This is a genomic window from Duganella margarita (assembly GCF_009857535.1).
Lineage (GTDB): Bacteria > Pseudomonadota > Gammaproteobacteria > Burkholderiales > Burkholderiaceae_D > Rugamonas > Rugamonas margarita.
Map to the genome: position 1 here is coordinate 1 of NZ_WWCS01000026.1, position 57,671 is coordinate 57,671.

49 protein-coding genes and 1 pseudogene (1 of these 50 running past the window's edge) are annotated in these 57,671 nt (G+C 58.9%); 31 read left to right on the top strand and 19 right to left on the bottom strand.

Features of this window, described 5'->3' with window-relative positions:
- Nucleotides 1-794: IS110 family RNA-guided transposase (locus tag GTP55_RS26125; RefSeq protein ID WP_161047721.1), on the top strand; the 794-nt coding region annotated here is incomplete at its 5' end.
- A 32-nt stretch (nt 795-826) separates the two neighbouring features.
- On the opposite strand, the gene GTP55_RS26130 is transcribed toward GTP55_RS26125, so the two are convergent.
- Nucleotides 827-1,252 carry a hypothetical protein gene (locus tag GTP55_RS26130; protein ID WP_161047722.1) on the bottom strand — a complete coding sequence of 142 codons (426 nt, stop codon included), beginning with the start codon at nt 1,250-1,252 and terminating at the stop codon, nt 827-829.
- A 60-nt stretch (nt 1,253-1,312) separates the two neighbouring features.
- Nucleotides 1,313-1,921, bottom strand: a complete 609-nt coding sequence (locus tag GTP55_RS26135; protein WP_161047723.1) for an OmpW/AlkL family protein — start codon at nt 1,919-1,921, stop codon at nt 1,313-1,315.
- Between the two features lie 151 nt (nt 1,922-2,072).
- Here GTP55_RS26135 and GTP55_RS26140 point away from each other — a divergent pair, with 151 nt between their 5' ends.
- The 11 genes and pseudogenes from GTP55_RS26140 to GTP55_RS26190 form a co-directional block, all read left to right on the top strand.
- Entirely contained in the window at nt 2,073-2,576 is a 504-nt protein-coding gene (locus GTP55_RS26140; RefSeq protein WP_161047724.1) for a (2Fe-2S)-binding protein, read from the top strand.
- Nucleotides 2,573-4,771: a xanthine dehydrogenase family protein molybdopterin-binding subunit gene (locus tag GTP55_RS26145; protein ID WP_161047725.1), complete on the top strand. Its 2,199-nt coding sequence runs from the start codon at nt 2,573-2,575 to the stop codon at nt 4,769-4,771. The genes GTP55_RS26140 and GTP55_RS26145 overlap by 4 nt, the downstream gene beginning before the upstream one ends.
- Before the next feature lies 1 nt (nt 4,772).
- Nucleotides 4,773-5,303: a sulfur oxidation c-type cytochrome SoxX gene (gene soxX, locus GTP55_RS26150; protein WP_161047726.1), complete on the top strand. Its 531-nt coding sequence runs from the start codon at nt 4,773-4,775 to the stop codon at nt 5,301-5,303.
- Nucleotides 5,300-5,749, top strand: coding sequence for a SoxY-related AACIE arm protein (locus GTP55_RS26155; protein WP_161047727.1), 450 nt, complete (start codon nt 5,300-5,302; stop codon nt 5,747-5,749). The genes soxX and GTP55_RS26155 overlap by 4 nt, the downstream gene beginning before the upstream one ends.
- Nucleotides 5,749-6,075, top strand: a complete 327-nt coding sequence (gene soxZ, locus GTP55_RS26160; protein WP_161047728.1) for a thiosulfate oxidation carrier complex protein SoxZ — start codon at nt 5,749-5,751, stop codon at nt 6,073-6,075. The genes GTP55_RS26155 and soxZ overlap by 1 nt, the downstream gene beginning before the upstream one ends.
- Complete coding sequence (soxA, locus tag GTP55_RS26165; RefSeq protein ID WP_161047729.1) at nt 6,072-6,803, top strand: sulfur oxidation c-type cytochrome SoxA; 732 nt, start codon at nt 6,072-6,074, stop codon at nt 6,801-6,803. Before soxZ ends, soxA begins: the two co-directional genes overlap by 4 nt.
- Nucleotides 6,800-7,138: a c-type cytochrome gene (locus tag GTP55_RS26170; RefSeq protein ID WP_229258171.1), complete on the top strand. Its 339-nt coding sequence runs from the start codon at nt 6,800-6,802 to the stop codon at nt 7,136-7,138. The genes soxA and GTP55_RS26170 overlap by 4 nt, the downstream gene beginning before the upstream one ends.
- Nucleotides 7,135-8,406, top strand: coding sequence for an NAD(P)/FAD-dependent oxidoreductase (locus GTP55_RS26175; RefSeq protein WP_161047730.1), 1,272 nt, complete (start codon nt 7,135-7,137; stop codon nt 8,404-8,406). The genes GTP55_RS26170 and GTP55_RS26175 overlap by 4 nt, the downstream gene beginning before the upstream one ends.
- 75 nt (nt 8,407-8,481) lie before the next feature.
- On the top strand, nt 8,482-11,868 hold the full coding sequence (locus tag GTP55_RS26180; RefSeq protein WP_161047731.1) for a DUF4214 domain-containing protein: 3,387 nt from the start codon (nt 8,482-8,484) through the stop codon (nt 11,866-11,868).
- A 180-nt stretch (nt 11,869-12,048) separates the two neighbouring features.
- Complete coding sequence (locus tag GTP55_RS30220; protein WP_161047732.1) at nt 12,049-12,186, top strand: hypothetical protein; 138 nt, start codon at nt 12,049-12,051, stop codon at nt 12,184-12,186.
- A 17-nt stretch (nt 12,187-12,203) separates the two neighbouring features.
- Nucleotides 12,204-13,120: pseudogene (locus tag GTP55_RS26190) on the top strand (MFS transporter); the annotation flags it as partial.
- 3 nt (nt 13,121-13,123) lie between these two features.
- Here the strand turns inward: GTP55_RS26190 and GTP55_RS26195 are convergent.
- Entirely contained in the window at nt 13,124-13,849 is a 726-nt protein-coding gene (locus GTP55_RS26195) for a substrate-binding periplasmic protein (RefSeq protein ID WP_161047733.1), read from the bottom strand.
- A gap of 97 nt (nt 13,850-13,946) precedes the next feature.
- On the opposite strand from GTP55_RS26195, the gene GTP55_RS26200 reads away from it, so the two are divergent.
- From GTP55_RS26200 to GTP55_RS26240, 9 genes are all read left to right on the top strand, one after another.
- The gene (locus GTP55_RS26200) at nt 13,947-14,492 is read left to right on the top strand and encodes a type 1 glutamine amidotransferase domain-containing protein (protein WP_161047734.1); all 546 of its coding nucleotides are present in this window, start codon (nt 13,947-13,949) and stop codon (nt 14,490-14,492) included.
- A gap of 96 nt (nt 14,493-14,588) precedes the next feature.
- On the top strand, nt 14,589-15,497 hold the full coding sequence (locus tag GTP55_RS26205) for a hypothetical protein (protein ID WP_161047735.1): 909 nt from the start codon (nt 14,589-14,591) through the stop codon (nt 15,495-15,497).
- Nucleotides 15,498-15,565: 68 nt separating this feature from the next.
- On the top strand, nt 15,566-18,856 hold the full coding sequence (locus GTP55_RS26210; RefSeq protein ID WP_161047736.1) for a DEAD/DEAH box helicase: 3,291 nt from the start codon (nt 15,566-15,568) through the stop codon (nt 18,854-18,856).
- 100 nt (nt 18,857-18,956) lie between these two features.
- Complete coding sequence (tssF, locus tag GTP55_RS26215) at nt 18,957-20,789, top strand: type VI secretion system baseplate subunit TssF (RefSeq protein ID WP_161047737.1); 1,833 nt, start codon at nt 18,957-18,959, stop codon at nt 20,787-20,789.
- Nucleotides 20,753-21,691 carry a type VI secretion system baseplate subunit TssG gene (gene tssG, locus GTP55_RS26220; protein ID WP_161047738.1) on the top strand — a complete coding sequence of 313 codons (939 nt, stop codon included), beginning with the start codon at nt 20,753-20,755 and terminating at the stop codon, nt 21,689-21,691. The genes tssF and tssG overlap by 37 nt, the downstream gene beginning before the upstream one ends.
- Before the next feature lie 9 nt (nt 21,692-21,700).
- A complete protein-coding gene (locus GTP55_RS26225; protein ID WP_371868446.1) occupies nt 21,701-24,661 on the top strand; it encodes a type VI secretion system Vgr family protein in 2,961 nt (986 codons plus the stop codon).
- Nucleotides 24,662-24,686: 25 nt separating this feature from the next.
- A complete protein-coding gene (locus GTP55_RS26230; protein ID WP_229258172.1) occupies nt 24,687-26,603 on the top strand; it encodes a phospholipase D-like domain-containing protein in 1,917 nt (638 codons plus the stop codon).
- Nucleotides 26,604-26,704: 101 nt separating this feature from the next.
- Nucleotides 26,705-27,634 carry an SEL1-like repeat protein gene (locus GTP55_RS26235; RefSeq protein ID WP_229258173.1) on the top strand — a complete coding sequence of 310 codons (930 nt, stop codon included), beginning with the start codon at nt 26,705-26,707 and terminating at the stop codon, nt 27,632-27,634.
- Between the two features lie 318 nt (nt 27,635-27,952).
- Complete coding sequence (locus tag GTP55_RS26240) at nt 27,953-28,693, top strand: GIY-YIG nuclease family protein (RefSeq protein WP_161047740.1); 741 nt, start codon at nt 27,953-27,955, stop codon at nt 28,691-28,693.
- A gap of 15 nt (nt 28,694-28,708) precedes the next feature.
- On the opposite strand, the gene GTP55_RS26245 is transcribed toward GTP55_RS26240, so the two are convergent.
- The gene (locus GTP55_RS26245; RefSeq protein WP_161047741.1) at nt 28,709-29,929 is read right to left on the bottom strand and encodes a DNA cytosine methyltransferase; all 1,221 of its coding nucleotides are present in this window, start codon (nt 29,927-29,929) and stop codon (nt 28,709-28,711) included.
- A 268-nt stretch (nt 29,930-30,197) separates the two neighbouring features.
- Between GTP55_RS26245 and GTP55_RS26250 the strand changes: the two genes are divergently transcribed.
- Nucleotides 30,198-30,644, top strand: coding sequence for a very short patch repair endonuclease (locus GTP55_RS26250; RefSeq protein WP_161047742.1), 447 nt, complete (start codon nt 30,198-30,200; stop codon nt 30,642-30,644).
- 63 nt (nt 30,645-30,707) lie between these two features.
- Here the strand turns inward: GTP55_RS26250 and GTP55_RS26255 are convergent, their stop codons facing one another.
- Genes GTP55_RS26255 through GTP55_RS26270 form a run of 4 tightly spaced genes read right to left on the bottom strand, consistent with a single transcriptional unit; the run spans nt 30,708 to nt 35,892 of the window.
- Entirely contained in the window at nt 30,708-31,874 is a 1,167-nt protein-coding gene (locus GTP55_RS26255) for a response regulator (protein ID WP_161047743.1), read from the bottom strand.
- 2 nt (nt 31,875-31,876) lie between these two features.
- On the bottom strand, nt 31,877-34,081 hold the full coding sequence (locus GTP55_RS26260) for an ATP-binding protein (protein WP_161047744.1): 2,205 nt from the start codon (nt 34,079-34,081) through the stop codon (nt 31,877-31,879).
- A gap of 15 nt (nt 34,082-34,096) precedes the next feature.
- Nucleotides 34,097-35,161, bottom strand: coding sequence for a DUF262 domain-containing protein (locus GTP55_RS26265; RefSeq protein WP_161047745.1), 1,065 nt, complete (start codon nt 35,159-35,161; stop codon nt 34,097-34,099).
- Nucleotides 35,158-35,892 (bottom strand): FRG domain-containing protein, encoded by a 735-nt coding sequence (locus GTP55_RS26270; protein WP_161047746.1) that lies wholly within the window; start codon nt 35,890-35,892, stop codon nt 35,158-35,160. The genes GTP55_RS26265 and GTP55_RS26270 overlap by 4 nt, the downstream gene beginning before the upstream one ends.
- 572 nt (nt 35,893-36,464) lie before the next feature.
- On the opposite strand from GTP55_RS26270, the gene GTP55_RS26275 reads away from it, so the two are divergent.
- Nucleotides 36,465-38,009, top strand: a complete 1,545-nt coding sequence (locus GTP55_RS26275) for a DNA cytosine methyltransferase (RefSeq protein WP_161047747.1) — start codon at nt 36,465-36,467, stop codon at nt 38,007-38,009.
- A 501-nt stretch (nt 38,010-38,510) separates the two neighbouring features.
- Here the strand turns inward: GTP55_RS26275 and gyrB are convergent.
- The 3 genes from gyrB to dnaA form a co-directional block, all read right to left on the bottom strand.
- Complete coding sequence (gyrB, locus tag GTP55_RS26280; protein WP_161047748.1) at nt 38,511-41,003, bottom strand: DNA topoisomerase (ATP-hydrolyzing) subunit B; 2,493 nt, start codon at nt 41,001-41,003, stop codon at nt 38,511-38,513.
- A gap of 122 nt (nt 41,004-41,125) precedes the next feature.
- Nucleotides 41,126-42,232, bottom strand: coding sequence for a DNA polymerase III subunit beta (gene dnaN / locus GTP55_RS26285; protein ID WP_110845730.1), 1,107 nt, complete (start codon nt 42,230-42,232; stop codon nt 41,126-41,128).
- Nucleotides 42,233-42,386: 154 nt separating this feature from the next.
- On the bottom strand, nt 42,387-43,790 hold the full coding sequence (dnaA, locus tag GTP55_RS26290) for a chromosomal replication initiator protein DnaA (protein ID WP_161047749.1): 1,404 nt from the start codon (nt 43,788-43,790) through the stop codon (nt 42,387-42,389).
- A 388-nt stretch (nt 43,791-44,178) separates the two neighbouring features.
- Here dnaA and rpmH point away from each other — a divergent pair, with 388 nt between their 5' ends.
- From rpmH to mnmE, 5 genes are all read left to right on the top strand, one after another.
- Complete coding sequence (gene rpmH, locus GTP55_RS26295) at nt 44,179-44,313, top strand: 50S ribosomal protein L34 (protein WP_040378179.1); 135 nt, start codon at nt 44,179-44,181, stop codon at nt 44,311-44,313.
- Between the two features lie 48 nt (nt 44,314-44,361).
- Nucleotides 44,362-44,796 carry a ribonuclease P protein component gene (rnpA, locus tag GTP55_RS26300; protein WP_161047766.1) on the top strand — a complete coding sequence of 145 codons (435 nt, stop codon included), beginning with the start codon at nt 44,362-44,364 and terminating at the stop codon, nt 44,794-44,796.
- Complete coding sequence (yidD, locus tag GTP55_RS26305) at nt 44,793-45,056, top strand: membrane protein insertion efficiency factor YidD (RefSeq protein ID WP_161047750.1); 264 nt, start codon at nt 44,793-44,795, stop codon at nt 45,054-45,056. The genes rnpA and yidD overlap by 4 nt, the downstream gene beginning before the upstream one ends.
- Before the next feature lie 9 nt (nt 45,057-45,065).
- Nucleotides 45,066-46,823 carry a membrane protein insertase YidC gene (yidC, locus tag GTP55_RS26310; protein WP_161047751.1) on the top strand — a complete coding sequence of 586 codons (1,758 nt, stop codon included), beginning with the start codon at nt 45,066-45,068 and terminating at the stop codon, nt 46,821-46,823.
- A 69-nt stretch (nt 46,824-46,892) separates the two neighbouring features.
- Entirely contained in the window at nt 46,893-48,272 is a 1,380-nt protein-coding gene (gene mnmE, locus GTP55_RS26315; protein ID WP_161047752.1) for a tRNA uridine-5-carboxymethylaminomethyl(34) synthesis GTPase MnmE, read from the top strand.
- A 238-nt stretch (nt 48,273-48,510) separates the two neighbouring features.
- Here the strand turns inward: mnmE and GTP55_RS26320 are convergent, their stop codons facing one another.
- The 4 genes from GTP55_RS26320 to GTP55_RS26335 form a co-directional block, all read right to left on the bottom strand.
- Nucleotides 48,511-49,611, bottom strand: a complete 1,101-nt coding sequence (locus GTP55_RS26320) for a GSCFA domain-containing protein (protein WP_161047753.1) — start codon at nt 49,609-49,611, stop codon at nt 48,511-48,513.
- Between the two features lie 13 nt (nt 49,612-49,624).
- A complete protein-coding gene (locus tag GTP55_RS26325) occupies nt 49,625-50,440 on the bottom strand; it encodes a hypothetical protein (protein ID WP_161047754.1) in 816 nt (271 codons plus the stop codon).
- Nucleotides 50,441-50,798: 358 nt separating this feature from the next.
- The gene (locus GTP55_RS26330) at nt 50,799-51,734 is read right to left on the bottom strand and encodes an SMP-30/gluconolactonase/LRE family protein (RefSeq protein WP_161047755.1); all 936 of its coding nucleotides are present in this window, start codon (nt 51,732-51,734) and stop codon (nt 50,799-50,801) included.
- Entirely contained in the window at nt 51,731-52,699 is a 969-nt protein-coding gene (locus tag GTP55_RS26335; RefSeq protein WP_161047756.1) for a GGDEF domain-containing protein, read from the bottom strand. Before GTP55_RS26335 ends, GTP55_RS26330 begins: the two co-directional genes overlap by 4 nt.
- Nucleotides 52,700-52,956: 257 nt before the next feature.
- Between GTP55_RS26335 and GTP55_RS26340 the strand changes: the two genes are divergently transcribed.
- Nucleotides 52,957-53,166 carry a hypothetical protein gene (locus GTP55_RS26340; protein ID WP_161047757.1) on the top strand — a complete coding sequence of 70 codons (210 nt, stop codon included), beginning with the start codon at nt 52,957-52,959 and terminating at the stop codon, nt 53,164-53,166.
- Here the strand turns inward: GTP55_RS26340 and GTP55_RS26345 are convergent.
- Together GTP55_RS26345 and GTP55_RS26350 are read right to left on the bottom strand one after the other, a co-directional pair.
- The gene (locus tag GTP55_RS26345; RefSeq protein ID WP_161047758.1) at nt 53,163-53,786 is read right to left on the bottom strand and encodes an Hpt domain-containing protein; all 624 of its coding nucleotides are present in this window, start codon (nt 53,784-53,786) and stop codon (nt 53,163-53,165) included. The genes GTP55_RS26340 and GTP55_RS26345 overlap by 4 nt on opposite strands.
- 89 nt (nt 53,787-53,875) lie before the next feature.
- Complete coding sequence (locus tag GTP55_RS26350) at nt 53,876-54,832, bottom strand: CAP domain-containing protein (protein WP_161047759.1); 957 nt, start codon at nt 54,830-54,832, stop codon at nt 53,876-53,878.
- A 134-nt stretch (nt 54,833-54,966) separates the two neighbouring features.
- Between GTP55_RS26350 and pssA the strand changes: the two genes are divergently transcribed.
- Nucleotides 54,967-55,725 (top strand): CDP-diacylglycerol--serine O-phosphatidyltransferase, encoded by a 759-nt coding sequence (gene pssA / locus GTP55_RS26355; RefSeq protein WP_161047767.1) that lies wholly within the window; start codon nt 54,967-54,969, stop codon nt 55,723-55,725.
- Nucleotides 55,726-55,811: 86 nt separating this feature from the next.
- On the opposite strand, the gene GTP55_RS26360 is transcribed toward pssA, so the two are convergent.
- The gene (locus GTP55_RS26360; protein ID WP_202423873.1) at nt 55,812-56,723 is read right to left on the bottom strand and encodes an aldo/keto reductase; all 912 of its coding nucleotides are present in this window, start codon (nt 56,721-56,723) and stop codon (nt 55,812-55,814) included.
- A 60-nt stretch (nt 56,724-56,783) separates the two neighbouring features.
- Between GTP55_RS26360 and GTP55_RS26365 the strand changes: the two genes are divergently transcribed.
- The gene (locus GTP55_RS26365; protein ID WP_229258174.1) at nt 56,784-56,996 is read left to right on the top strand and encodes a hypothetical protein; all 213 of its coding nucleotides are present in this window, start codon (nt 56,784-56,786) and stop codon (nt 56,994-56,996) included.
- An 83-nt stretch (nt 56,997-57,079) separates the two neighbouring features.
- On the opposite strand, the gene GTP55_RS26370 is transcribed toward GTP55_RS26365, so the two are convergent.
- A protein-coding gene (locus GTP55_RS26370; RefSeq protein ID WP_161047761.1) for a D-alanyl-D-alanine carboxypeptidase family protein crosses the window boundary here: on the bottom strand, nt 57,080-57,671 show its 3' portion. Its footprint extends 554 nt past the window's final position; the window shows 592 of its 1,146 coding nt (coding positions 555-1,146); its start codon lies beyond the right edge, outside the window — the gene reads right to left on this strand; the stop codon is at nt 57,080-57,082.

A 57,671-nucleotide genomic window follows, 5' to 3' on the forward strand; every position in this document is an offset into this window, starting at 1 on the left:
CACTGCATGATGCCGGGTTGATGGTCAGTGTGGTCAATCCGGGCTGCATCAAAGGTTTCGGCCAGAGTGAAAATCTGCGCAATAAAACCGACAAGGCCGATGCGGCCCTGATCGCGCGGTACTGCGCAGCCATGTCGCCGAAGCGGTGGACACCACCACCGTTGGAGCAACGCCAACTGCGGGCATGGTCGCAGCGCATACAAGCGTTGAAGGACATGCGTCAGCAGGAGAGCAACCGCCTGGAAAGCTACACGGTCAGCGGCATGAACGAGGTCGCCGAGCATGCCCGCTCCCTCATTGCCTGGTTGGACGCGCAGATCAAACAGCTCGAAGTGGATATGGACGACCATATCAACCGCCATCCAGGCCTCAAGCATGACGTTGAGCTGCTGACAAGCATTCCGGGGATCGGTAACACGACGGCAGCACGGCTCCTGGGGCAACTAGGCGACATCCGGCGCTTTGGCAGCGCTAAGCGGTTTGCCGCATTCCTTGGAGTCACGCCGCGCCAGCGCAGTTCGGGAACCTCGATCAAGGGCCGCACGATGATGAGCCGCACCGGCAGCTTATCGCTGCGCGCAGCACTGTACATGCCGGGCATGGTGGCGAGCCGCTATAACCCGCTACTGCGGCCATTTGCGCTGCGATTGGCTGCAACCGGTATGGCCAAGAAGGCCGTCATCGGCGCCGTCATGCATAAGCTGGCGCATTTCATTTACGGCGTCATCAAAACAAACAAGCCCTTTGACCCCAATTACCTGGCGAAAGGGCTTGCTATTCAAGACGGTATCTGACCCCGTACGGGGTCAGACCCTTTCGTTTGGGGTTATTTGGTATCGGCAGGGACGGTTTCTACGACCGCCGCTTCGTAGACGAATTTGCCGCCGTCGTCGCGGAACACGCCCATCAGCTCGCCGCCGTCGCCTTTGACGTCCGGATATTGCGTGCAGGTCTGCGTTTCCACCTGCCACATCTCTTGCCCGGCGCGCAGCGTCCAGACGTTGTCGCCGCCGGACAGCAGTTCGATTTCCACTTCATCGGCCGGCATGTCGGTCAGCTCGATGCGGCGCAGGCAGTCGGGCAGGCGCTGCATGATCAACTCCACCCGGCTGTCCTTGCTCCAGAAGTGCTTCTGCACCCGATGGATGGTCAGCGCATGGTTGCCGACCGGGCCGTCCGCGTAGTACGAGGCGCTGTCGTCAACGCATGCCGCCAGCAGCAGCGGCATCAGGAGGAACAGGATCTTGCGCATGGGCTTTCCGTGGGTGGCTATCGATTGACCTCATTATAGCCGCCCCACCTGGCGACCCCATCAGAAGCGGTAGCCGATACCCACTCCCAATAGCACCGGATCCACTTTCACGCGGCTGGCCTTGGCGCCGCTGATCATCACGTCGCTGCGGATCTGCACTTTCTTGATGTCGAAGTTGATCGACCAGTTCTTGTCGATCGCCACATCGGCGCCCGCTTGCAGCGCCAGGCCGAAGCTGTCATGTTCCAGGCTGCCCGCGCCGCCCAGCAGGTTCACCTTGGAGAAGGTGGTGTAGTTGACGCCCGCGCCCACGTACGGACGGAAGCTGGCGTCCGGCAGGAAGTGGTATTGCACCGTCAGCGTTGGCGGCAGGTGCTTGATGGTGCCGATGTTGGCGCCGTCCAGCGAGACGTCGTGTTTTTGCGGGTAGGTCAGAATCAGCTCGGTGGCGATGTTCTTGGTGAAGAAATAGGAGACGTCAAATTCCGGAATGGTCTTGTTGCTGACGTGGATGCGGTCGGAGGCGCCGACGCCGCCAACGGGATCCGATTTGTCGGCGGTGTCGATGTGCACGGCGCGCACGCGCACCAGCCACGGGCTTTCTTGGGCCATCGCGTTGCCGGTCATCAGGGTCAGGGCGGCCAATACTGCTGCTACGGTCTTGCTCATTTTACTTCCCTCTTTTTGTCGTTGAGTAACGTGGGGAAGTCTATTGATGCGGTGCACTAAAAACATTGATCCAAGTCAAAATTTTCCAACTGTGAAACGATGGTAGTATGACCAGCGATCGATTTTCCTACCTTACTAACAGGAGACCTGGATGGCCAAGCTCAACGTCAACGGTGCAGTCATGGAGTACGAGGCGGAGGACGATACGCCGCTGTTGTGGGTGATCCGCGAACAGCTGGGACTGACCGGCACCAAGTATGGTTGCGGCGTCGCCCAGTGCGGCGCCTGCACCGTGCATATCGATGGACAGGCAGTGCGCAGCTGCGTCTATCCGGCATCGGCGGTCACCGCCGCGCAGAAGATCACCACCATTGAGGGCCTGTCGGCCGACGGCTCGCATCCGATTCAGAAAGCCTGGGCGGCGCTGGATGTGCCGCAGTGCGGCTTCTGCCAGTCCGGCATGATCATGGCCGCCGCCGCGCTGGTGCGCGACAAGCCCAAATGTACCGACGCCGATATCGATGCGGCGATGACCAACATCTGCCGATGCGGCACCTACAACCGCGTGCGCAAGGCGATCCACGTGGCGGTGCGCGGCAGCGATCCGGCCAGCGCCGGCCTGGCGATTGAACGCATCGCAGGGAGCAAGGCATGAACGCGCCGCATTTTACCGGCGCCTCGCGTCGCAGCTTCATGAAGATGGCCGGCGGCCTGGTGGTCGCCTTCCATATTCCGTTCGATGCGATGGCGGCCGAGCAGACGCCGATCGCCAAGGGCGCCTCCGGCGCCACGCCGGAAGTCAACGCCTGGGTGGTGATCAAGCCGGATGACAGCATCGTGATCCGCATCGCCCGTTCCGAGATGGGGCAGGGCACGCTGACCGGCCTGGCGCAGTTGGTGGCGGAAGAGCTGGACGCCGACTGGAGCAAGGTCACCACCGAGTATCCGTCGCCGGGACAGAACCTGGAGCGCAAGCGCGTGTGGGGCAGCTTCTCCACCGGCGGCAGCCGCGGCGTGCGCGAGTCGCACGACTATGTGCGCAAGGGCGGCGCCATCGCCCGCACCATGCTGGTACAAGCCGCCGCCGATGCGTGGAAGGTGCCGGCGTCCGAATGCGTGGCCGCCGCCAGCATCATCACGCACAAGCCGTCCGGCCGCACCATCAGCTATGGCAAGGTGGCCGATGCCGCCGCCAGACTGACGGCGCCGACGGAAGTGGCGCTGAAAGATCCGAAGGACTGGAAGCTGGCCGGCAAGCGCCTGGCGCGTCTCGATACGGTGGACAAGACCACCGGCGCGCAAATCTACGGCATGGACATCAAGCTGCCCGGCATGCTGAACGCCGCCATCAAGGACTGCCCGGTATTCGGCGGCACCGTGAAGAGCTTTGACGCCGCCGCCGCCGAGAAGCGTCCCGGCGTGAAGAAGATCTTCAAGCTGGGCGACACCGCCGTGGTGGTGGTGGCAGACACCTGGTGGCGCGCCAAGTCCGCGCTGGATGCGATCACCATCGAGTGGGACAAGGGACCGAACGCCAAGCTGTCCAGCAAGGACATCGCCGCCACGCTGAAGGCCGCGCTGGATGCGCCGGAGGCGGTGGTCGGCAATGCGAACGGCGACGCCAGGGCGGCCATCGCATCGTCCAAGCGCAAGATCGAGGCGGTGTATTCCTTCCCGTGGCTGAATCACGCCACCATGGAGACCATGAACGCCACCGCGATCTGGACGCCGGAGCGCTGCGAAGTCTGGACGCCGACGCAAAACGGCGAGGCTGCACTGGCCGCCACCGCCGAAGCGGCCGGCCTGCGCGCCGCCAAGTGCGACGTCTACAAGATGCATCTGGGCGGCGGCTTTGGCCGGCGCGGCGCCACGCATGACTGGGTGACGCAGACGGTGAAGATCGCCAGGGAGTTCCCCGGCACGCCGATCAAGTTGATCTGGACGCGCGAGGAGGACATGCTGCACGGCCGCTATCACCCGATCACGCAGTGCAAGCTGACGGCGGGGCTGGATGACAAGGGTAATGTGACGGCGCTGCATATGCGCATTGCCGGCCAGTCGATCCTGGCGTCGCTGGGCTCCACGCTGAAGGACGGCAAGGACCCGGTGGTGTTCCAGGGCTTGAACGCACCGGGACCGGAAGCGTCGATCGGTTACAGCTTCCCGCATCTGCTGGTGGATCATGCGATGCGCAATCCGCCGGTGCCGGCTGGCTTCTGGCGCGGCGTGAACCTGAACCAGAATACGATTTACCTCGAATGCTTCATGGACGAACTGGCCCACGCGACCAGGCAGGACCCGCTGGCCTTCCGCCGCAAGCTGATGGCGGAGCATCCGAAGCATCTGGCGGTGCTGAACGCGGTGGCTGAGAAGATCGGCTGGAACAAGCCGGCGCCGAAGGGCGTGTATCGCGGCTTGGCGCAGACCATGGGCTTCGGCAGTTACGTCGCCGCGTGCGCCGAGGTGTCGGTGGACCGCAAGACCGGCAAGGTAAAGATCCTGCGCATCGTTGCGGCGACCGATCCAGGATACGCGGTCAATCCGCAGCAGATCGAGGCGCAGGTGGAGGGCTCGTTTGTGTATGGGCTGTCCGCAGCGCTGTACGGCGAGTGCACGCTGAAGGATGGACAGATGGAGCAGTCCAACTTCGATACCTATCAGGTGATGAAGCTGGACGAGATGCCGAAGGTGGAGTCGATCATCATGCCGTCCGGCGGTTTCTGGGGCGGCGTGGGCGAGCCGACGATTGCGGTGGCCGCGCCGGCGGTGCTGAACGCTATCTTCGCCGCCACCGGCAAGCGCGTGCGCGATCTGCCGTTGAAGAACCACAGCCTGGTGAAGAAGGCTTAGCATGACGGCGCGCGGCAGCAGCGGCGGCAGGGTAGCGAGCGCGCTGGCCCTGGCCGCGCTGCTGCCATGCGCCGCCAAGTCGGCCGCCGCTGGCCCGGCCGCGCAAGCCGCCCCGGCTAGCGGCGATCTGCGCGTCGCCACCGCTACGACGCTGCTGGTGACCGCCGACGGGATTGCGTCCCCGCTGCCCGGCGCAGCGGCGGGCGACGCCGCACGCGGCCGCGCCATCGTCGCCAACCGCCAGTTGGGCCTATGCCTGCTGTGCCACACCGGCCCCATACCTGAAGAACGCTTCCAGGGCAACCTGGCCCCCGACCTGCAAGGCGCGGGACAGCGCTGGACCGCCGCACAACTGCGCCTGCGCATCGTGGACGCCAGCCGTGTCAATCCCGCCACCATCATGCCCGCCTACTACAAGACTGAAGGCCTGACTCGCGTGGCCGCAAGCTACCAAGGCAAAACCATCCTGACCACGCAGCAGATCGAAGACGTGGTGGCCTGGCTGCAAACACTCAAGGAGCCCGCACCATGAAGCGCCGCGACCTGCTGGCCGTCGGCGCCGGTCTGACCATGCTGGCGCTGGTCCGCCCCGCATCGGCCACGCCGGCGGAGATGGCTGCCGCCATCAACAGCTTCACCGGTGGCGCCAAGCCGCAAACGGGCAAGGTGAAGTTCGACATCGCCCAACTGATCGACAACGGCAACGCCGTCCCGGTCACCATCTCGGTGGACAGCCCGATGAGCGCCACAGACCATGTCAGCGCCATCGGCATCTTCACCGAGCGCAATCCGCAAACGGAAGTGGCGGTATTCACGCTAGGCCCACGCGCCGGCAAAGCCGAAGTCTCCACCCGCATCCGCCTCGCCACCTCGCAACGACTAATGGCCGTGGCGCGCATGAGCGACGGCAGCTACTGGTCGCAGGGTGTAGAGGTCATCGTCGCACTGGCGGCGTGCGTGGAAGGGGAGGCGCCCTGATGGCCCGCGCCCTGATCCACATGCCGGCCAGCGCAAAGCGCGGCGAAATCATCGAGATCCGCGCGTTGATCGGCCACCCGATGGAAACCGGCTACCGCGTCGGTGCGGACGGCAAGCTGCTGGCGCGCGACATCATCCGCAAGTTCGCCTGCCGCTACAACGGCGAACAAGTCTTCCGCGCGGAGCTGCATCAGGCCATATCGGCCAATCCGTACATCACCTTCTTCACGGTGGCGACGGACAGCGGCACGCTGGAATTCACGTGGGACGGCGACAATGGCTTTGCCCACACCGAGAAGATGACCCTGACGGTGAACGCACCATGAAATGGCTGCTGGCCTTGGCGCTGGTGGCCGCATCGGCGCTGGCTGCGGACGACCGCCGCTCCGGCGCGGAATTCATGAGCGCCGCCACCCAAGCCATGCAGCGCGACGATGCTCAAAATCCCGCCATGCTATGGGTCGCCAACGGCGAAGCGGAGTGGAACAAGTCGTGCGTCAAATGCCATGGCGATGCGCGCAGCAGCATGCGCGGCGTGGCGGCGCGCTTTCCGGCGTTTGATACAGGGAGTGGCAAAGTGGTCAACCTGAGCCAGCGCATCAATCTGTGCCTTGAGCGCAAGCTGCATGCCGCGCCGCTGCGGCTGGAAAGCGAGGAGCTGCTGGCGCTGGAGGCCTATTTGGCGATGCAGTCGCGCGGCATGCCGGTGGCGCCGCCGCAGGATGCCCATACCCGTGCCGCCGCCGCGCGCGGACAGCAGTTGTACAAGCAGCGCATCGGGCAGTTGAATTTATCGTGCGCGCAGTGCCACGACCAGCAGTGGGGCAAGCGTCTGGCGGCCAGCACTATCCCGCAGGCGCATGCGGCGGCGTATCCCATCTACCGGCTGGAGTGGCAGGCGATGGGCTCACTGCAGCGCCGGCTGCGCAACTGCATGAGCGGCGTGCGCGCCGAAGTGCCGCCGTTTGGCGCGCAGGAATTGACGGAACTGGAGGCCTGGCTCGCGGTCCGCGACCAGGATATGAAAATGGAATCGCCGGGAGTACGACCATGATACTGAAGCCTATGCTTATCGCCTTGCTGGGAGCCGCCAGCGTAATGGGTACGATGGCGGCTGCAACGGCGGCCGCTGCGCCAACCGTCTCCGCCGGCGCGCGACTCGCCGCCACCTGCGCCGCCTGCCATGGCACCAACGGCGATACCCACGGCAGCACGCTGCCGCGCCTCGCTGGCCAACCCGAGCAAGCCCTGTCGGCCAGCCTGCATGCCTTCAAGACTGGCCAGCGAACCTCCACCATCATGACGCAGATCGCCAAAGGCTACACCGACGAACAACTCGGCCTGCTGGCCGCCTACTTTGCCGCGCAAAAGCCGGGAGCCGCCAAATGAAGCGCCGCCAATTCCTGCACGCCGCCGGCGCCACTGCCTTCCTCGCCGGCTGTACCACTATCACTGGCCAGGCCAAGCCGCAAGTGGTGGTCGTCGGCGGCGGTTACGGCGGCGCCACGGCCGCCCGCTACATCCGGCTGTGGAGCGACAGCAGCATCGACGTGACGCTGATCGAACCGAACGCGCAGTTTATCTCCTGTCCGCTGTCCAACCTCGTGCTGGGCGGCTCAAGGCAGATCGGCGACCTGACCATGTCCATCCAGGCGCTGGCCGACAAGCACGGCGTGCGCATCATCCGCGACTTCGTCACCAGCGTCAACGCCGACAAACGCACGCTGGCGCTGGCCGGCGGCCAATCACTGAGCTACGACCGCCTGATCGTCTCGCCCGGCGTCGACTTCATGTGGGACCAGCTGCCCGGCATGCTGAAAAAGGGCGCGCAGGACGCCATCCTCCACGCCTGGAAAGCCGGCGCGCAAACCGTCGCCCTGCGCGCGCAGCTGGAAGCAATGCCGGACGGTGGCGTCTACGCCATGACCATTCCGCCGGCGCCCTACCGCTGCCCGCCGGGTCCCTACGAACGCGCCTCGCAAGTCGCCTTTTATTTCAGCCGTCACAAACCCAGATCCAAAGTCTTGATCCTCGACGCCAACGACGACGTGGTGTCCAAAGGGCCGCTGTTCAAAAAAGTATGGAAAGACCGCTACAGCGGCATCATCGATTACCGCCCAGCGTTCCGCATCGCCGATATTGACGCCGGCGCTCGTACCGCCATCTCCGAGCTGGGCGACAAGGTGCAGGCCGACGTGCTGAATGTAATCCCGCCGCAGCGCGCCGGCAGCATCGCCATGCAGAGCGGCCTGGCCAACGTCAACGCGCGCTGGTGCGGCGTCGACTTCCTCAGCTTTGAATCGACGCAAAGCAAAAACATTCACGTGCTGGGCGACGCCATCGCCGTGGCGCCGCTGATGCCCAAGTCCGCGCACATGGCCAACCAGCACGCCAAGGTCTGTGCGGCGGCCGTGGTGGACCTGCTCAGCGGCCGCGCGCCCGATCCGCAGCCGATGCTGACCAACACCTGCTATAGCTTCGTCTCCGACCAGGATGTGATCCATGTCGCCTCGGTCCATGCCTACAACGCCGAGAAGAAAACGCTGCTGGTGGTACCCGGTTCCGGTGGCGTCTCCAGCACCGCCAGCCCAATGGAAGGCGCATACGCGCTGAACTGGGCACGCAATATCTGGGCGGACACATTGGGCGGCGCGTGACTATTTGATAGTTTTTCTAAACGGCAATTTGGTAATATGGGTAAATCTATGTAAAAGTTAACTTATCAAAATACTATGGCCGACGACTACAGCGCGAGCATCATTACCACTGGCAAACTGACAGTCGGCGGCAGCACCACCGGCGTGGTGGACACCACTTACGATACCGACTGGTTCAAGATCTCGCTGACGGCCGGTACCACCTATTTGCTCTCCGTCGCTGGCGGCGCAAACAGCGGCGCGCTAAACAATTTCAGTACCGTTGAACTGTCGATGTACAACGCCCAGGGCAGCATAGGATCGTATCTGTCAACCTACACCAGCGCGACCGGCGCGGTGGCACAGTTTACGGCACAGAGCAGTGGCACCTATTTTCTCAGCATGCGCAGCTACTACACCGGTGGTTACACCGTAAAAGCGGCCACGCCAGCGGCGGACGACTACAGCGCCAATGCGCAAACCACTGCCACCCTGACGAATGGCGTGCCGGCTTCTGGCGTTTTTGAGCGTCTCGATGATATCGACTGGTTCAAATTCCACGCCGATGCCGGTCAGGTGATCGGCTTTACCGGCGCCGGGGTCGTGACGAATTCGTCTTACTCGAATGCGACGGTGTACGACGGCAATGGCAATTACAAGACCTACGTGGGGCAGGCGCCATTCATCGCCACCACCAGCGGCGACTATTATTTGGCCGTCAGCGCCGGCGGGCTCCTCGGCGCCTATAGTCAGACCATGCAGATCATCGCCGACGATTATGCCAACGACAATACCAGTTCCGCCCAGCTGTTCGCCGGCAGCCAGGTCAGCGGCAGCATCGACTACTATGCCGATGTCGACCGCTTCAAGATCAGCCTGGAGGCAGGCAGTATTTACACGCTGACCTTGAAACCGCAAGGCACCGGTGGGGGCGCGCCATCGCTGGACATATATCTGCCTTCCGGTTCGTATGACTATCAGAATTCCGGCAGCATGGCGAGCGATGGCAGCGTTACCTTGCGCTATCAGGCCACGGTGAGCGGCGTGTACGGCATCGGCGTGCGCGGCACCGTCGTGCAGTCTTATGTGCTGTCCGCTTCTACCGGCGAACTCGACGATTATGGCAACACCCAGGCCACCGCCGCCGCCCTGGCGCTGGGCGATGCGGTCAGCGGCGAGCTGCAAGGCCCGCGCGATATCGATATGTTCAAGGTTGACCTGAAAGCGGGCGTGACCTATAACTTTGCTTTGACCAGCGATGCTCCATCGGCCTACAACATCGCCAGTCAACTGCTGGACGTCAACGGTCAGTCGTTGGCCAGTCTGGGCTATACCGGGAGTGGCAGCGCTTACAGTTATACGCCAAGCAAGGATGGCACCTACTATCTGTCCCAGAGCAACTACTATGCAAACACCGGCAACATCGCCTTTACGCTGACCGCCAGCGCGGCCACGGACGACTTCGGCGCCAATACCGCCACCCCAGGCCGCCTCAGCATCGGCGGCGCCACCAAAGGCGTCATTGAAAGCGGCGGCGACCGCGACTGGTTTGCCGTGTCGCTCAATGCCGGCGGCTATTATTGGTTCAAGCTGGATGGCGCCGCCGAGGGCGGCGGCACGCTGAGTTCGTCCAGCTACGTGTCGTTCAAGGTGCTCGACAGCAACGGCAATCAGGTGGCCGGCACCTCGAACTATAGCTATGGCACCGGTATCATCGTTCCGTTTACCCCGGCCACCAAGGGCACGTATTACGTGGAAGTCGGTTCCACCAGCAATAGTGGCAGCTATACGGTCAAGGCCCAGCTGGGCAAGGCCGACGACTACGGCAATGACCAGGCCCATGCCGCCGCCATGGCGCCCGACAGTGTGGTCAAGGGCGAACTGGAACTGGCGACGGACAAGGACGTGTTCAAACTGAGCGTCGTCGCCGGCATGACCTATTCGGTGGAGCTGGGGCCGCAAACCGGCACGGACTACTACTCGCTCAACCTCGATGTCAGCGGACCGGGCTACCTCAACGTCCGTTATGTCAGCAGCAACGACAAGGTGGTGCGCCTGTTTGAGGCCAGTGCGAGCGGCGATTATTACGTGACAGTGTCGGCCTCTACCTCCAACCACTGGAGCGGCGCCTATACGCTGGTGGCCAAGTCGATGGGGATCGATGATTTCAGCGCCGATGCCAAGACCACTGCCGTGCTCACCCCGGCCGCGCCGCTGCACGGCGTGATCGGCGTGGCCGACGACCATGACTGGATCAAGGTCCACCTGGACGCCGGCCACAGCTATGTGTTCGACCTGAAAGGCAACAAGAGCGGCGGCGGCACGCTGGACACCGGCGTTTTGTATGGCGGCCTCGCCAGCATGACCCTGTTGACAGCGAGCGGCACCAGCCTGGCCTATTCCAGCCTGCCCGACGCCAGTGGCGGCAGCGACCCGCGGCTCCATTATTGGGCCACCGCCACCGGCGACTATTACCTCGATGTGCGCGGCACTGGACAGGCCGGCAATACCGGCAGCTACACGGTGGCGGAATTCCAGGCCAACCTCGACACGACCGGGCCGAGACTGCTGTCGAGCAGTATCGCGGCCGGCGCCATCGACGTCGGGCTGAAGCCGACATTCACGTTGACCTTTGATGAAACCATCATGCTCGGCAGCGGCGTCACGCTGACCGATGGCTATGGCGCGGTGGTGCAGGGCGCCTATGGCCCGCTGTTGGCCACGGTGGCCGGCAACACGCTGACGGTCGATCCGCGCGCCAACCTGATGCCGGGCATGACCTACACCGTCAACCTGCCGCAGGGCATCGTGGTGGATCTGGCCGGCAACAGCACCGGCTCGCAGAGCTTCTCGTTCACCACTATCAAGCCGGTCAGCGCCGGCACCAACGGCAATGATTACCTGATCGGCAGCGGCAATGGCCTGACGCTGGATGGCGGCGCCGGTACCGATACCGTGTATTACGCTTCCTCCCGCAGTTCCTTCAATATCTCCCGCGGCAGTGATGGTAGCGCGGTGGTCAGGGACTACCGCAGCGCCACCGGCGACAAGCTGGCCGGCGTCGAGCGCCTGCTGTTCAGCGACGGCGGGTATGCACTCGATACCGACGGCATCGGCGGCCAGGCTTATCGCTTGTACAAGAGCGCCTTCAACCGCGCACCAGACCAGGAAGGGCTGGGCTTCTGGATCACGCAAATGGACCACGGCATGAGCTTGAAGGAGGTGGCCAGTCTCTTCCTCAGCAGCCCTGAATTTGCCCGTACCTACGGCAGCGCGACCAGCGATGCCGACCTGGTCAAGCTGATGTATCAGAACGTGCTGGGGCGCGCGCCCGACGCCGAAGGCAACAGTTTCTGGTTGTCGCACCTGCAGAGCGATACCACACGTGCCGAGCTGCTGACCGCTTTCAGCGAAAGTGCGGAAAACCAGGCGGCCGTCGCCCAGGTGATTGGCAACGGCTTCGCCTACACGCCTTACGGCTAAGCCGGCGCTACCAGCCGCCGCCCGCCGCGCGGCAGGTGGCAACGCAGCGCGGGCGTTGTCCGCGTTCACGCGCGCCATCTGGTCGCGTGAGGTCAGTCGCTGGCGCTGTTCTTCCAGCACCTCGTACAGGCTGACGGCGCCGCCTGTGTAGGCCAGTTCCGAGGCGTAGCGTGCGCGCGCATGGGCATCCACTTCCTGCGCCAGTTCCGTGTGCTGGTCTTCCAGTTGCGTGAGCGTGACGATGGCGTTTTCCACATCTTCAGCAGCATGCAGCACGCCGCCGAACGCCGCGCCGCCGCCTCCGGAGAACCAGCATGAGCAGCGCACCAAACCGGTGCCTGGAATACACGCTGGAAGAAGGTCCGCGCCTGGACTGGTTTGGCGATCAAGTGATCCTCACCACCGCGTGGATTTCCGGCCTGGCCGGCGTTGGCTTCATCTGGCGCACGCTGATTTACGCGCATCCCATCGTCGACCTGCGCGCGCTCAAGGACCGCAACTTCGCGCGGGCTGCTTTTTCTCCTTCATCGCCGGCATCGGCATCTTTGCCACGATTTATCTGACGCCGCTGTTCCTTGGCCGTGTGCGGGGTTTCAGCGCGCTGGAAATCGGCCTGGCCGTGTTCTCCACCGGCATATTCCAGATCATGTCGATCCCGCTGTATTCGTGGCTGGCCAACCGCGTCGACCTGCGCTGGCTGATGATGGTAGGGCTGGCCATGTTCACCGTCTCGATGTGGAACTTCGCGCCGATCACCCACGACTGGGGCGCGGACCAGCTGATGCTGCCGCAAGCCTTGCGCGGCATGGGCCAGCAGTTCGCCGTCGCGCCGGCCGTCACGCTGACGCTGGGCGGATTGGCGCCGGATCGTCTGAAGCTGGCCTCCGGCCTGTTTAACCTGATGCGTAACCTGGGCGGCGCGTTCGGCATTGCCGCCTGCGCGACCATCATCAACGATCGCACCAACCTGCATTTCCAGCGGCTGGCCGAGCATCTCAATGCCAGCAACGAAGCGATGGGGCAGATGTTGTCCGGCGCCGGCAGCAACCTGCTGGCGTGGGGACTGGATAACGGCAGCGCGCAAGCCGGCGCCTTGCGGCAGTTATGGCCGCTGACGCTGCGCGAGGCGCAAACGCAAACCTTCGGCGATGTGTTCCGGTGTGTGATGGTGCGCTTTGTACTGGCGTTTGCGATGGTGCCGCTGATGCGCAAGATCGCGCCGCCGAAAGCACCATCGGCCGATGCGCACTAAGGCTTAGCGGTAGCGCGCCAGGATCTGATCGACACTGCCGTCCTTGATGAGCGTGTCGATCACCCGCGAAATGTCGCTGAACGGCACCTGCGACTTCTGCGAGAACGCGCACTGCGCCTTATAAGACGAGAACACCAGGTCGCCGCGCACCTTCATGCCGGGATTGACGCGTTGCTGGTAGTTCAGCGTGGCCTCGCTGATCATTGTGTACGGCACCTTGCCGGCGATCATCTGCTGGATATTGGCTTCCATGTCGGGCGCATCGACGCGGCGGAAGCGCTGGCCCAGCACCTGCTCCACGCGCTGGTAGCGGTAGCCGACCACCGTGCCGACCGGCTTGTCGCGCAGGTCCTTGAGGGAGCGCACGTGCGGCATGTCGACGCGGACGGCAATCATTTCGGCGTCCGGGAATAGCGTCACGCTCCAGTGGTAGTCGCCGTCGATCCAGAACGGCGTCACATAGCACATGCCGTCGGCCCGTCCGCTGCTGAGTGACGGCTTGACTTCCGGGCCGTCGGCGTTGAGGTAGACGGCGCGGCGGCCCAGGCGCTGCGCCAGCATGTCGCCGAAATCCTTGACGATGCCGCCGGCCACCGCGCCGTTCTGGAAGCGCGCGATCGGCATGGCCTGATCGGTAGGCGCCAGCATCACCAGCTCGCCCGGACCGGCATGCGCGCCGGCGTACAGGGCCCAGAGTGCGGCGGGGAGGAGACGTAATGGTAAGCGCATGAGTCCATTATAGCGGCTGTATGTTGGACCCCGCACATGCAAGTGCCCGCGCCTGTGTCACGCTGTGACTCCTCAATGACAAGCATGGAGCACACTCATGACCAAGGCATTGCAAGACAAACGCATCGCAGTTCTGATGACCGACGGCGTGGAGCAGGTGGAGTACACCGGCCCGCGCGAATTCCTGGAGCAGCAGGGCGCCAGGGTAACCCTGATTTCGCCGAAGGCAAAAGGCGAACAGGTCCAGGGCTTTAACCACGCCGATCCGGCCGACAAATTTACCGTCGAACTGACCGTGAGCGACGCCCGCCCCGGCGACTTCGACGCGCTGGTGCTGCCGGGCGGCGTGTCCAATCCGGACGCGCTGCGCCTGGAGCAGGACGCCATCAAGTTCATCCGTGACTTCGGCCGCGAAGACAAGCTGATCGCCGCGATCTGCCACGGCCCGTGGACGCTGATCGACGCCGAGCTGGTCAAGGGCAAGCAGATCACCAGCTGGCCGTCGCTGCAACGCGACCTGCAAAACGCCGGCGCCGAGTGGCGTGATGAGCAGGTGGTGGTGGACGGCAAGCTGATCACCAGCCGCAAGCCGGACGACATTCCGGCCTTCAACCAGGCCATCCAGCAGGCGCTGGCCGCCTGATAATTTCTGCGCGGCAAACGGGCGCTCATTGGCGCCCGCTCGTCGTAGACTGAGCTTGAACATCGAGCTCATGCGCCTAAAACCTAGGAGATCATCATGAACCACACTCTGGCAGCTGTATTTGAAACCCGCGCCGAGGCCAATCTGGCCAAGGACGAACTGGTCCACAATGGCTACGACGCCAACGGCATCCAGATCCACGATTCCGGCAGCGTTGCCGGTACCGCCCGCATAGACGACAACGAGTCCATCCTCGGCCAGGTCAAGCAGATGTTCAGCGGCCTGGTGGGCCGCGAACACGCCGACCGCCATGTGTACGCCGAAGCGCTGAACCGCGGCCACACCGTGCTGTCGCTCGACACCCACTCGCTGGAATCGGCTGAACGCGCCGCCGACATCATCGAGGACTTCAATCCGATCGACATCGACGAACACGAAACCATGTGGCGCGCCAGCGGCTGGGGTGCGGACGTGCTGCGCAGCGGCACCGGCCCGCTGCAAACCAGCGTCGGCATGCAGCAGGCAGCGCCGGAGCAGCACGGCATTCGTCCACGCGAGGACGCGGTAGTGTTTGCCCGTTCCGAACAGGTGGTGCTGGCGCCGGGCGCCATGCAGCGCGGCGACGTGGGCAGCGGCAGTGTGCCGGCGGCGTCGGAAGCGGCGGTGGCCGACATCCAGAACACCGTGCAGCGCAGCGGCATGCGCATCTACCCGCGCAACGAGCCTAATCAGGACTCGCTGAACATTCTCACGGGCAACGAGCAGGAGGAAGACGACTACTTCCGTTCGCACTGGGAGAAAACCTACACCGGCGGCACCTTCCAGGAATATGACCCGGCTTACCGTTATGGCGAGTCGATGAAAGGCAATCCGGGCTACCGCGACAAGGAATGGAACGACGTCGAACCTGAGCTGCGCGCCAACTGGGAAAGCACGCAGCCGCAGTCGACCTGGGACAAGTTCAAGGACGCGGTGAAGCACGGCTGGGAGCGCATCACCGGTTAAACCCGGAGATGGGACAGGATCGGCGATAATGGCTGCTGTATAACCTTTGGGCAGCCTCGCCTTTCTTCATGCATTACACCGTAGACGACGTTCGCCATGGCTTTGATGGCGCCACCTTCAGACGTGGCGCCAGTTATTTCGACAGCGGCATGGTGCAATCCGTGGCGCTGGAAGGTGACGTCCTCAAGGGAAAAGTTGCCGGCAGTTCAAGCGATTTCTATCAGCAGTCGATTACGCTGGTGCAACGCGAACGTCAGGTGCGCTTCAAAGGCGATTGCACCTGCCCGATGGACTACAACTGCAAGCATGTGGTGGCGGTGCTGTTGGCCGCCGACAAGGCCGGCTTGAATGCCGGCGACGATGCGGATGCTCCCGCCGACGAATTGCCGTTCGCCATGTCGCAATGGTTGGCCAACGTCTCCTATCTGGCCGACTCGGCGCGCCGCCAGCACAGCGTGGGCAAGAACCTGCGCAAGAACGACAGCCGCGCCATTTACGTGTTGAAACCGCAAGCCGATACCGGCCGCATGCGACTCAACCTGTACAAAGGCAAGATCACCGCTGACGGCGAGATCCGCTCCGCCACCGGCATTCCCGATCTGCAAAACTTCCAGCACAAACCGCCGGCCTACTTGCGTTCCGAAGACCGGCCTATCGCCACCATGTTTAGCGGCCTGATGAACGGCATGTGGGGCAGCGGCACGCTGGATGTGGCCGTTGACGGCGTGGCGGCCTTCCTGCAATCGACCTCCGAATCCGGCGTGCTGTACCTGGCGACCGACAACGACGCGCTGCGCGGCCGCCTGCGGCAATTGCATGCCGGCCCAACGCGCGGCGGCCGCCTGGCCTGGCGCGCGGAAAACGAGCGCCTGCACCTGGGCTGGGCGTTTGATGACGGCATGGCGATCGACTACCTGCTGCCGAGTACGCCGCCGGCCTATGTCGCCGGCGAATTTATCGGCCAGCTGGACTTGCCCGCCGATCTGACCGTGCTGCCGTTGACGCAATGGCTGACGCTGGTTGAACAGGCGCCGGAGCTCTCCACCGCCCAGGCCGCATCGCTGGCCGAGGAGTTGCTGGCCGCCGGCCTGGAGCGCCTGCTGCCGCTGCCGCAGACCAAAAGCACCTTGCTGACCGGGCTGAAAGCAACCCCGGTGCTGACCTTGCAAACTAATCCAGGCACCGGCCGGGACGTGGCCTTGCTGGGATTCGACTATGACGGCCAGCGCGTTGGCGCCGATCCGCGCCTGCAACTGGTCCGCATCAGCAACAGCGCCATCGACACCATCGAGCGACACGCGCAGGACGAAGTGGCGGCAGCGGCAGCGCTGCAAGCGGCCGGCTTTACGCCCGCGCCGGCCGGCGCGACGCCCGGCACCTTGTATCTGCCTTCCGACCGCGCCTGGCTGGACTTCGTCAACAACACCGTGCCCGCGCTGCGTCAACAAGGCTGGCGGATCGATCTGCTGCCGGGCTTCCGCTTTGACCTGGCCGGGATTGACGACTGGTACGCCAACGTCAATGACGGCGGCGAAGGCTCCGCCAACAACTGGCTGGAGCTGGAGCTGGGCATCGTCGTCAACGGCGCGCCGGTGCCGCTGCTGCCGGTGCTGCTGCAACTGATCCGCCAGGCGCCGCGCGATTTCGCCCCGGCCGCGCTGGACATTCACGGCGACGACGAAGCGCTGCTGGCGGCCTTGCCCGACGGCCGGCGCGTGGCGCTGCCGTGGGGCCGCGTCAAGCCGATCCTGCGCACGCTGGGCGAGCTGTACTTCACCGACCGCGTCGGCGACACGCTGCGGATGACGCAACTCGACGCCGCCCGCCTGGCCGAACTGGAAACCGGCGCGCAACTGCGCTGGATGGGCGGCGAACGCCTGCGCGCGCTGGGCCGCAAGCTGGCCGCGTTCGAACAGGTGCAGCCGGTGGCCAGTCCGGCCGGGCTGCAAGCCAGCCTGCGTCAGTATCAGGCCGATGGGCTGGCGTGGATGCAGTTCCTGCGCGAATACGGCCTGGCCGGCATCCTGGCCGACGACATGGGCCTGGGCAAAACCATTCAGACCCTGAGCCACATCCTGGTGGAAAAAGAAGCTGGCCGCCTGACTTCGCCGGCACTGGTGGTAGCGCCGACCAGCCTGATGGCCAACTGGCAGGCGGAAGCGGCGCGCTTCACGCCCGGCCTGCGGGTGCTGGTGCTGACCGGGCCGGAACGCCTGCAACGCTTCGGCGACATGGCCCAGGCCGACCTGGTGCTGACCTCCTACGCGCTGCTGCCGCGCGACGAGGACGTGCTGCGGCAGCAGCGCTTCCACCTGCTGATCCTGGACGAGTCGCAGTACGTCAAGAACCACCGCTCCAAGGCGGCGCAGACCGCCGGCCTGCTGAAGGCCAGCCATCGCCTGTGCCTGACCGGCACGCCGATGCAAAACCACCTGGGCGAACTGTGGGCGCAATTCCACTTCCTCATGCCCGGTTTGCTGGGCGAGGAAAAAACCTTCAACACGCAGTTCCGCAAACCGATTGAAAAGCAGGGCGACAACGCGCGCAACGCCTTCCTGATCCGCCGCATCAAGCCCTTCCTGCTGCGGCGGACCAAGGACAACGTGGCCAAGGAACTGCCGCCGAAAACCGAAATGGTGCGCATGGTGGAACTGGCCGGCGCCCAGCGCGACCTGTACGAAACCGTGCGGCTGGCGATGGACAAGAAAGTGCGCGACGAAATCGCCCGCAAAGGCGTGGCGCGCAGCCAGATCGTCATCCTCGACGCGCTGCTCAAGCTGCGCCAGGTGTGCTGCGATCCGCGCCTGCTGAAAACCGCCACCGGACGCAAGGCTGAGGCCTCGTCGGCCAAGCTGCACGTGCTGCTGGAACTGATCGAGGAGCTGCTGTCCGAAGGCCGCAAGCTGCTGGTGTTCTCGCAGTTCACCAGCATGCTGGCGCTGATCGAGGAGGCGCTGCGCGAACGCGGCGTGCCGTATGCGCTGCTGACTGGCGACACCACCGACCGCGCGGCGCCGGTGGCGGCTTTCCAGGATGGCCAAGTGCCGGTGTTCCTGGTCAGCCTGAAGGCGGGCGGCGTTGGCCTGAATTTGACGGCGGCCGATACCGTCATCCACTACGATCCGTGGTGGAACCCGGCGGTGGAAAATCAGGCCACCGACCGCGCATGGCGCATCGGCCAGGACAAGCCGGTGTTTGTCTACCGCCTGATCGCGGCCGGTACGCTGGAGGAAAAAATCCAGCAGCTGCAACGCGCCAAGGCCGGCCTGGCCGACGCCGTGCTGGCCGACGGCGACGCGCAAGGCTTGCAGATCACGCCAGAAGATCTGCTCAGCGTGTTGTCGACCGGGATTACCTAGCGGCTTGTGTTTTCTCAAGGAGAACGGATTCGCCCCGTGACATGATCGGCAACCTGGGCAGTCCGGATGGTCGGGCGCCCATCTTGCGATGGACGTCACGATGGAAAAACTGCTGCCCTACTACGAACGCGAATTAAGCATGCTGCGGCGCGCCGGCGCCGAGTTTGCGGGGCGCTATCCCAAGCTGGCGGGCAGCCTGCAAGTGCGCGGCGAAAGCTGCGCCGATCCCCATGTGGAACGGCTGATCCAGGCCTCCGCCTTCCTCAACGCGCGCGTGGGCAAGCTGCTGGACGATGGCTACGCTTCCTTCACCGATGCGCTGCTTGGCATGCTGTATCCGCACTATTTGCGGCCGATTCCTTCCTGCTCCATCGCCCGCATCGACTACAGCGGCGCCAGGGCCAATGAAGTCAGCACCACCAGCGTACTGCCGCGCGGCGCGGCGATGAAATCGCTGGGGCAGGGTGCATTGCTGTGCCGCTTCCGCACTGTCTACGATGTGACGCTGGCGCCGGTCAGCATCAGCGGGGCGGGCTTTGAACCTTATCCGCAGATTCCTGCCAGCTTGCCGCTACCTCCGGGCGCCGGCTGCGCCATCAGCATCCGCATCGCCACCACTGCCGCCGGGCGCGCACTGGCGGCGCTGGACGTCTCCACGTTGCGCGTGTATCTCGACGGTGAAGCCTCGCTGCGCGCCAGCCTGCGTGACGCCATGTTCATGCATACCGCCTGCGCCTGCGTGGCAGCGGACGGCCATTGGCGCATGTTGAACCGCGTGCCCCTCACTCCCGTCGGCCTGGCGGCCGAAGAAGCACTGCTGCCGGCCGCTCCATCCGAACATGCTGCCTACCGGCTGCTGAGCGAATACTTTGCCTTCCCCGAAAAGTTCGACTTCGTCGACATCGACCTCGCTGCGCTGACCGCTGCCGCGCCAGAAGGCTGCACCGAGCTGACATTGCGCCTGCTGCTGCGCGACGTGCGTCCGGACACGCCAGCCGCCCGCATCCTCCGCACACTAAGCGCGGACAACCTGCTACTGAGCTGCACACCTGTCATCAACCTGTTCTCCCAGCCTGCCACGCCGATCCGCATCACCCACACGGCTAGCAGCTATCCGCTGATGGTGGATGGCATAACGGGCAGCGCTTGCGACATCTACAGCATCGACAGCGTGCAGGTGGTGCGCAAGACCGAGGATGGCAACGCGGTGACCGACTTCTTCCCCTACTACTCGCTGCGCCACGGCGAGGCGGAAAGCCGCAAGGGCCACTACTGGCTGGCGCAGCGCGAAGAGCTGATGGCGGCGGGCCACGAATATTCGCTCACACTCGTTGACCGCGACTTCTCGCCCGTGCAGGCGGACGACGGCACGGCCTCCGTGCGCCTCACCTGCACCAACCGCGATCTGCCGCATGGCTTGCAATACGGCCGCGCCAGCGGCGACCTGAATACCGAAAGCGCCATCGGCAACCTCCCCATCCGCCTGCTGCAGCGGCCGACTTTGTCGTATCGCCTGGCGAATGACGCGCGCCGTCAATGGGGACTGATCGCGCATCTGGCGCTGAACCACCGATCGCTGACGCAGGAAGGTCTGCCGGCGCTGACCGCCATGCTGCGACTGTACGCGCAGCAGGACAGCAGCGTATCGCAACGGCTGATCGATGGTGTGACGGCGCTATCGAATCATCCCGCCACGGCGTGGATACGGCAGGCGCAGGGCAATGCCTACCTGCGCGGTATCGAGGTGCATGTATCGCTGGATGAAGAAGCGTATGCGGGCGTGGGCATTCACGCCTTCGCGCAGATTCTGGACCAGCTGTTTGCGCTGCATGTGCATCTGAACAGCTTTACGCGACTGGTGGTGCTGTCGCACGTGAGCGGAAAGGAGTTGCTGCGATGCCCACCTCGCAACGGCGCACTGACGCTGGCGTGATCGGCCAGCTGCTGGCGACACCGCAGTGCTACGCCTTCTTCCAGGCGGTGCGGCTGGTGGAGCAGTGGCGGCCGGGCAGCGCGCGCTTCCGCAACCGGCTGGCGATGCGCTTCGCGCCGAGCGATATCGAGAACATCAGCGCCGATGACGATGGCGTGCGGATTACGCCGGCGTTCATCGGCATGCTGGGCAACCAGGGCATGCTGCCGCTGCATTACTCGGAACGCATCGCGCGGCATGAGAAGGATCACAACGACGGCGGGCCACGGGCATTTCTGGATCTGCTGTCGCATCGGCCGGTGCAGATGCTGTATCAGGCGTGGACGCGGCGGCGGCCGGAATGCATGGAAGATGAATTCCTCGACATGCTGAATGCGCTAGCCGGAAAACAGATCAGCGACGAAATCGTCGACCGCGAAACGCTGGCCTTCTACGCAATGCAGATACGCAGCCGCACGCTGTCTGCACCGCTGCTGGCGGGGATGTACACGGAATACTTCGGCGTGTCGGTCGCGGTGGAGCAGCTGGTCGGCCGATGGAGCGCACTGCCGGCCGGCGACCAGGCACAGTTGGGCCGCGCAAATGTGGATCTGGGCGGTGGCGTGATGCTCGGTGGTCGCATCTACAACTGCGATGCGCGCGTCCGTCTGCATATCGGGCCACTGGACAAGACCCGCTACGAGCGCTTCCTGCCCGGTCACACCAGCGCGCGGCACCTGCAAGCGATGCTGGAACTGCACTGCGGCGTGGGCATGACGTGGGAAGTGCATCTGATCCAGCATGCACAGGACATGCGCGGCGTGCGGCTTGACGCCAATAGCCGCTTGGGCGTGAACGCCAGGCTGCTGAGCCGACCCGCCACGCAGGATCACGATGAGTTGATGTATCTGCTGCATACCTAAGGAGCGACTGTGGAAAGCGACAGCGATTTTTTCAGCTTCATGACGGCGGCCAAGGAGCTGGTCACCGATAACCGGCCGTTGCGGCTGCGGCTGGATCTGCCCGGCGGATTCAATGACGACATGCTGCTGCCGCAGCGCGTGTTTGGTTCGGAGAGCATCTGCGGCGGGATTGAATACCGCGTGCTGTGCGTATCGGCCAATGCGCAACTACCGCTGAAGAAGATGATCGCCGTGGCGGCCCAACTGGATTTCGTCACCGATCGCGGCGACTTGCGCAGCGTGTGCGGCATCGTCACCGAAGCCAGTTCGGGCGACAGCGATGGCGGCCTGGCCAGCTACCAGCTGGTGCTGCGCGATGCGCTGGCGATACTGGAAAAGCGCACCAACACCCGCGTGTTTCGCAGTATGGACGAAGTGGAAATCGTCCAGCGCATCCTCGATGAATGGCGGCAGAAAAGCCCAGTGCTCGGTATCTGCTTCAACCACGAGAAGGATGAGGCCTTCGACCTGCGTACCTATCCCAAGCGCGAATTCACCATGCAGCACAACGAGTCAGATGCGGCCTTTATCCGCCGCCTGCTCAAACGGCGCGGCATCGGCTGGTACATCCGCGCCGGCGAGATGATGCACACGCTGGTGTTGTTTAACAATGCCGACAGCCTGCGTCAGAACGCCGCCGGCACCATTCGCTACCACCGCGACGCCGCTACAGAAGAACGCGACACCATCACCGCCTGGAGCGCGGTGCGCAGCCTGCAGCCCGGCACGGTCACGCGGTATAGCTGGGATTACATGAATCCGCAGGGCAGGGACTTCATGCTGGTGTCGACTAACAGCAGCAACAACCAAGGCGTCAACGGCAACGAGCTGGCCGCCACGCTGGACGATTACCAGATCTTGCCACCGCACGCCGGCGACGACAACGAAGACCTGTTCAACCTCGGTCAGCTGCGCATGAAACGGCACGACTACGAATCCAAATGCTTCCATGGCGAAGGCAGCGTGCGCGATTTGTGCGCTGGCGAATACTTCACGCTGGCCGAGCATCCGGAAGTGGACCAGCACGACCCTGCGGAACGCGACTTCATCGTCACCGATTTACAGGTGACGGCGCAAAACAACCTGCCGAAAGCATTAGCCACGCGTGTGGAACGCCTGTTCGCCCGTAGCCGCTGGATGCACGGCGCCAGCGATGTGCAAATGCAGCGCGATGTCGTCGATAAAGTGGCCAGCGGCCCGTTACGTATGCACATCCAGTTCACGGCCGTTCGTCGTGGCGTGAGCATTGTTCCCGCCTTCGACCCGCGCGTGGACGTGCCACAAGCGCAAATGCAAAGCGCCATCGTGGTCGGCCCGGAAGGCGAAGAAGTCCACTGCGACCAACTAGGTCGCGTAAAAATTCGCTTCCCCGGCACCCGCCCGGAAGACCACGAAGAAGCCGCCGGCGCTGGTGCCTCCGATACCACTACCGACTCGGCCTGGGTGCGTGTCGCCTCCAACTGGGCAGGCAACGGACCCGGTGCACAGCAACAATGCGGCACGATCGGCCTGCCCCGCGTTGGTTCAGAAGTGTTAGTTACCTTCCTCGGCGGTGACCCGGACAAGCCGGTGATCGTCGCCCAACTCTACAACCAAGGTGGTGCCCCAGCTGCACTGAGTAGTGCAGGCGACTTACCGGGGAACCGCTACCTCTCTGGAATCAAGAGTCGCGAAATTAACGGTGGTCGAGCAAACCAGCTACGGCTGGATGACACCGAGGGACAAATCAGCGCGCAGTTGGTGAGCGCCCATGGTGACTCACAAATCAATTTGGGCTTCATCGTCCAAGACAGATCTAATGGTAATGCCAGTCCACGTGGCGAAGGTTGGGAGTTGGCTAGTAGTGCTTGGGGTGTAGCTCGCGCGAACAAAGGAATGCTCATCACTACTGAGAGCCGATATCCAGGAGCATCGCCAATCAAGGACTTGGGAGAAACCGTACAACGACTAAATGCCGCTCAAGGCCAGCATGAAACTCTGGCGAAACTCGCTCAAGGCGCCAAGGCACAGGACGCCGAGGAACAGGCCAAGGTGGCAGGCATTGTCAAAGCCCAGAACCAAGATATTCAAGGTGGCACGGCAGGAAAATCCACCCAGCTGCGCAAACCTCACTTGGTGCTTGCAAGCCCTAGCGGTATCGAGACATCAACCAGCGGCACTACCCATATTGCCAGTGATCAGCACACTGCGCTCACTACGGGGCTGGATCTATCCATCGCCAGCGGCGGCAGCCTGTTTGCCAGCGTCCGACAAGCGTTGAAAATATTTGCGCACAAAGCAGGTATGCGTCTCGTTGCCGCTGGTGGCGACATTGATGTGCGGGCATTGTCCGACGGCATCAACATCCTGGCTAAACTCAAGATTACCCAGACAGCCACCACCATCAACATCAGCGCCAAAGAGGAAGTCGTAATCAATGGCGGCGGAAGCTATGCCAAATTCAGCGGAGGTGGTATCGAGCTGGGTACCAGCGGGAACCTTGTCTCTCACGCGGCCCAACATCGCCTGGTCGGGCCCAAGACCATGGATATGGCAAACGCGCAGCCGTCTCAGGAGAAGCTCGACGGCGGCGGAACATTTCATTTGAACAGCCATCCAGCTGCCAGCGGGCGTGCCAACGGCGGCTTGCCCTACAAGCTCTTTAAAGACGGTGCACTGGCGGATGAAGGGACTTTCGATGACAACGGCAATATGACCTTCAAGCACGATCTGGACAAGGAATCTGACTACCATCTGGAACTACCCAATGGCACCCGCTTTTCCATCCCCTCTAATACGCATGAGGAACAGCATGAGCTCAGTTCTGGGATTGGATATCACGGCTACGTAAATGAGGGAGGCTCCCTGAACGACGAACATGCTTCACTGGAGCAAAGCCGCCTTCTATCCAATCCTGCCATGAGCGGCGATGACGAATCGCCAGACAAATAATTTTTCGCTTGAAAGGACAGGTGCTATGGCCAGCATGAACGCTAACGCGGACCTTTACAACCAAAGCTTATCCTATCGAAAAAAATCTGCACCTAATCAGTGCCTTGCGCAGTCATGGTTTGTGCGCGTGCCGAAGGAGGTGTACTACCCACGCTATCGCTGCTTGATCGAGCCTTTAATTTGCGGCCAGGACGTATTTGAAAAAATTCAAAAGGATTTACTCAGCGCGCGGCACAGCGTAGACATCATCACATGGGGTTTCGATCCTGGCATGGTGCTTGTCCGTAAGGCTTCTGCGGAAGACGGGGTGCGTTATGGCGACTTATTGAAAAAGATTGCGACGCGAAAGGAAAATCCCGTGAAAGTTCGTCTGCTTGTCTGGCATGACGACGCTGCATCCCATGCGCAGATGAATAACAATCCTGGCTATTACGGGATACGATTTCCACTGATTGACCGTGCTTTCACGGACTTTTACAGTGAGCAGCATCAAGCTTACAACGATGAATGGTACAAGCAAGTATGCGCAAATGAAATCCCCAACATCCATTTTCATGTGCGGGATGTTCCACTGGAATTTGTCGATCAGGCGCTGTCGGACGAGTCAGCGCCATCGAACGTCATGGCGCTGATCGCCAAAAGATATCCCACGCACCATCAAAAAATGCTGTTGGTCGACTACGAAATTCCCAAGTTGGCCAAGGGTTATGTAATGGGACATAACTCCATTACGGATTTTTGGGACACAAAGGAACACAAGTTCAGGGACATACATCGCGAGCGCTTTTACGAAATGGACCATGCAAAGCTACAGAGGAAAGCATGGGAGAGCGTCTCCGAGTACCAACGGCGTGCAGCGGATGAGGTAGCGCAAGCGTACATTGATGCGAGAAGCCATGTTGCCAAGCCGTACCAGGATGTTTCATGCAGGGTACAAGGCCCAATTCTCTACGATCTCAATCACAATTTTTGCCAAGCCTGGGAGGAGTCCAAGCGGCCTAGTAGCCTATTCCGCGAGCTTTGTTGGCTAACTTGGCTGCCGGGATTGAAAATCCATGCCATGGTAGCCGAAAAAATTGTTGATTCGCTCCATCATGAAATGGATCCCGGCTTCATTGCGCGACGTAAAGCCTTACCCCTGAGCGCTTTTAATTTGCCGGATGCGCGACATAATTTGCAGCTACTTCGCACTCAACCACTGCACTGCGAGAAGACCATAAAGGAGTGCTATGCAAACCTTACCAGACAGATGCTGCACTACATATTCATCCAAAACCAATATATTCAATACAAACCTTGGGCTGAGCATCTGATTGAATGCTCTGGACGTTTGCGGGGAGCCGGCTATCTCAAGCCGCTTTACGTATTCATATTGACATCGACGCCGGAGAGTGACGGTATGGACAGACCGACCTACGACGTTGCTGGCGGTATCGGCATGAGCACGACGATGCGCGTTGAGCATGAGGAGGCTGTGGCAAATGCAAAAAAGAATGGGGAGCGTCCTCCGTTGGATGCTGAAGAGCTAGCGGCGAACGGTCTGCGCGTCTTCATGGGTTCGCTCTGGACATGTGCTGATAAAAAGGGGCAATTGAGCTCGACGGATTATGAAGAAATTTACATTCACGCCAAAGTAGCAGTTGTGGATGACGCGGCATTCACTATCGGGTCAGCTAATCTGAACTTGCGAAGCATGGCACTGGACAGCGAACTCAACGTGATAAGTGACGCATTTGACGTAGCGTATCAGTTGCGTGCCGACCTGTTCAGGCAATGTACTAAAAACCCTGGACCGCCGCAATTTGAAGATATGGGAGATGCATTCAAAGAATGGAAGGGGCTGGCATCCAAGAATTACGGTGCAAAAGAATCTGGAGGCAAGCTGCTGGGGGAGCTACTTCCATTCCATGTCGACAGGAAGCCCGGATTCCCGGTGGTTTAGTCATGAGCAGCTTGAGAACACGTTCTGCTATCGTCGTTTTGCTATGTGCCGGTTTGGCGATGGGAGCTACGTTCATTCATCGTTACTTGCAGGAGAGAGCCTTGCATTCATTACCTTATGGATTCAAGAAATTTAGCTTGTCTGATCCTATTCCTTTATGTGGGCGGTGGAAAGAACATATGCCCTCAAAGCGCGATCCAGTGGCCTACAATTTATATATTGAAGCGAGGAAGGTCTGGCGTAGCAAGATTGGATGGCAGCTTACTCGTGCAGAAACCACTCGCATACTGACTGATGTCGGCAAGGCTGCGGAACTCGGTGATTGGGGCGCCCGCGCTTTGTTAGCCCGATTTTATCTCTATGGACTAGGCGTTCTTGAATCAAACCATGTGCTTGATGCTGCACCGGAAAAGGGTGTCGAAATTGCGCGCATGGCGGCCGCCGAAGGTCAGCCGTGGGGAGTCTTTGATTTAGGCGTCGCATACGAACATGGTTACGGTGGAGCGGTGCACGATCCAACTCTTGCTTGGGCCTACTTTTTGCGAGCGGCGGAGCTTGGCAGTCCGGAAGCCCAAATGGCGTTGGCTAGCGCTTATGGCCAGGCTGGACGACTTGCTGATGCGGAAGCCATGCAGCAATGTGCATACAAGCAAGGACATGGACTCGCCGCTTACGAGTTGGGTATTAAAGCGGAGTTAAAGACGCGGTATATGGATGCAATCAGGCTTTATCAAGAAGGCGTTAAATTTGGAAGCAAGGAGAGCGCTGCATCGCTTGAACTACTTTTCAAGAATGGGTACAGCCCAGGTGCAACAGACGAGGAAAAAGTAGAGTTAAAGCTGCTTGGCATTCGAGCTGACCCGGAAAGGAAAAGCCGGTACAACGTGATTTACGATGCACTTGAAATTAATCCAGACTTGAGACTGGGGCGCTTGGATGAAGTGCTTCCACTTCCACCTGCCAAGTTGCCCAGTTGGTCTAATGTAAATGACGCAGCCGAACCTGAATCTGACGGACCGCCGACCTACTAAAATTCGGAGTACGCCATGCCATTGAAAATCATAACGGTGGGCGACACGACAGATCATGGATGAAAAGTCATCACTGGCTCGCCAGTTCATGTCATAGGTGGCAAAGCAATCGCGCGTCTTCACGACAAGGTCTCCCGCCCTCAACTTTATCTTGGCGGGGCGTCGCGTGGAATAAACAAAATCGTCACCGCTCACGAAATTGTCACTGTTGGAGATATTCCAGTCGTAGTACCCAGCCGCTTCCCTCTCAACCAAGGATGAGGTAGCATTGGCCAGCGGTCGTTTCTGAGCCGCATTGCACAGAAAAGGCTGAACCCATTGCATTCCCTTTACGTCTTTGACTTCCTCACCACAGTCTCTCTCCAGCTCAAGGAAAAACTTGAAGGTTTGGACGAGACAGTGCTCGATAAAGCCGCTCTTGCAGCTCTGGCCCAGTACCAACGGGAACACGATTCGCTCCAAGGTGTATACGTAATTCACTACGAAGGGCAGCCCAAGTACGTTGGCAAGGCGAATAACGTGAGCGATCGGTTATCTCAGCACTTGACCAAGCTGTCCGGGCGCAAAGGCATTAACCCGCTGGCCATTGGCTATAAGACCCTGCTGCTCGACAAGAGCATGAGCACGGCCGCGAACGAAGGTATCCTTATATCGATGTTCCAGCAGGAACACACCGGCATGTGGAACGGCGCCGGCTTCGGCCCTAAAGATCCTGGCAAGGAACGTGACACCACCAAACCAGGAACGTTCGACACCGACTATCCAATCCTTGACGAATATCTCGTGGATTTGAAAACTGAAGAGAATGGCGTGATCAATTTGAAGGATCTGGTCACGACCATGAAGGACCAGCTGCCTTACGTCTTCCGTTACAACATCCCTGCGGAAGAACTGGATAAAACCATCATCTTGACCAGCGACGACCGGCGCGCCCGTTCATTGCTGCAAGCGGTGGTAAGTTTTCTCGGCGAGGGTTGGAAAGGCGCTGTCATTAGCTATGGGATGGTGCTGTATAAGACAGCCAAGCACTACCCACACGGCGAAGAGCTAAACCCCTAGCACCACCGCGCGCGCTTACTCCCTAAGCAGAGCGCACACGCTCTCGGCAATCACCGATGCCAGGCGTACCGGCACGGCGTTGCCGAGCTGCCGCATGATTTCCGACCAGGTTCCCTCAAACAGGAAATTATCGGGGAAGGTCTGAATACGAGCTGACTCGCGCACGGTGAAGTAGCGCACCGTGCCATCTACGCGCCGCAGCATGTTTTCGCCACCGGGGACGCCATGGTCACCGGCCTTCAACGCCTTTGCCGGCTCGTCCAGCGGACTGCCGGTGTGGCCGGGATAGGTCCGCGCGCCAGGCTGGAAACGATGGGCTTGCACTTTGCCGGGGAAGCGCTCGGGATCCGGGAGATCGCAAATGGCATCCCTGACAGTGCGCCAGGCAAGCAAGTTGCTGCCGTAGTCCGTATCGATCAGCTTGCTGATCTTCTTCTCAATACCGGCAGGCTTGGCTGGCCGGTGTTGCGTCGCGACTTTATGTCGATCCCAATACTCACTGGAACCCCACTGCGAGAGCAGGAGCGCGTCGCTACTATGCGTCTCTGCAGGCGCTTGCCACACCTTGTCTTGGTCGGCGCGAAAGCCGACAAAGAACACCCGCATGCGTTTCTGAGGAACGCCGTAGTTGGCCGCGTTCACCACCTTGAACGTGACGCGGTATTCGCTGGCGGTGCCCGGTTTCTGCTGCCACTTGCGCAAGCGGGCCAGATGATCGCCCCATTGCTCCTTCGGTTTCGCGGCCAGTGAGGGGAACTCCAGCTGCAGCAGAATATAGTCGAAGTAATCGGCGAAGGCGACACGCGTCAGACCCTGCACGTTCTCAAAGACGAACGCACGCGGCCGCGCCTCGCGCACCGCGCGGATCGCCTGTGGGAACATATCCCGCTCGTCCAGGAAGCCGCCGTGTTTGCCGCCCATGGAGAACGGCTGGCATGGCGGACCGCCGGTGATCAGATCGATCCCCTCGAAAGCGTCATACTTGAAATTCTTGACGTCGCCTTCCGTCACATCCGGCCACTGGCCGATTGGATCAACCTTGTGCAGCTTGTTATGGCGGATGGTATTGCAGGCGTGCGTGTTCCACTCGACCACCGCGCGGTGGTGCACATGATTTCCGGAGAAACCCAGCGCCAAGCCTCCCGCGCCAGCGAAAAGCTCGATCGATTCAAGGGCGCGCGGAGCCAACACGAAATGTTCGTCCGGAAGCGCGGTGGTGAGAAGTTGCTTGTACATGGTGTTATTAATACGATCGGATGAATAGACGCTGCTCAAACTAGACGTCATAACGCTGGCGAATCTCGTTGCATGCCGTACTGGGGAGACGAGATTGCAGCAGTATAAAGCAATGGATGACAGCGCCCAAATTCGCGAATTTTAAGAATTTTACTGTGTTTTTATACAGTTATCAACTTAACTTGTTTAGCTTTTATCAAAACACTCTTGAATATTTTGTGACAGCTGCGATCTTGCTCTTATCGGCATGACGAAGATGAGGTAAAGGATGGTCGATTCTATAGATCCTAGGGCACGCAGCGCGATGATGGCGCGAATACGCGGCAAAAATACGCGGCCGGAACTTACAGTGCGAAAAATGCTGTTTGCCGCCGGTTACCGATATCGTCTCCATGTACGGAAGCTGCCAGGTTCGCCGGATTTGGTCTTCGCATCGCGAAAGAAGGCTATCTTCGTTCACGGCTGTTTTTGGCATCTTCACGATAATTGCAATAGGGCCCGGATGCCTAAGTCACGTGTCGAGTTCTGGACAGACAAGTTGAACGGTAATAAAGCACGAGATGAACGCTCGCTCAACGCGCTTGAGCGAGCTGGGTGGCAGATATATGTGGTCTGGGAGTGTGAACTTGATAAGCGAGAAATTTTAGAAAAAAAACTAAAACAGTTCTTGGGACCGACAGCAAAGGAAATAAAAAACGCTTCCAAATATTTGTGAAGAGAAGCTGTGTTCGCAGTTCATATCGGCACCCAATTAAATGAATTTAATAAATTTCTTTATTTAGTCTGGATGGAAATAATCCGGTGTTCCAAATCTGCTGAAATAGGAACCTAATCTTTCAATGATGGACGGTAAAAATTCTGGGGTTATAGATGCAAATTTCTGTGATGTAAGTGCCTGGACCGCTTCGGTATCAGATCTCAATACCGAACGAATTTTATCGAAATTTATAAAAAAAGGCCCTAGGCTGGTGCCATCATTTAGTGAAAGACGCGGAAGAAAATGGTAAACACTACTGTTTCCTTTATGCTGTGAGAACTGACGAAATTGTCCTCTTGCCTTATCTAGATTCTTATTTAGATCTTCAATTATTTTTTCGTCCATGCTCTTATTGTTATTAACTTTTTCTTGAGCGGTAGCTATTTTGGAGTGTGCTTTATCCCACTCTTCGGCGACGTCTTTGCATTCAGCCCATTGTAAAGTTTCGTTTTTACCATTGCGAGCTAAGTCGCAACGAGGAGTAATTAGTATTTCCACGACGCCATCATCGCGTTTAATTAAGTCCCCGGTCCTCAGATCATTACGGATAGCCGGAATGAAATACCATTCTTCTGGATGTACACGATGCTCGTGCTCTTCAAGAAAAGCGCTGTAAACGTGCGCAGTTAGGTGTCTAGTTAAAGCACCATCCGTAAACTCGTTACGACCATCTTGCCCGGTTTCGACCCAACGATTCCATCTAGGCCATATAGAACGGGTAAATAAATTAACCATTTCTTTTTTTATTTTTGCATTGGATATTTTTATTTGTTTAACAACGGGAATTTGAGAAATAAGCCAATTCATTGCGGTTCTTATGCCATGTTGGCCTTTTCCAAATATAGGAACATTTTTTGCCCAATTCGGGGGATTGGCCGAACCAGCTGGCTCTCCAGACAATACCGCTACCACTGCCAATTCTGAATTCAGCAAATTATCGACAACAATATTGCCATCCTTATTTGATGCATCTCGACCGGAATTTCTAAGATTGATGTCAACAATTGCGGCATCAATATTATGGTCTGCCATTATCGCGGTGGCCTCTTCCAGGGATACCGCTGTGTGAAGCAAAATTTCATATCCAGTCTCATCTTGCTCAGCGTTCTTAATCTCCACCTCGATCTTCCATTGAGCGATCGTTGGAGCATCGTCTTCGACTATAAGTAATTTTAATTTAGTTTTCATTTCTACATTCCATTTGGAAACTTAATTACAAAGGTTGTTTCAATAGCGTGATCTTCATAATAGATATCGCCTTTGCTCGCTCGGCAAGCTTCTCTTGCGATAAGCAGACCTAGTCCATGCCCCTCACTCTTCAACGTAAAGCCAGCATCAAAAAGCTTTTGGGAATTTTCCAGATCTATCAAAGGGCCATTATTCGATATCGAAATTAAACTTTCATTTTTGCTTACTGAAAACAAGATGCCTATTTTTTTATCATTTTTTGTTACTGTTGATAACCAATGTATAGCATTATCTAGTATGTTGAGCAACGAACTTTGTAAGTCGCCCTTATAGCCATAACCAAATACAGGGTTATCGCCAGAATAGGTAACTTCGATACCATTTTCAATAAGCGAGTCACGCAAAAAATCGACTGCAGTTTCTACAACTTCCTGAATTAAGAATTTGCCTGGTTTTCCTCTACGACGCCCAGACACAGGATCTAAAGCTTTAAATAGTGAGCTTAATCCTTTTACTCCAGTATTGATTGTTTCTGCATGAATTGGATAATACTTCCTTATGACTTCGCCCTTAGTTGTTTGATCGAATAAAGCGTCTTTCCCTTCAACCAATGACACAGCAGCATATGACATTGGCTCCAGATAGCGTCTTCCATCATGAATTACACGTGCCACGACCATTCCCAACGCCGACGTAGATTCAAGCAACTTCTTATAGGCATCGATTTCATCAAGAGATTTAGTTAAGGCATCAGATTCTTTTTTTATCTTTTCTAAAAATATTTTTCTATTTTCAAGAGGTAGCGCTTGTGCTGCGGTTACCAAGCTGCTTAGATTTGCTAGTTCTTTAATATGAGCGACATCTCCTACAGGTTTCCGACTTAGGCCAGCATTTTGTCGATAGTCGAAACGTTTCTCTTCGGCTCGTACAAGAGTTGCTGTGATTAAGCCGCGCAATCGTTCGAATGCGCCATTGTGCTCAAACCCCTCACGGCTACTTCTTTCTATGAGGTTTGATAGCGCCTCGTCCGCAATGAAAATTTGTCCTGACGTCTGGGTATGCCCTATCCTTTTCGAAGGCTCTTGGATTCTCCGACTTTCAAGCATAAGCCAGTCATTTTCAGCTTCACCATAGGGACGAATTCTAAAACCATCGCGATACACAGCAATACCAGCATTTTCGTTTAATATTTGCCTTGCTCTACGAACCCCTATTTTTTTTACGTCAAGGCCCATTCGCTGAAATAATGCTTCTACCGCCTCTGGTTCTCTATCATAAATTTGAATTCGGATGGAAAATGGCCCACACTTTTCTTCGTCTGAACCCATCGGTGAGGGAGGAATACTTATCTTTTGTGAAACGTTATCGCCTCGTTCTATTTGAAACTGGCCTTCGAACCCACCAAGAGAATCATATTTCCCAGTTAGAACATAATCCGCCTTGTCCTGAATCTGATATGGTTTGATTAATGCATAAGTTTCGTCTACATATATTATTTCCGAGTTGGTTTCTGCTATGGATTTTCGTAAAATATCGTCCCCATCGATACCGGAACTGGAATCTTCTGTATTTGTTTTTTTAAATTCAGAGAGATCGAGATAAATATTAAAGTCACCTCTTACATCTGTTGGTGATATTAAACGACGCAACTCACCTATTATTTTTTCTAAACTCTTTTCTGTCCAGGCAACACGTGAATCGTTAATTTTTACCGAGAAACCGGTTGAATTTTTACCTTTAAGGTATTGAGAATGTAGTGGAATATCCAGATCCTCTAAGTATTTGCTCGATTCAAAGTCTCGCCAATCTACTGTAAGCTCAGTCTTCTCATAATTATCTTTAACATAGGCAATAGAGCTGATGGTAGTTAAACTACCCAATCTAGCTGAAGCAAATCGCCCAATACCTTTTGCACCCAGCATAATCCGTTTTCCAGATCGGCTAAAACGATTATTTTTTTTCTCATCAGTTGCAGGTTCAAACCATTTACATTCAATCTCTGACTCAGTCATCCCATGACCATTATCAAAAACGTGAACTAATCCATCAGGATAGGAATCACATTTTGGGGCGATCTTAATTTTTATCCAAGTAGAGTCGGCGTCATAAGAGTTTTTCACTAGTTCGATTAGTGCAGCCTCTGGGCCGCTAATTAATTGGTCTCCTATAGTGCGGATAATCCTTGCACGTGGTTTTAGCTTTGCCATAAGTTTCCTATTAATTTATCGTTGTGATGATAGCCATGAACATAAAATGCGCCACCGTTCCCGAATCGAGTTTGCATCATTTGTCCCTTGCTGGGATAGACGATCAAATTCCAGTAAGTCAAAATTAGCCTTGGAAATATCTAACTCTGCTTTTGACCGGTTATCTAATCTGAGTTTATTGAATTTATCTAATTTAGATCGCGTAAATTTATGCGTCAGCGATTTTCTCTGAAGCATAGAAAATACGAATGCGTAAATGACAATTGAAGCTTGCGCTTGCAGCAAAACGTCTCGATCAAGAAAAATAGGTGTAATATTATCCAAAAGTCTCTCTACTTCGTCTTTTAAATTTTTCACATATTTGGTGTTTCCATTTTTAAAGTCTTTTGTAAAACTATCTAAGAAAGGCTTTTTTGTATCGATTATTTTGTCTTCTCGAAGATTATGAGCGACATACAAAAGCCTAACAGCCACTTCTTTTTTTTGTAGACGCTTATCATTGAATCTGACTTTTTTTTGAAAGAAATCGTGACATGATACCGCGTCAATAGCTTTAACAAGATCTCCCCCAATTGCACGCCGCTTTTCTGCTGAATTAAGTGGAACTGCCTCGTTTAGTCTAGAAAACATATCTTCTATTAATTCGATGTCATCTGTCTGAACGGTAATTATCGGTAAGCTAAATGCGTCAAAGCGGCTTTTAATTTTTGGATATTTTTGGGCGAGCTCGTTGTAAGTCATTCCTGCAGCTCTAACTTTGGGATCTTCAAAATATTCAAAGTATTCACTTAACGGAAAGCTTCCTTCAATAAATTTTACGATGCTTTCTAGTCTTTGCCGACCATCTATTATCGCGTATTCTTTTTTTCTTTTTTTTGCTTCTGCTCGACTATACTTATGAAAATAAATTTTAGGTATGTCGTAACGGTTAATAATAGAATCAATTAAAAGTTGTTTTTTTTCCAAAGACCATACTTCTCCATTTCTTTGATATGGTGGATCCCTTAAAATTAGGTCCCATTCATTGTATATACTCTGAATAGTGCTATGAGCCAAGGCGCTAGTCTCGATTATATTCATTTCAACGTATCCTTTAGCTCTTGACCTATGCTTGAAAGTTCAGGAAAAACTTGAAATCGGTTAATTCCTAATATTTTTAGCTCTTCTCTAATGTTGTTTTTATTTTTTGATGGAATAGTAAATTTTAAGCAATGCGATTTACTGTCAATTTCTTCTATTGGCGTTTTCTTTAGATGACTTATCGTGAATACACCTAGTTGCGCTTGAATTCTTGGATTATTTCTTGTCGCGATTACAGCGATAGGAAGTATTCCGTTATCTTTTCCCTTGCTATAAGAAATAACCGAATAATTCGCTAACCAGTCGTCTTCAAACGACGGGATATACACTCTAGATTCTGTTGACAGTTTGTTTAATTCGTGGGGAAATAGAACCCACAGAGCTCCATCTTTTTTCGATTTTTTGTCTTCCACCGCAAAATAAAGTGCAATCAGAGGATTTTCGGTCCAATCCAGAAGGCGAGTTGGAACTCCATAATGCTGCATCAGAAACATCCAGCCGAAGTCGTAAGGCATGGCGGGAGCTTTCTCCAATAACAAATTTGCATTTTGTCTAAATCGTCCTAATAGTTCGATTTCTCCTACAGGTTTCTTCAATCTGTCATAGTTTGGTTGCAGTTTCCAATCAGCATTGGCGTGACCGCGGAACCACTGCGGACCACAATTCGGGACTGTGATTGCTCGCAACTCGCCGATTAGATCGGATACTGAGGTAATCGCTTTGGTAGTCATAAAGCCTCATTTCTGTTTTGCTACTAATGTTACCTTAAAGCAGATTGCATAGGGCAAGAAATAGCTACTCATGGTAATAAATTATTAGCTATCGGTCTGCAATTAACCGAGAGCGATTCCTAACTTCTATGATCCGAAGTTGACGTATCTAGTCAGATGATGACCCTAACTGGCGTAATGATCTATATTTGCTGGCGTTGTCTCGCTGGCAGGCAGTTTTTCGTGGTTGTCGTTTGGAAGCGCTCGTAATAGTCACGAAATTTCACCGGTATGCTTCGGGATTTGCTTCAAGAATTACTGCCTGACGGAAGCGCAAAGCTAACGATCTAAGATCGGGCTTGACTTCTGGGGGCGATGGCAGGAAGAGCTCTATGCCCAACCCATTCGAGGGTAAATAGCAGTGGACTTGCAAAAATAGCATGATGTGAGTTGCGCTTATTGCACGGTGCGGTGCTAAGAGCGTAAATGCATACATAGATTTGTGCTTTACGTGATGTGCCGGATGGTTTTTGTTGTTATGATTACGGGTTGTAATATAAAGCCATATTGGCATACTTTGCCTGAAACTATACATGACCATAAAAATCGTCGACCTCTTTGCAGGTCCAGGGGGGCTTGGGGAAGGGTTTTCTTCGTTAGACAGCGGTCAAGTTTTTAAGATACTTGTCTCAGCGGAGATGGAGCAGTCTGCACATGCGACTTTACGTCTCAGAAGTTTTTTTCGATTAATTCGTGATGACGCTCGAGCTCTGGCGGGATACTATAGATTTTGCAACGGTGAAGCCGAACTTCCGTACGATCGAGACTCACAAAAGTCTTGGGAGGAGGCCGGGTTGGAAGCAAGGTGCTTAACCTTGGGGGTTAAGGCAGACAATGATGCGTTAGATTTGTGCTTGGATGAGCATCTTAAGCACACGGAGCCGTGGGTATTAATTGGCGGACCGCCTTGCCAAGCATATTCAATTGTTGGTCGTGCTAGAAATAGCGGTACTCCGAGTTATAAGCCGGAAAATGATCATCGACATTTTCTTTATAAAGAATATCTCAGGATTATCCGTGACCGTCGACCTCCTGTTTTTGTAATGGAAAACGTTTTAGGTATTCTTTCTGCAAAAATTTCAGGAGGGAAGATATTTCATGATATCTTGCGTGATTTGTCGGACCCTGACGGAGTGTTCCATGAGGGAACAGGCCAACCTGGATATCGTATTCATTCGTTAGTATCCGATACTCATTATCAGTCCGGCATGGATCCTGCCGAGATTGATCCCAGACAGTTCGTCGTTAAATCTGAAGATTATGGTATTCCTCAAGCAAGGCATCGAGTAATTTTACTCGGTATTCGAGAGGATATTAATGTCGATTTCACAAGGTTAAATACTTCTGCACAGGTAACGGTCGCTTCAGTGATATCTGATTTACCCAAACTCCGTAGCCGAGCCACAAAGACTGTGGATTCGAACGACTTATGGGCAGAAACCGTAAGAGCACATTTAAATGAACTTGCGCAGGATGCCGATCATAAGAAAATGCGGCGGTTGGCCGCAAGCTTAAAAAAATCCGCGAGGCAAGTTCGTAAGAATTTGACTCAAGGGCAGTTACGTTTGCCCAAGAAGAATAAGCGACGATCACTTAATTATGCTCCGGACTGGTATTTGGATGCACAACTAAAGGTTTGGCTAAATCACGAAGCCAGAAGTCATATGTCAAGTGACCTTCGGCGCTACGCATTTGCCGCAACCTATGCTCGACTAAATAACCGATCGCCCACAGGTCATGAAAATTTTTCACTTAGTGGGCTTGCCCCCAATCATAAAAATTGGAAAAGTGGAAAATTTTCAGACCGCTTTAGGGTGCAGCGAAAAAATGCACCGTCTACTACTATTACAAGCCATATAGCTAAAGATGGGCATTATTTTATTCATCCTGATCCATCTCAATGTAGAAGTTTAACTGTACGGGAGGCCGCACGACTCCAAACTTTCCCCGATAATTATTTTTTTCAGGGGAATAAGACTCAGCAATACCATCAAGTAGGTAATGCGGTTCCTCCGTTGCTTGCACGTAGCATAGCTAATATAGTTAAAGAAATACTGCGAACAACAGAAAAACCCTAGTTGTGATTCACCAAAAAAGGCTGTTAAAAAAACAGCCTATAAAGTGGTTGTAAATATTTTCACCATGCAGCGTATCGATAATATGCAGTGGGGCGACTTCATATATCTAGAATTAACGCCTTGAAAACCTGATTCGCTGCAGTCGTGTCGTCTATCGCTACCTTAGCACGGTGCACGGGGAGTCCTGTGGCACAGTATCATGTAAGCACCACCGCCTAGGAAACCGTTGGGCTCTTCTCACTCTACATTGATTAAGGATACTACAACCAGCACGGCGCCGGCATTGGCGAAATTCGCGGCGGCTGGCAGGCCGCGATATAACTTATTAGAGAAGGGGGCGTTGCTTACTGATGACGCCAGCGTACTGGACGCGGCGGTGAGTGTGAAATACGTTGAACTTACCTCGTTTGTTACATTGAATAATTTCTAAGAGTTTTTGAGGCACAAACAAAAACGCCACAATCATGAATGACGGTGGCGTCTTCAATTAAGCGTCGTCGCTTAAACGTCGATATTCCCCGCCCGCAGCGCATTGTTCTCAATGAACGCACGGCGTGGTTCCACGTCATCACCCATCAAGGTGGTGAAGATCTGATCCGCAGCAATCGCATCCTCGATCTGCACCTTCAGCAGGCGGCGGACGGTTGGGTCCATGGTGGTTTCCCACAGCTGTTCCGGGTTCATCTCGCCCAGACCTTTGTAGCGCTGTTTCGATACCACGCGTTCGGACTCGTCGCGTAGCCACTGCATCGCCTGGTGGAAGTCGACCACGGCCGATTCCTTGGTGCGCTCGCCTTCGCCGCGGCGCACGTAGGCGCCTTCGCCCAGCAGGCCGGTGAAGGTGGCGGCGGCTTCGGCCAGCACGCGGTAGTCGGCGCTGCGCACGAAGTCGGCGTCGATCGAGCTGACTTTGACGTTACCGTGGTGCATACGCTCAACCCACAGCAGGTGCTGTTCGTTCAGTTCGTCCGAACGCACCGAGACTTTGACGGCGATGTCGTTGATGTTGTCTTCCAGCGCGCGCGCCGAGGCTTCGGCGGCCTCCTGCGTGCTCAGGTCCAGCGTCACGCCGGTCATGATGGCGGTCAGCGCGGCGCGGTCGATCATGCGCGTCAGGCGTGTCATGATGACGTTGGCCAGGTTGAACTGGCGTACCAGTTCGCCCAGCGCTTCGCCCTGGATCGGCTCGGCGCCTTCGCGCGGCGTCAGCACGGCGGTGTTCAGCGCCACGTTCATCATGTAGGTCGCTTCTTCGGCGTCGTCCTTCAGGTAACGCTCGTCGCGGCCGGCCTTGACCTTGTACAGCGGCGGCTGGGCGATGTAGATGTGGCCGCGTTCGACCAGTTCCGGCATCTGGCGGTAGAACAGCGTCAGCAGCAGGGTGCGGATGTGGGCGCCGTCGACGTCCGCATCGGTCATGATGATGATGCGGTGGTAGCGCAGTTTTTCGACGTTGAATTCGTCCGGGCCGATCGAGGTGCCGAGCGTGGCGATCAGCGTGGTGATCTGTTCCGACGACAGCATTTTTTCAAAGCGCGCCTTTTCCACGTTCAGCACTTTACCGCGCAGCGGCAGGATGGCCTGGAACTTGCGGTCGCGGCCTTGCTTGGCCGAGCCGCCTGCGGAGTCACCCTCGACGATGTACAGTTCGCACAGCGCCGGGTCGCGTTCCTGGCAGTCGGCCAGTTTCGACGACAGGCCGAGGCCGTCCATGACGCCTTTGCGGCGGGTCAGGTCGCGTGCCTTGCGGGCCGCTTCGCGCGCGCGCGCCGCTTCGACGATCTTGCCGCAGATGATTTTGGCGTCGTTCGGTTTTTCCTGCAGGTAGTCCGACAGCGTCTTGGCGACGATCTCTTCGACCGGGCCGCGCACTTCGGAAGACACCAGCTTGTCCTTGGTCTGCGACGAGAATTTCGGCTCAGGCACCTTCACCGACAGCACGCAGGTCAGGCCTTCGCGCATGTCGTCGCCGGAGATCTCGACCTTGGCTTTCTTGGCGAAGTCGTGCTCGTCGATGTATTTGTTGATGACGCGGGTCATCGCCGCGCGCAGGCCGGTCAGGTGGGTGCCGCCGTCGCGCTGCGGGATGTTGTTGGTGAAGCACAGCACCTGTTCGTTGTAGGCGTCGTTCCACTGCATCGAGACGTCGACCGAGATGTTGGTGTTCTGGTCCGACATGCGGTCGCCGGTGGCCTGGAACACGGTCGGGTGCAGCACGGTCTTGGCTTTGTTGATGTATTCGACGAAGCCGCGGGTGCCGCCTTCGAACGCAAACAGTTCTTCCTTGCCGGTGCGCTGGTCGGTCAGCTTGATGTTGACGCCGTTATTCAGGAACGACAGTTCGCGGATGCGCTTGGCCAGGATTTCGTAGTGGAATTCGACGTGGGTGAAGATTTCTTCGTCGGCCCAGAAGTGGACGTCGGTGCCGCGCTTGTCGGTTTCGCCGATGACCTTGATCGGCGAGACCAGCACGCCGTCGCGGGTTTCCAGCTGGCGGTCTTGCGCCACGCCGCGCACGAATTCCATTTCGTGCACTTTGCCGTCGCGGCGAATGGTCACGCGCAGCAGCTTGGACAGGGCGTTGACGCACGACACGCCGACGCCGTGCAGGCCGCCGGAGACTTTGTACGAGTTCTGGTCGAACTTGCCGCCGGCGTGCAGTTCGGTCAGCACGATTTCGGCCGCCGAGCGCTTCGGCTCGTGCTTGTCGTCCATCTTCAGGCCGACCGGAATGCCGCGGCCGTTGTCGGTGATCGAGATCGAGTTGTCGGAGTGGATGGTGACGTGGATCTCGGTGCAATAGCCGGCCAGCGATTCATCGATCGAGTTGTCCAGCACCTCGAACACCAGGTGGTGCAGACCGGTGCCGTCCGAGGTGTCGCCGATGTACATGCCGGGACGTTTGCGGACTGCTTCCAGACCTTCCAGGATCTGGATCGAGGAGGCGCCGTATTCATCATTCTTTACCGCGGGGACTGCATTCTCTTCGGACATGTGCTGCTTTCTCAATCAATATGCGTGTATTACTGGGACGTCATTCCCGCGGAGGCGGGAATCCATGCTGAGCATGCGTTCTATGGACCCCGGCGTGCGCCGGGGCGACGGCGGTGGTGCGATTAAATGCGCATCGGCATGACGACGTACTTGAAGTCGGTATTTTCCGGGATCGAGATCAGCGCCGACGAGTTCGAGTCGCCCAGCGCGATGTTGATCTGGTCGCATTTCAGGTTGTTCAGCACGTCCAGCAGGTAGGTGACGTTGAAGCCGATGTCGACGCTGTCGCCGCCGTAGTCGATTTCCAGTTCTTCCACGGCCTCTTCCTGGTCGGCGTTGGTCGAGCTGATCTTCATGACGCCCGGCGCGATGATGCAGCGCACGCCCTTGAATTTGTCGCTGGTCATGATGGCGGCGCGTTGCAGCGAACGCAGCAGTTCATCGCGGCCGATGGTGAATTCGTTTTTGTAGCCCTTCGGAATCACGCGCGTGTAGTCGGGGAACTTGCCTTCCACCAGTTTCGAGATCAGCTCGATGTCGGCGAAGGTCAGCTTGACCTGGTTGGCGGCGATGTCCAGCTGCACCGGCTCGTCGTTTTCTTCCAGCAGGCGCTGCAGTTCGATGATGGTCTTGCGCGGGATGATGACTTCCTGGCGCGCGAATGATTGCTCGGTTTCCACCTGGCAGAACGCCAGGCGGTGACCGTCGGTGGCCACGGCGATCACGTTGTTGCCGTCCAGGACCAGCAGCAGGCCGTTCAGGTAGTAGCGGATGTCCTGCTGGGCCATCGAGAAGTGCACCATGTTGAACAGGTGCTTCAGGGTTTTCTGCGGCAGGGTGACGGTGGCGCTGTAGCTATCGGCTTGCTGCACGGTCGGGAATTCTTCCGCCGCCAGGGTTTGCAGGGCGAAGCGCGATTTGCCCGAGGCCACGGCCAGGCGCTTGTTTTGCAGCGTGATGGTGACGTCGCCCGATTCCGGCAGCGCGCGCAGGATGTCGAGCAGCTTGCGCGCGGCCACGGTGGTGCCGGTGACGTCGGCGCCGGAGCCGATTTCAGCGATGGTGGTGATCTGGACTTCGGTGTCGGTCGACAGGAAGGATACGCTCTCGCCCTCTTTGCGGATGAGGATATTGGCCAGAATCGGCATAGTGTGCCGACGCTCGACAATACCACTCACGATCTGCAGTGGCCGGAGTAGCGTATCACGGGTGGTTTTGACCAATTGCATAGCTTATCCTCAGTAAAAATTTAATGATGTTTTTTGATACTTTTGCCTTGTGAGCAGGCGGACAGGTTTGACTAAATGATAAAGCCAAACCAGCCGTGCCGCTAGCCTTGCCGCACCGTCATCCCGGCGAACGACGGAATGACGGCGCGTATGCTCAGCCTTTTAAGGTTTGTTCCAATACGTGCAATTCGTGGTTGCATTCCGGATTTTTGGTGCGGTCGAGGGCGATCTTGCGCACCGCGTGCAGCACGGTGGTGTGGTCGCGGCCGCCGAACAGTTCGCCGATTTCCGGCAGCGATTTCTGCGTCAGTTCCTTGGCCAGGTACATGGCGATCTGGCGCGGGCGGGCGATATTGGCCGGCCGGCGCTTGGAATACATGTCCGCCACCTTGATGTTGAAGAAGTCGGCCACGGTCTTCTGGATGTTTTCCACCGAAATCTGGCGGTTCTGCACCGACAGCAGGTCTTTCAGCGCTTCCTTCACGATGTCGATCGTGATGTCCTTGCCGTGGAAACGCGAGTACGCCAGGATCTTGCGCAGCGCGCCTTCCAGCTCGCGCACGTTGGAGCGCAGGTGCTTGGCCACGAAGAAGGCGACGTCATCCGAGAAGGTCACGCCTTCCTGCTTGGCTTTCTTGAGCAGAATCGCCACCCGCATTTCCAGTTCCGGCGGTTCGATGGCGACCGTCAGGCCGGAATCGAAGCGCGAGATCAGGCGGTCATCCATGCCGGTGATCTCTTTCGGATAGGTGTCCGAGGTGATGATGATCTGCTTCTTGGCGGCGATCAGGGCTTCAAACGCGTAGAAGAATTCTTCCTGGGTACGACTCTTGCCGCCGAAGAATTGAATATCATCGATCAGCAGCATGTCCAGCGAGTGGTAGTAATGCTTGAAGTCGTCGAAACCCTTGCGCTGGTAGGCGGTCACCACGTCGCGCACGTACTGCTCGGCGTGGATGTAGCGGATGCGCGCGCCCGGCTGGTCGGCCATCACCTGGTTGCCGATGGCGTGGATCAAGTGGGTCTTACCCAGGCCCACGCCGCCGTAGAAGAACAGCGGGTTATACGACACGCCCGGGTTATTCGCCACCTGGATGGCGGCAGCGCGCGCCAGCTGGTTGGCCTTACCGGTGACGAAGCTGTCGAAGGTCAGGTCGGTATTGATGCGGCTTTGTTCGCGTCGCGGCTGGGCCGAGGCCGGCATTTCCGGCACCGACGGCGCCGGATCGCCCAGCGCCAGGCGGGCGTTGTTGCTCGGCGCGCCGCCGTTGACGTCCGGGACCGGTGCGGTGGTCGCGACTTTTTTCGGCGCCGACAGGCGCGGATCGAGCACGAACTGCACTTCGGTCGGCTGCTCCCAGTACTGGCACGCGAGCGCCGTGATGCGGCTGGCGAACTGGGTCTTCACCCAGTCCAGCTTGAAGCGGTTGGGTGCGGCCACACGCAGCTTGCCCGCCTCGTAATCGAGGGGGATAAGCGGCTTAATCCAGGCACTGAATTGTTGCGGCGTCAGCTCCAGCTCCAGCTGGGCGGAGCAGGTCTGCCAAAAATTTTCCATGAATCTACGATCTGTGTTCTTACTGTATAAGGGTGTGGGCAACTTTGAAGTTTTTCACACGTAACGCGCTATTCTACTCTCGCTCGCCTAAGTTATCCACAGGCACGTCAGGATTTTTTCGCCGCCGCCGGCCGCCGGCGATGGCTGGATGGGGCAGTCAGTTGTTGACAAGCGGGGACGAAATGCTGATAATTCAGGGTTCCCCGCCCGTATTCCTTGTTTCTTCACATGGATAGCGATATGGAGTAGCGAGGATTTAGCGGGCGATGAGATGGACCCAGCTTGTGCCGGATAGCGTTGGCATAGGTGCGCGAAGTGTCATTGGCACCAAAAACTGACGGGCCGTCTGACCCGATTTTGCATTTTTTTTGCTTTAAGCGAGACCAACATGAAACGTACTTACCAACCTTCCGTTGTACGCCGTAAGCGTACCCACGGTTTCCGCGCACGCATGGCTACCCGTGGTGGCCGTCAAGTGCTGAACGCACGCCGCGCCAAAGGCCGCAAGCGTCTGGCTGTATAAGCCATTAGCTTGTTAGCTGATCGCGTGGACAGCTGCATCAACAGCGGCTTGACAGGCGAAGGTTCACACGACTTCGCGCGCGCTCGGCGTATCGTTAAAACGGATGAATTTTCATCCGTTTTTCGTTTGCGCCCCAGCCAAAAAACCGCGCACTTCGTGCTGTACACCTGTCCCAACCAATTGCCGCATGCGCGGCTGGGCGTCGTGGTGGCCAAGCGCTTTGCGCCGCGTGCCGCCACCCGCAACACGATCAAGCGCGTCACCCGCGAACTGTTCCGCGTGACCGGGCTGCCGCCGGTCGACTGCGTGGTGCGCCTGGCCAAGCCGGTCAACAGCAAGGATGGCCCGGCCACCACTGCAAAGCTGAAAGCAGCCTTGCGGGTGGAATTGACGCGTCTGTTCGCGGCCCAGGCCAAACTGGTCGTGGCGCCTGGCAAGCCGGGCTTGCCTTCAACGCCGCCGCCTCCACCTGGGTCGCCATGAAAACCGTGCTCCGCTTCCTCTTGCGCTTCTATCAACTGGCCATCAGCCCGATGATGACGCCGAGCTGCCGGTTTTATCCGAGCTGCTCAAACTATGCGCTGGAAGCGTTGCAAGTGCACGGCGCCGGCAAGGGCAGCTGGCTGGCCGTCAAGCGCGTCTGCCGCTGCCATCCGTGGCACGAGGGCGGGCTCGACCCTGTGCCCCCGGCCGGCGGCAAATCGAATTCTTCAACGACCGCTTGCGGTTGCAACCACTCCTGAAAATACCTAATGGATATCAATAAACGTACCATTCTGTGGATCGTGTTCGCGGTGTCGCTGGTTGTTCTGTGGAACAACTGGCAAGTCTCGACCGGCCATCCATCGATGTTTGCACCGGCGCCGCCGGCCGCCAAGGTGGCGGAGGCGAAAAAAGCCGACGCCGCCGCCAGTGCTGCCGCCTCCGCCGTGCCAGGAGCGGCTGCCACTGCCGGCGCCACCGCTGCCGATGCCGCGCCGTTCAAGGCCGAGCGCATCACCATCACCACCGACGTGGTCCGTGCCGACATCGACACCCAGGGCGGTGTCATCAAGCGCCTGGAACTGCTGAAATTCAAGGAAAACGGCCATCCGGGCTGGTTCGGCGGCTGCGGCGGCCTGTTCAAATGGTGCGAGCCGGGCGACAACACCAAGAACGTGGTGCTGTTTGACGTCGACGCTGGCATCGGCAAGACCTATCTGGCCCAGACCGGCCTGTACGGCCCGTCGGGCGCGTTGCCTAATCACACCAGCCCGTTCGTGGCCAAGCCAGGTCCGCGCATGCTGGACAACGGCAACCAGGTACAACTGGTGCTGGAATCGGAAGAGGGCGGCGTCAAGCTGACCAAGACCTTCACCTTCAAGCGCAACGACTACGTGATCGATGTGCGCCATGACGTGACCAACGTCGGCGCCGCGCCGGTCAGCCCGACGCTGTACCTGCGCCTGGCGCACGATGGCAACAAGCCGGCCGGCGACTCGTTCTTCAACAGCAGCTACACCGGTCCGACGCTGTACACCGAAGAAAAGCACTACGAGAAGCTGAAGTTCGACACGCTGGAAAAAGAAGCGGCCGAAGCGGCCAAGACCGGCAAGCCGGTGGTGCAGGACCACGCCACCAAGGCCGACAACGGCTGGATCGCGATTTCGCAGCACTTCTTCGTCTCGGCCTTCATTCCGCAGCCCAAGCTGATGCATGAAATCGAGACCTCGAAGATCGATACCAATGTGTACGGCATCGCCGTCAAGCAGCCGCTGGGCACGATCGCGCCGGGCGCGACCGTCAGCAATGACGCCAAGCTGTTCTCCGGCCCGCAGGAAGCCAAGCTGCTGGAACAGACCGCGCCGGGCCTGATCCTGGTGCGCGACTACGGCTTCCTGGCGATGATCGCCAAGCCGATGTTTGCCGTGATCAACTACATCCACTCGCTGCTGGGTAACTGGGGCTGGACCATTATTGTGTTCACCATCCTGATCAAGCTGCTGTTCTTCCCGCTGTCGGCTGCCGGTTACCGCAGCATGGCCAAGGTCAAGCTGGTGACGCCGAAGATGCAAGCCATCCGCGAGCGCTACAAAGGCGATCCGGCCAAGATGAACCAGGCCACGATGGAGCTGTACAAGCAGGAGAAGATCAATCCGCTGGGCGGCTGCCTGCCGATCCTGGTGCAGATGCCGGTGTTCATCTCGCTGTACTACGTGCTGCAATCGGCGGTGGAAATCCGCGGCGCACCGTGGATCGGCTGGATCACCGACCTGGCCCAGCACGATCCGTATGCGATCCTGCCGGTGCTGTATGCGATCTCGATGTTCATCACGACCAAGCTGAACCCTGCGCCGGCTGATCCGATGCAAGCCAAGATGATGCTGTTCATGCCGCTGGCGTTCTCGGTGATGTTCTTCTTCTTCCCGTCCGGCCTGGTGCTGTACTGGGTGGTGAACAACGTGCTGTCGATTGCTCAACAGTATGTGATTTCCAAGAAATTCGGTACGCCGGCGCCTGCCAAGGCGTAAGCGCCGCAAGCTGTTGCCTAAAAGCCCGTGTTGATCGCGGGCTTTTTTTATTTACCTTACAATCCGTTTATGAACCTCGACTCTTCCCCTATCGCCGCCATCGCCACCGCACCGGGGCGCGGCGGCATCGGCGTCGTGCGCGCCTCCGGCAAAAACCTGCAGGCGCTGATCGGCGCGCTGTTCGGCGGCGACGCGCTCAAGCCGCGCCACGCCACCTACATCCCGTTCAAGCAGGCCGACGGCAGCATCATCGACCAGGGCATCGCCATCTGGTTCAAGGGCCCGAACTCGTACACCGGGGAAGACGTGCTGGAACTGCAAGGCCACGGCGGCCCGGTCGTGCTGCAAATGCTGCTGGCGCGCGTGCTGGAAGCGGGCGAAGACCTCGGCCTGCGGCTGGCCGAGCCGGGCGAATTCACCCGCCGCGCCTACCTCAATGACAAGCTCGACCTGGCGCAAGCCGAAGCGGTGGCCGACCTGATCGACGCCTCGACCGAAGCGGCGGCCAAATCGGCGTCGCAATCGCTGTCGGGCGCGTTTTCGAAAACCGTGAATACGCTGGTCGGCAGCGTCACCAACCTGCGCATGCTGGTGGAAGCCACGCTGGATTTCCCGGAAGAGGAAATCGACTTCCTGGAAAAATCCGACGCGCGCGGGCAACTGAAGCGCATCGTCACCGCGCTGGAGCAGGTCTTCAAGCAGGCGGCGCAAGGCGCGCTGCTGCGCGAGGGGCTGAACGTGGTGCTGGTGGGCCAGCCGAACGTCGGCAAATCGTCGCTGCTGAATGCGCTGGCAGGCAATGACGTGGCGATCGTCACGCCAATCGCCGGCACCACGCGCGACAAGGTGACCGAGACGATCCAGATCGAAGGCATTCCGCTCAACATCATCGACACCGCCGGCATCCGCGCGCCGGAGGAGGCGGTGGACGTGGTGGAGCGCATCGGCATCGAGCGCACCTGGGGCGAGGTCGGCAAGGCCGACGTCATCCTGCACCTGCTGGACGCCGACCACGGCCCGTCGCGCGCCGATGAAAACATCACGGCCGCGTTCCCGGACGGCGTGCCGGTGCTGCGCATCTGGAACAAGATTGATTTGTCCGGCCACAAGCCGGCGGTGGACGTGATGGAAGACGCCACCCACATCTACCTGTCGGCGCACGACCACGTCGGGATTGATTTGCTGCGCAAGGAACTGCTGCGCATCGCCGGCTGGCAGCAGACCGGCGAATCGCTGTACCTGGCGCGCGAACGCCACCTGATCGCGCTGAAAAACGCCGGCGCCCACCTGGCCCGCGCCGGCGAACACGCGGCGCAGAACGACCAGTCGCTGGACCTGTTCGCCGAAGAACTGCGGCTGGCGCAAGTTCAGCTGTCGAGCATCACCGGCGCCTTCTCCTCCGACGACCTGCTGGGCGTCATCTTCAGCCGCTTCTGTATCGGAAAATAAATCGACGCCAAGCAATGCCGAGCGTTGGCTCCCGAAACGCTGAATGTGCGCGCTCAGGCGCCGACACTCTCGCCGGCGGCGAGGTGGCATGCTGCTCGGGCGAGGTCGTCGTCGGACCGCTGGCCTGCAGCTTGAGGGTGGGCGCCGCCGTTTTGACCCTGTCGCTAGCCTTCTTCGGGAGCAGCGGCGGGGCCACTATTTGGCAGTCCCAGCCAGCTCCGTGAGTTGGCGGGGGATGCTAGGTCGCCGCCGCTGGCGCGCCGCCCTGCGGGTGCCCCAGATCGTTGAAGATTTCTTCACATTCCGCCTTGGTGTCCAGTACTGGTGCGTGCACAAAGGCTGCTGGCGCCGGCGCCGGCGCTGGCGCCGATGCAGCAGCAGCCGTTGCGGCGACCGGCATCAGATACGTCTCCAGGAAGTGAGTCATCACGTGCTGTACCCCGCGTTCTGTCACCTCGCGCAAATCGCTTTCCAGATATTGCCCGTAGGAACCCGCGTGGCTGATGATCTCGTAGGACGGGAAGTAGGCAACATGGTTGTAGCGCATCTCGACCTCGCCCGCTGCTGCGCGCAGCACCGACTTTGAATAGCTCGACGCCACCAGCACGTTCTGGTTGGTGTAGGTCGCCACCAGTGGCACCGGCGACACCGTCAGAATCAGATTCAGCGCCGGGTTGACGGTCTGCAGGCTGGTGATCAATTGTTCCAGGTCGGCAGTGACTTCGGCATGCGTCATGTTGCGGAACTGATGCAGCTGCGGATCATATTTGCCGCGCGCGGTACCTGGGCAGACCGGATAGGTGTGGCCCTGCTCCGCGTGGTACCAGCACTCGGTTAATCCCAGCGTCAGGATGAACACATTGGACTGCATGAACATATGACGTACGCAAGCCAGGTGGTACTGGCGGTCGGCCTGTGCTTCAGCCACCGAACCGAAACCGTCCGGGATCGCATTCGGCCGCATCAAGTCGTAATAGCGGCCTTTTTCTTCGGCATAGTCGTGGATCACAGGGATCATACCAAACGCCTGGCGGAACAGCTCCAGGCATTGACGCGCCGTGTAGATGTTGCCGTAGCGGGCAGGGAAGCGCTCGTAGCTGGCCACTTCGCCGCCCAGTTCATGCGCTAACGGATGTGCTGCTTCAGCGCGGAAGGTAGCGATGCCGGCCTCGCGCAGATAGCGCGAGATGTGCTGGGCAAAACAGCTGCCAGCGGTGCTAATGGCGTCGCTACGGCTGATGCGGAATTTCGCTTGCGCCAACGGCAAGTCGCGCCACGGCCGCGGTGGTACGAAGCGGCGCCAGAAGTTTTGGTCCGGAAGATCGGAATAGGGATGCATGCGGGCGCTCCAGTCAGAATAGATTGCGAATTTGTTCCGCCACCAGCGCGCCGTAGGCTGTATTGCCGTGTGTGGCGCCCTCGACGTACTGCGTCAATAAGGTGCCGTCGGTGTCGTAGCATGCGCGCGGCGCCTCCAGTAATTCGATGCCGAAGCTTTGCGTTTCCTGTTGTATGATGCGGTTGGCCATGACGTGATATTTTCGGCGGACCAGGATAGGAGTGATGCCGAACTGGGACACGCGGTCGCCGAACGCCTCCGGGGAGATCAGGAAGCGTTCGGCGTGCGACGGTGGTGGCGGCAGCACGTGGATGATGCGGGCCTGCGGCAGCGCGATGCGCATCAGGGCCAGCGCCGCGATGGTATTAAGTTGATAAGGTAGAATGTGGCGCCGTATCAGCCCCGGCGGCAAAGGCTGGAAGCCGGGTTGCATGCCCCAGTCTTCGTGGCCTGGAAGGACAAAGTCGTACGGCACTGGGTGCTGCAGCGCTGACAAGGCGGAGTGGCTGTTACCGTCCACGAAGGACAGGATGCAGCTGTTTTCCTGAAGCGGACGCAACGCATCGAGCGCGGCGGTGAATTCGGGATGGCCTTGCACGTAGCGGGTGGCGCTGCCCGCGTCGTTCATGGTGGCTAGCGGCTGCCAGCCCTGCCCCGACAGCACCAGCGCTGCCATCTCGTCGCCCGGTAGCATGCCTGGCTTGATGGGTACCGGCTGGAAGCTGGTGGCTGACTGCAAGGTGTAATTATATTGGGATACCCCGCTGTCTCCAGCGGCAACAGCATTCACCAGAGCGATTGAATGGCTCATGCCTACAACGTAAATCATATGGTTTCCCCTGTTTGGGATGTTCGATAAGTTGACCGCTGTAGCCTGCCTGCCGTTCAGTGGCGGGAGCGCGGTTGCGTTTGCTGGTCCTGACTATTCAGCCGCTACGCTGCGGGCATGATCGAGTCGCCAATCATGCCCGCCGCATAGCGGCTGAGTAGTTGTAGTGTTCCCTTTGGGAAAATCATACCAAATAAATCTCCATGCAATCTACCGAATATTCACCATTTCAATCCTTTTTGCATTGAATGGGATTGTTGGCACCGCCAACGCCGTTAGCCACGTTCCAATGAACTGAGATCTCGTATCGCGAACGTCAACTCATGAGGGCAAGGTTCAGGACCTGACCAGGAGTGGTTTAGTACGGCGAACCGGTCACGTCCAGCTTCAGTTGCCACAGCGCGCCGGCGCCGGTGATGTAGAGGGTCTTGCCGTCGGCGCCACCGAAGGCGGCGTTGGTGACGTTGGCGTCGACCTTGATGGTGGCGATCTGCTTGCCCGCCGGCGTGAAGACGCGCAGGCGCTTGTCGGTGTGCTCGCTGACGTAGATGTTGCCGTAGCAGTCCACCGCCATGCCGTCCGGTATTCCCAGCTGCTCGACCAGATCCTTGCCTGCCTGCGGCACGCCGTTGACGATCGGGTACGCGCGCAGCACGCCGTGCTCGCCCACCATGCCGTTCACGTACAGCACGTCTGCCTTCGGCGACAGCGATACGCCGTTCGGATTTTTCAGCGTGTCATCCACCACCGTGACCTTGCCGTCGGTGCCCACGCGGTACACGCGCGTCTTGTCCTGGCCGCCCGGCGCGGCGGTGCGCTGGAAGTCCGGATCGCTGAAGTACAGCGTGTCGTCCGACGCCATCGCCATGTCGTTCGGCGAGTTGAACACGTTGCCTTCAAACTTGCTGACCAGGTCGCTGCGCTTGCCGTCCAGCGTGTACAGCGAGACCGATTTCCACTTGTGGGTAGCGGCGATGATGTTGCCGTGGCCGTCGGTGGCCAGGCCGTTGCTGCCGCTGTCCTCGATCGCCACGCTGACTTTGCCGCTGGCGTCCAGCTTCATGATGCGCGACGGGAAGCCCGGCCCAAATGTGAAGTCGGAGAAGTAAAGCGCATCCTTGATCCACACAGGCCCTTCGTACAAGCCGGGTTCGCTGCGGGTTGAGTTGGCGGCGGCGATACGGGTCGCCGTCAGTTCGCCAGCCGGCGCCTTGCCGGTGCAGGCCGCCGGTGCGGAGAGGGCATACGGCGCGGCCAGTACGGCCGCCAAGGTAAGGGCACTGCGTAACATCATGCTGCATTCTCCTGTTGTTGACGATAAACGATGACACAATCGCGGCCGGCTTTCTTGGCGGCGTACAAACAGCTGTCGGCGGCGGCCAGCATGGCGGCGGCGTCGGCCAAGCGGTCTTTGTCGAAGGTGGCCACACCGATGCTCATGGTGACGTGCTGCCGGGTGGCCGCCGGCGAGTGGTTGATGCTGAGCGAGGCGATTTTGGCGCGGATGGTTTCCGCCACCAGCGCCGCCTGTTCGCTGCTGGTGTCCGGCAGCACGGCGCCGAATTCTTCGCCGCCGTAGCGCGCCGCCAGGTCGGCCGGCCGTTGCAGCGTGGCGGCGAAGGCTTCGGCCACCAGGGTCAGGCAGGCGTCGCCCTGCTGGTGGCCGAAGTGGTCGTTGTAGGCCTTGAACGAGTCGATGTCCATCAGCAGCAGCGACAGCTGGCCGTCGTTGCGCTGCGCGCGCCGCAGTTCGCGGTCGAGCGCGACGTCGAAGTGGCGGCGGTTGGCGATGCCGGTCAGGCCGTCGACATACGATTGCGCGCGCAGCTGTTCAGCCTGGCTGCGCAGCTGGCGCTCGCGGCCGACGATGATGCTGATGTCGCTGACTTCGATCAGGCAGTAGCGCTCCTTGCCTTCGGTGAACGGCGTCACCGACACCGCCTGTTCGACCCGTTCGCCGCCCCAGGTGCCGGCCGGGTACAACGGGAACGGCGACGGATTCAGCGCCGGCGATAACTGCTGCGGCAGGTTGCTCTGCATCGCGCTGTGTACCGCCTGCTCCAGCCGCTGGCCGCGCAGTTCGCCGTACAGGTCGAACAGGTCCTGGCCCAGCACCCGGTGCGCCGACTTGCCTGAACGGCTGGCCATCCACTGGTTCCACATGACGATCTGCTGGTTGATGTCGAGGACGATCAATCCCAGCTGGGCCAGTCCGAGCACGCGCGCGGACAGGAGCGGGCTAAGCGATGAATCTGACATGCGTGCTTTCCTGACAGGATGATAAACGTGCCCCGATTATACGGGCAGGCGCGCGGCTTGCCGTACTATCGCCTCGCCCTTTTTCATTGAAAATATTGGCACCGAGGGTGGATGTGGTCGTCGCATGTAACCTGCTATTATTGATCGTCGCAAACGGATCTGCGGTTTCATGCAACCGTTGAGAAATCTCATATCTGTGGCAATTCCGCTGAAGTAATCTTGCAACTTACCTGAGCTTGGCCTGGAAGGAGGGGATCGTGGAACCGATACAAGAGAGCGTCCCGGACGACGGGGCCGGCATGCCGCCGCCTTCTGCCGCCACCTCCGCCCCGCCGGCGCGCACGCGCCAGATGCTGCCGCCCAAGGGAGCGTGCTGGTACTGCGAAAAACCGCTGGATAATGTGCGCCGTTTTTGCGACAAGGAATGCGCCGACGCCTTCGACGAAGAAAAGGAATTTACCCGCTAGTCCGCCATTGCCGCCTGCAAGGTGGCCAGCGCCGCTTCAAAATCGAACTGGTGCGCCGCTTCCGTGATTTCCTGAAACACTTCCACTCCCAGGCTCGCCGCCAGCACCGTCGCCGATTGCTCCAGCACATCGATGGCCGCGCCGTCGCCTTCGTCCAGCAGGCGCGCCAGATGCAGCAACAGCATGCGTGTCTCCGGCACCACGGCCGCCGCCGGCGCTTCGCCGGCCAGGATCTGTTGCGGATCGCTGGCCAGCACCTCGTCGATCACCGTCACCAGGCTGCGCAGCGCCTGCTCCAGCTGCGCCAGCGGCGCCGACCATACCTCGGTCGGGCCGGCGCACCGCGTTTCCAGCTGCGTCGCCAGCAGATACACCTGTTGCGCGCCGATCATGCCGGCTGCGCCTTTGAGCGTGTGGACGATGCGTTGCGCGTGGCCGGGTTCGCCGCTGTTGAGGGCCTTGCGGGCGTCGCAGCCGCTGTCCGGATAGCGCTGGCGGAAGCGGCGCAGGATTTGCAGATACAGCTCGCGGTCGCCCATCAGCTGTTGCAAACCGGTTTCCACTTGCAGGATATGGCCGGCGGGGGCGGTCGGTGTCAGGGGCGGGCTGGTTGAGGTCATCGTGCACGGCTCTGCTGAAGGTATTGCCCACTAAGATAGCAGACGTGGTGGTTTGCGCAGTTAAAAAAATGCAACATCCCTTGCTTTCTTTATTGTGTGCTGAACGACCAACTGGTGTTGACGGCGACGCCGCCCACCGTGCCGGTGAAATTGACGTCGTAGGTGGTGGCGCTTTTCAGCGGCGCCAGCGGCACGATGGCGGCGGCGGTGCTGGTGGTGCCGTTGGTGCCGGCGGCATAGCTGAGTAAGCGCGTACTCAGCGCGGCAGCCCCGCGTGGCGCCACCGTGAAGCTTTGCACCACCACCGTGCCGGGCACGCTGCCGTAGCTGTCCGCATGCAGGCTGATCGGGTAGCCGACTTCGTTCTGGTTGGGCACCGGGTCGGGCGATTCGGTGTCGCTGAAGAAGTTGACCGGCACCTTGGTCTGCTGGTTGCGCGGGTAGGTGACGAAGCGCCCGGCGCCCAATCCGCTGAAGCTGTTGCGCACGGCAAAGTCGGCGGTGAAATAAGTGGTGCCGCCGCTGGCCGTGGCGGCGCCGGTGCCCAGTTCGCGGAACACCGGCTCGAAGATGACGAAGCGGTGGTAGATGGCGGTGATCAGTTGTTCAGCCTGGTAAAAGCCGGACGGGTCGCTGGTGGCCGAGATCACTTCGCCGGCGGCATACGAGCTGGTCAAGGTGTAGCCGGCGGCGTTCAGGCGGTTGACCAGCCCCACGCCGGTAAAGCCGGGCAGGCCGGAGGTCTCTTCGTGGGTGATGGTGTTGTTGATGCGCTGGTAATCGGAATGGCCCTGTGCCGCGGCCGTGATCTGATTGTTGCGTGTCAGCACGGACAAGCCCAGTTGCGCGCGCCGGTAGTTGATCCAGTTAAAGCCGTCGATGGCGGTGTTGCCGGTCATCGCCGGCGCGCCCGGCTCCAGCGTCAGCGGCGGCGCCGTGGTCGCCGGGCCGGTCACGCTGGTGCTGTCGCTCCCGCCGCCACCGCCGCAAGCGGCCAGCAGCGACGCAACCAGCCATGCGGCCAGCCGCAGACGCCAATTTTTCATGATGAACTCCTATGCCTTGCGGCCGATTCTATGTCGGTTTCCAAAACCGCAGCACGCGTTAGCGTTATTAAAAATGGTAAGCTTGTCGTTTCTTTAGGAATGCCCCTGTTTTGAAGCCTCTACACCACCAGCGCATGCAGCGCGCCAAATTTGCCCTGCCCAGCATGGTGACCCTGATGTCGATCGCCTGCGGTTTCGGCAGCATCGTCATCTCGGTCGACAATGCCTTTATCGGCGATGCCGGCGATTACCGCCTGGCCGCCGTATTGCTGGTGCTGGCCGGCGTGTTCGACGCGCTGGACGGCATGGTGGCGCGCGCCACCAATACCCAGTCCGACTTCGGCATGCAGCTCGATTCGATCGCCGATGTGATGAACTTCGGCTGCGCGCCGGGCCTGCTGCTGTACTGCTATGGTTTCCAGCGACTGGGTCTTGACCATCCGACGCTGCTGCGCCTGGGCGGCGTTGCCAGCTTCTTCTTCGTGGCCTGCGGCGCGCTGCGGCTGGCGCGCTTCAATGTGAATGTGGGCCGCACCGATCCGCGCTACTTCGTCGGCATGCCGATCACGGCCGGGGCGGCGTGCGTGGCGTCGGTGGTGGTGGCCTGGCCGGATGCGGCCTCGTCGGTGCTGCATGGCAGCCTGGTGGTGCTGCTGCTGTTCGTGGTCGGCAGCCTGATGGTGTCGACCGTGCGCTTCCCGAGCTCCAAGCAGAAGAAGAGCTGGGCGGCGCTGGTGGTGCTGCTGATTAATCTCGGCCTGCTGGCCTGGCTGCTGACGGCGTACTTCGTGCTGTTCTTCGCGGTCTACATTGCATTCACGCTGGCGCTGAACGCGGCGTGGAAGACCGGCTGGACGGGCATCGCCCCGCCGGTCGTGTACGACGACGAATAGTGCCAACGTCATCCCGCGCAGGCGGGAATCGATGCGATGCCTCTTGCCTTGCGGCGCATGGGTTCCCGCTTGCGCGGGAACGACGCTTACGCCACCTCGTGGCCACGGGCCGCGCGCAGGATCTCAAACCACTGGCTGCGGCTCAGGCTGAACTGGGTCGCTTCCACCGCTTCTTTCACCGCCGCGATACGGCCGGAGCCAGTCAACGGCACCGGACGGCTCGGCAGCTGCATAATCCACGCAAACACCACGCTGCCGAACGGCCGTTGCAGCTCGTCGGCCACCTGCTGGATCACCGCGCGCACGCGCACGCCGGCGGTGTCGTCGCTGCTGAACAGGCGGCCGCCGGCCAATGGCGACCAGATCATCGGCGCCACGCCCAGGTCTTGCAGGCCGTCGAAGGTTTCGTCGAACATCGGCGCCACGCACAGCGGCGAGAACTCCACCTGGTTGGTGGCCAGCGCGATGCGGCGGTTCAGGCTCTCGAACTGGTGGCGGCTGAAGTTGGACACGCCGAAATGCTTGACCTTGCCATCCTGGCGCAGGCGTTCGAAGGCGCCGGCGATTTCATCGAAATTCATCAGCGGGTCGGGACGGTGGATCAGCAGCAGGTCCAGGTGGTCGGTGCGCAGCTGGCACAGCGAGTTTTCGGCCGAGGCGATGATGTGGCTGGCGCTGGTGTCATAGTGCTGGATGGTGTGATCGGGACGCGCCTCGGAGATCAGCTTGATGCCGCATTTGCTGACCAGTTGCATCTTGTCGCGCAGCGAAGGCTGCAGGGCCAGCGCCTCGCCGAAGGTGGCTTCGACGCCATAGCCGCCGTAGATATCGGCGTGGTCGAAGCTGGTCACGCCCATGGCCAGCGCCTGCTCGATCCATTCGACGCGCTGCTGCGGCGTCAGGTTCCATTCATTCATGCGCCACATGCCGGCCACGATGCGCGACAGCGTCAGGCCGCCTTGGTAGGTGACGAGGGAAGGGCAGGACAAATCGGTCATGGGAAGCTTTCCAAGGTTAAGTGAGAGGCAAGAATTATAGTATGACCGGCTGGCCTGCCGATGGCCAGTCTGGTCGGCAAGATGCATCTGTCGGATGACATCCGCGAGGTGTTGCTGGGGAATGAGGGCGTCTACGGCCCGTATCTGACGATGGTGTTGCTGCTGCAGCGCGACAAGGTGGAGCAGGCGCTGGACATCGACAGCCTGCCCGGTGTTGGGCAGGCTGCGTTCCAGTGGGCGCAGGAATCAATGCGGCATACCGGCGCCGACTGATGTCGTTCCCGCGCAGGCGGGAATCCATGCAGAGCGGCCGGGATGAGCGGCCTATGGATCCCCGCCTACGCGGGAATGAAGTGTTATTTCAGCCAGAGGCGGATCGAATCCCAGGCGCGGCCGAAGATCGAGGCTTGTTCCACCGTCTCCAGCGCCACCACCGGCAGTTCCAGCATCGGCTTGCCGTCCACCACCATCTTCAGCGTGCCGACGCGGCTGTTTTCAGCCAACGGCGCCACCAGCGGGTCTTTGCGTTCCAGCGCCGGCTTCATCTTGCCTGCCACGCCCTTCGGCACGGTCACCATCACGTCCTGCGCAAAGCCGATCTTGACGTTGCTCTTGGAACCTTTCCAGATTTCCGGCGTGGCGATCGCCTGGCCTTTCGAGTACAGCTTGACCGTATCGAAGTTCTGGAAGCCCCAGTTCAGCAGCTTCTGGCTTTCCTGCGTGCGGACCTGGTCCGACGAGGTGCCCAGCACCACCGAGATCAGGCGACGCTCGCCGGCGCCATTCGGACGGTGCGCCGAGGCGATCATGCAGTAGCCGGCCGCTTCGGTGTGGCCGGTTTTCATGCCGTCCACCGTTGGGTCCAGCCACAGCAGGCGGTTGCGGTTCGGCTGGGTGATCTTGTTGTAGGTGAAGCTCTTGACCGAATCAATCTTGTAGAACTCCGGG

Bases quoted from the DNA above. Each gene is read 5' to 3' on its own strand.
- GTP55_RS26130 (WP_161047722.1), bottom strand. From the start codon at position 1,252: ATGCGCAAGATCCTGTTCCTCCTGATGCCGCTGCTGCTGGCGGCATGC.
- GTP55_RS26135 (WP_161047723.1), bottom strand. From the start codon at position 1,921: ATGAGCAAGACCGTAGCAGCAGTATTGGCCGCCCTGACCCTGATGACC.
- GTP55_RS26140 (WP_161047724.1), top strand. From the start codon at position 2,073: ATGGCCAAGCTCAACGTCAACGGTGCAGTCATGGAGTACGAGGCGGAG.
- GTP55_RS26145 (WP_161047725.1), top strand. From the start codon at position 2,573: ATGAACGCGCCGCATTTTACCGGCGCCTCGCGTCGCAGCTTCATGAAG.
- soxX (WP_161047726.1), top strand. From the start codon at position 4,773: ATGACGGCGCGCGGCAGCAGCGGCGGCAGGGTAGCGAGCGCGCTGGCC.
- GTP55_RS26155 (WP_161047727.1), top strand. From the start codon at position 5,300: ATGAAGCGCCGCGACCTGCTGGCCGTCGGCGCCGGTCTGACCATGCTG.
- soxZ (WP_161047728.1), top strand. From the start codon at position 5,749: ATGGCCCGCGCCCTGATCCACATGCCGGCCAGCGCAAAGCGCGGCGAA.
- soxA (WP_161047729.1), top strand. From the start codon at position 6,072: ATGAAATGGCTGCTGGCCTTGGCGCTGGTGGCCGCATCGGCGCTGGCT.
- GTP55_RS26170 (WP_229258171.1), top strand. From the start codon at position 6,800: ATGATACTGAAGCCTATGCTTATCGCCTTGCTGGGAGCCGCCAGCGTA.
- GTP55_RS26175 (WP_161047730.1), top strand. From the start codon at position 7,135: ATGAAGCGCCGCCAATTCCTGCACGCCGCCGGCGCCACTGCCTTCCTC.
- GTP55_RS26180 (WP_161047731.1), top strand. From the start codon at position 8,482: ATGGCCGACGACTACAGCGCGAGCATCATTACCACTGGCAAACTGACA.
- GTP55_RS30220 (WP_161047732.1), top strand. From the start codon at position 12,049: ATGGGCATCCACTTCCTGCGCCAGTTCCGTGTGCTGGTCTTCCAGTTG.
- GTP55_RS26195 (WP_161047733.1), bottom strand. From the start codon at position 13,849: ATGCGCTTACCATTACGTCTCCTCCCCGCCGCACTCTGGGCCCTGTAC.
- GTP55_RS26200 (WP_161047734.1), top strand. From the start codon at position 13,947: ATGACCAAGGCATTGCAAGACAAACGCATCGCAGTTCTGATGACCGAC.
- GTP55_RS26205 (WP_161047735.1), top strand. From the start codon at position 14,589: ATGAACCACACTCTGGCAGCTGTATTTGAAACCCGCGCCGAGGCCAAT.
- GTP55_RS26210 (WP_161047736.1), top strand. From the start codon at position 15,566: ATGCATTACACCGTAGACGACGTTCGCCATGGCTTTGATGGCGCCACC.
- tssF (WP_161047737.1), top strand. From the start codon at position 18,957: ATGGAAAAACTGCTGCCCTACTACGAACGCGAATTAAGCATGCTGCGG.
- tssG (WP_161047738.1), top strand. From the start codon at position 20,753: ATGCCCACCTCGCAACGGCGCACTGACGCTGGCGTGATCGGCCAGCTG.
- GTP55_RS26230 (WP_229258172.1), top strand. From the start codon at position 24,687: ATGGCCAGCATGAACGCTAACGCGGACCTTTACAACCAAAGCTTATCC.
- GTP55_RS26245 (WP_161047741.1), bottom strand. From the start codon at position 29,929: ATGTACAAGCAACTTCTCACCACCGCGCTTCCGGACGAACATTTCGTG.
- GTP55_RS26250 (WP_161047742.1), top strand. From the start codon at position 30,198: ATGGTCGATTCTATAGATCCTAGGGCACGCAGCGCGATGATGGCGCGA.
- GTP55_RS26255 (WP_161047743.1), bottom strand. From the start codon at position 31,874: ATGAAAACTAAATTAAAATTACTTATAGTCGAAGACGATGCTCCAACG.
- GTP55_RS26260 (WP_161047744.1), bottom strand. From the start codon at position 34,081: ATGGCAAAGCTAAAACCACGTGCAAGGATTATCCGCACTATAGGAGAC.
- GTP55_RS26265 (WP_161047745.1), bottom strand. From the start codon at position 35,161: ATGAATATAATCGAGACTAGCGCCTTGGCTCATAGCACTATTCAGAGT.
- GTP55_RS26270 (WP_161047746.1), bottom strand. From the start codon at position 35,892: ATGACTACCAAAGCGATTACCTCAGTATCCGATCTAATCGGCGAGTTG.
- GTP55_RS26275 (WP_161047747.1), top strand. From the start codon at position 36,465: ATGACCATAAAAATCGTCGACCTCTTTGCAGGTCCAGGGGGGCTTGGG.
- gyrB (WP_161047748.1), bottom strand. From the start codon at position 41,003: ATGTCCGAAGAGAATGCAGTCCCCGCGGTAAAGAATGATGAATACGGC.
- dnaN (WP_110845730.1), bottom strand. From the start codon at position 42,232: ATGCAATTGGTCAAAACCACCCGTGATACGCTACTCCGGCCACTGCAG.
- dnaA (WP_161047749.1), bottom strand. From the start codon at position 43,790: ATGGAAAATTTTTGGCAGACCTGCTCCGCCCAGCTGGAGCTGGAGCTG.
- rpmH (WP_040378179.1), top strand. From the start codon at position 44,179: ATGAAACGTACTTACCAACCTTCCGTTGTACGCCGTAAGCGTACCCAC.
- yidD (WP_161047750.1), top strand. From the start codon at position 44,793: ATGAAAACCGTGCTCCGCTTCCTCTTGCGCTTCTATCAACTGGCCATC.
- yidC (WP_161047751.1), top strand. From the start codon at position 45,066: ATGGATATCAATAAACGTACCATTCTGTGGATCGTGTTCGCGGTGTCG.
- mnmE (WP_161047752.1), top strand. From the start codon at position 46,893: ATGAACCTCGACTCTTCCCCTATCGCCGCCATCGCCACCGCACCGGGG.
- GTP55_RS26320 (WP_161047753.1), bottom strand. From the start codon at position 49,611: ATGCATCCCTATTCCGATCTTCCGGACCAAAACTTCTGGCGCCGCTTC.
- GTP55_RS26325 (WP_161047754.1), bottom strand. From the start codon at position 50,440: ATGATTTACGTTGTAGGCATGAGCCATTCAATCGCTCTGGTGAATGCT.
- GTP55_RS26330 (WP_161047755.1), bottom strand. From the start codon at position 51,734: ATGATGTTACGCAGTGCCCTTACCTTGGCGGCCGTACTGGCCGCGCCG.
- GTP55_RS26335 (WP_161047756.1), bottom strand. From the start codon at position 52,699: ATGTCAGATTCATCGCTTAGCCCGCTCCTGTCCGCGCGCGTGCTCGGA.
- GTP55_RS26345 (WP_161047758.1), bottom strand. From the start codon at position 53,786: ATGACCTCAACCAGCCCGCCCCTGACACCGACCGCCCCCGCCGGCCAT.
- GTP55_RS26350 (WP_161047759.1), bottom strand. From the start codon at position 54,832: ATGAAAAATTGGCGTCTGCGGCTGGCCGCATGGCTGGTTGCGTCGCTG.
- pssA (WP_161047767.1), top strand. From the start codon at position 54,967: ATGCAGCGCGCCAAATTTGCCCTGCCCAGCATGGTGACCCTGATGTCG.
- GTP55_RS26360 (WP_202423873.1), bottom strand. From the start codon at position 56,723: ATGACCGATTTGTCCTGCCCTTCCCTCGTCACCTACCAAGGCGGCCTG.
- GTP55_RS26365 (WP_229258174.1), top strand. From the start codon at position 56,784: ATGGCCAGTCTGGTCGGCAAGATGCATCTGTCGGATGACATCCGCGAG.